Raw genomic sequence first — 56,807 nt, 5'->3', positions numbered from 1 at the left:
GCGACAACGGTGACGTCACCGTCGCCGTGCCTGCGGCCGGCCGCTACGTGGTGAACGCAGATACGGAGAACGGACACACGGCGATACGGGTCCCCCGGGCGACTGACCGGCAGAGTGCGTCGGCGGTCATCACCGTCCGGTCTGAGAACGGCGACGCGATCGTCGACGAACTGCGGTAGCTAACCGAGAATTCGCTCGGCTTCGCGTACACCGCTCAGGTACGCGCCGTGGACGGTGCCGAAGAACTCTGCGTTGGTGGCCTCACCGGCGAACGCGAGCCGGTCGTTCGCCGGTGCGGCGAGAGCCTCCATATCGTCGGGACTCGAGCCGACGGCGACGAAGCTGTACGAACCGCGCGCGTACGGATCTGCGGCCCAACGGGTGACAAGCGACCCGGTCGGCGCCGGCGCATTCAGCGCCGTCACCACTTGGGCCACCGCATCCTGATCGGAAAGGACTTCTCGCTCACGCGCATCCGAACCGCCACGCAGGCCGATCAACACCGGCACATCGGCGAATGTCTCACCGTTGATCAGGAACGGCACGGGCTGCTCGCTGCCGACGAGCCCGATCACGTCGGCGTCCGGCCAGAACGGCTCATCGAACTTGAGCACCACCTTGTCGAGCAGACCGAAGCCCAGACGTTCGATCGCCGCCCGCTTCTCATCGGCCAGCGGCGGGTCGAACGCGATCGTGCCCGCCTTGAGCACACCCAGTGGAATGGTGACGATCGCTCGGTCCGCCTCGACGGCGCCCTGAGACGTCTCGATCCGCACGCCCGGGCCCCCGTAGCTGACACGGTTAACCTCGGTGCTCAGCCGGATCGTCAGCCCGCGCGCAAGATGCTGCACCAGTTGGGTGTATCCGCCGGGCAGGATCAGATCCGGTCCGCCGAACTCGCCTTCGTTGCCCAACCACTTGAGCGACAGTTCATCTGGATCGGCCGCGTACTCGCCGACGATCTCGCTTGCCACACTCCATTGGACGAGCGGATCGTTCATGTCGGCGACCTCGGCGAGTCCGGTCGCGACCGACTCGTCCTCGCCCGCGTCTGCGCTCAGCACCCCAAGTTCGTTGGTGGTCTCCTGCCAGCGCTGCAGGGTGACTTGCACGACCTCCGCGGCGAGTTCGCGGCCGTCCTGGAATACGACGGGTTTGTCGAAGTCGGTCTCGACGCGCCGCGCATCGACCTGGTCGGCGAGTTCGGTGATCGGGTTGCCTTCGGGACCGTGGATCCATGCCGCACCGAGATCGATCGGCACCCCGAGCGTCGTCGTGTCAGTCCACGTGCGGCCGCCAAGACGGTCACGCGCTTCCAGCACAGTGACGTCCATGCCCGCGTCGGCAAGACGCCGTGCGGCGGCCAGACCGGCCATGCCTGCGCCGATCACCACGATGCGCTCTTTCGACGCTTCCGGCGCGTCGCTACTGCTGCTACACCCTGGAAGCAATTGAGAGGCTGCAAGCGCGCCGCAACCCAGCGTGAACGCACGCCGGGAAAGCTGCATGGTTCGAGAGAGTAGCTTGCCGCCGCCGACATCACGGCTATATTGACGTCTACGTCAGCATGGCGAAGATCTCGGCCACCGAACCCGCCTTCAGCTCGCGAAAACCGGTCCCGGCCCAGACGTTCACACCGTGCGGATCGCCTGCACGCACGGCCGCCGCCCGCACGGGACCGGTGAGATAGTGCACCTCCGGGTAGCCGAACGGCGCCTCGGCTTCGTGCTCGTCGATGAACCGGTTCCGCAGCCCACGTGCATAGCGTCCGGAAAACGACCGGGTGACAACGGTTTCGGTGAACTGCGGATCCTTCAGCGCGGCGCGGTGCACAGGACTACTGCCGGCTTCGTCGGCCAGCAGGAACGCTGTGCCCAGTTGTGCCGCAACCGCGCCGGCGTCTATGACGTGGCGGATGTCGTCGGCGGTGGACAGCCCGCCCGCCGCGATCACCGGGATGTCGGCGCCACTCTTGATCGCCGCCAGAAGTTGGTCCAGCGATTCGGATGCCGGCTGTGCCGACGGGTCAAACGTCCCGCGATGTCCGCCCGCTGACGGGCCCTGCGCCGCCAACACATCGACGCCCGCCGCCATGGCCACCTGCGCCTCCGACACCGTCGTCACCGTGCCGACGGTCGTGATACCGGCGTCGCGTAGTCGTCTGCATTCGTCCGCACTCGGCACGCCGAACGTGAAGGACGCCACGTCGGGGCGCAGGTCCAGCAACACCTCGATTTTCGCGGCCCACGCGTCGTCGTCGAACCGCGGCGACCCGAGGGCCGCGCCGTAGCGCTGCTCCTCGGTCGCCAGCGCCTTGGCGTAAGCCTCGATGGCGGCGGGCGTGCCCGCACTCGGCTGTGGCGCAAACAGATTGGCGCCGACGGGCCCCGTCGTCAGCTGACGTGCCTTGGTGATGCGCTCGGCGAATACTTCGGCCGTCAGGTACCCCGCGGGTACGAACCCGAGGCCGCCGGCCTCGGATCCCGCGGCGGCCAGTTCGGGCGTCGACGGCCCACCGGCCATCGGCGCGATGATGATCGGGACCGTGAGGTCACGCAGATCGAATGCACTCATCTACTTCACCGCCTTGGCGAACAACAGGCAGTCCTGCGGTTCCTCGCTGATATTGGGTAGGACGGTGTAACGCCGCAGCCGGCCTTCGAGGGAGAGCCCGTTGCGTTCCAGCACCCTCGCCGATGCGGTGTTGTCGACGTGGCAATGCGCCGCGATTCGGTACACGACTGGATCGCGTCCGGCACTGTCGAGCACGAGCTGCACCGCTTCCGACATGAGCCCCCGCCCCCACCATGGCCGACCCAGGTAGTAACCGAAGTCGACGATGTGTGGTTGCGGGCGCCGCCACCCGATGGCACCTATCACGGTCTCATCATGACTCAGCGTCACCCGTGGACCTGGGACGTGGGCGTGCGACATTGCTCCATCGTGCATTGTTGCCGCCCCGGCGTGAGCGGTGGTTGACTCGATTGACATGGCAATCACGTTCAACCACACCATCGTCGCCGCGAAGGACCGCCAAGAGTCAGCCCGGTTTTTCACCGAACTCTTCGGTCTACCGCCTGCCAAGGAGTTCGGCCCGTTTCTCGTCGTCGAGCTCAACCACGGCGCCAGCCTCGATTACGCCCAGGTGGGCGGTGACGAGGAGATCCGTCCGCAGCACTACGCGTTCCTGGTGTCCGAGGGCGAGTTCGATGCCATCTACGGACGCATCCGCGAACGAGATCTGCAGCACTGGGCAGACCCCAGGGGCAGCCGGCCCGGCGAGATCAATCACAACGACGGCGGTCGCGGCGTGTACTTCCAGGATCCCGGCGGGCACTATCTCGAGATCATCACCCGCCCCTACGGATCCGGGACGGGCTGATTCGCGAGGACAGCAGCTTCACACCATCACCGCGCAGTGCTGACAACATGCGCGGCCGGCTCCCCAGAACGGACACGAGCTCGACGCCGCGCCCCTCGACGAGCGGACCCCGATCGCCGTGTGCCCAGTCGATGTCGGTGGCGCGCAGCCGCAGTCCCCTGCTGTTGCGGTACGCGGGGACGAACGGATTGGGAAGCGCTACTTGCGTATTGAGCACCGCCACCACGGCCTCGCCCGAAATCTGCGGTGCGCGATCGAGCGCGAACAGGATGTCGAGTTCGTGGGTGATGTGGTCGCCCAGCAGCAGTTGGGGCGGGAAGACGCGGCCCAATCCACGGGGCCGATACACCAGTTCCCCGAACTCGTCGAGCAGTTCTTCGGGACTTCGAGCGGCCGCGAGCGCGCACGCCATCGCGGTGTTCGCCCGGTCGAATGAGCCACCATGGCAGATTATTTCGCGTGTCGTCGCACCGGCGCCCGAGCGGTAGCCGATGACGAGGTGCGCGAGCACATCGTGGTTCGTCCATGCGTCGCACAGGCTTGGCCGCGCCCACTCGTCGGGTCCGAGACCGGCCGCCAGCGCGAGGAATCGTTCATCGTTGCTGCGCAACATGTCACGCACGGACATCGAGATGCTCCTTCAGGAAGGCCGTCTGGTCGGCGAGAACCCGGCTGACGAGCGGCGGATGGTAGATGGCGAAGTGGTCGGAGTCGTAGTGCCGGGCCACGCCGCGAGGAGCCCGGTGCGCGACGAGTTCGGCGTAGCGAGGGTCCATGAGGTTCTCGCGGTCGCACACGCACACCAGCAACGGTGCCGCGATGTCGCGTGCATCCCGCAGCGCTGACGTCGTCACCATGGCGAGCGCACCGGCGGCGGCGATCCGGTTGTCGAACCATCCGCCGGGCGGCACGGTGGAGTTCCAGCCGCTCTCGGCACCGGCGACGGTGACCATCGCGAAGCCTCCCGGCGGTCCCACGATCGGCACGTAGCGGCGACCGCGCGCCGTGGCGAGACGCACCAGGTCTTCGGTGATCGCCGGTGCGAGGCGCAGCGCTGCGAGCAGTCCGAGTCGGCGGGCTGCGCCCGGCCCGTGCACGATGGGGCATTGCACCACCGCGACGGCGACGTCGTCGCGGGCAGCGGCGACCCTGATCACGTTCATGCCGCCAAGGCTGGTGCCCCACAGCCCGATTCGTGCGGCGTCGATGTCGGCTCGATCGCCAAGGTGGTCGATGGCCGCGACGACGTCCCGGCACTGGTTTCGCGTCGAGATGTGTTGGCGCGGTTGACCGTCGGATGCACCGGTATTCCGATAGTCGAACGCCAGGGTGGCGATACCCGCCGCGGCGAAGTGCTGTTCGTATTGAGCCAGCATCATGTCGTGGGTCGCGCCCAGGCCGTGGACCAGCACGACTGCCGGGTGCGGTCCCGCCGCGTCGGGCACCGTCAGCCAGGCCGCACAGCGCGTGCCGCGAGACTCGAAGTCCACGCGTTCGGTCGGGATCGTCTCCGTCATCATCATCTCCTTATAAGTACGTCGTACTTATGGTTAGACTGCTTCACGTACGACGTACTTGTCAATGGATGATGAGCGTCTTGCTCTCAGCAAGGAGGTCAGAAGGTTGCGTGCACGGTTCACCACCGACGAGATCGCCGCCGCGGCACTCGGCATCGTCGACGATGCCGGCGTCGGCGCGTTGAGCATGCGTGCACTTGCCGCCGCGCTGGGCACCGGTCCGATGACGGTCTACAACTACGTGCCAGACAAGGAGGGCCTCGAGGAACTCGTCGTCGCCGCAGTCGTGGCCGAGGTGCGAATACCCGAGCCGACCGCGAATTGGATCGACGACGTCTACGCGGTGGCCGAGGCCATGTGGCTGGGTATCCGTGCGCATCCGGCCGCCATCCCATTGGTCCTGACCCGGCGCACCTCCTCGGCAACCGGGTTCGCCGTGGTCGACGCGCTCATTGCTGCCCTCGGCCGCGGGGGCCTTTCCGATCCCGATCGCCTCGCGGCTTTCCACGCAGTCTTCGCGCTGGTGGTCGGCGCGGCCCAGGCCGAACTCGCCGGGCCGTTGACCCGCGGGCGAGATGCGGGCGACGCCGCCGCACGGATCGGATCGACGGCGGGCGAGGCGCATCCCCACGTGGAAGCGCTCTCCCACGTCGCCCGGGAGGTATCGGTGGAAGAGGATTTCGCACAGGGTCTGCGCATGCTGCTCGACGGGATCGCCGTGCGGGGCAGGAAGCGACGCCGGAGCTAGCCCAGGGAGTGGCCGCGGCTTTCTTCCTGCGCGCGGTAGTCGTCGGCCAGCCTGCCGACGTGTTTGGGCAGGGTGCCCGCGGCGACCTCGGCGAGGCTGGTCTGTTCGAGCACCGAGCGCATGCTGGCCCGCAGCGCCCGCCATACGTCGGTGAGCGCTGCTGTAGGTCCGGAGTACGGGAGGTCACCGAGCCCGATGTCGCGCACGCTGGCCAGCGGACCGTCGATGCACCTCAGCACGTCGGCGATGCTGATGTCGGCGGCACGACGAGCCAGCGTGTACCCGCCGTCGCGGCCGCGATGGCTGCGCACGAGGCGATCGGTACGCAGGTCGGAAAGGATGTCGACGAGGAACTGGGCAGGGATGCCCTGCGCCTTGGCCAGGTCGTCGGTCTTGACGACCTCACCGTCGTCGGCGGTGGCGAGCTGAATCATCGCGCGGACGGCGTATTCAGCTTTGGCCGACATCCGCATGAGCCCAGTCAATCACGTGTGACCGCGAGCACCGCCGCTGCGAGCTCCGGTCGGCACACCACCACGTCGGGTAATCGTGGGTCGCGCCTGTTGTAGGTGAGGGGTGAGCCGTCGATGCGTGAGGTGTGCAGGCCCGCTGCACGGGCCACCGCGACCGGGGCCGCGGAATCCCATTCGTACTGTCCGCCGGCATGAACGTACACGTCGGACAGACCTTGCACCACCGAGGCCACCTTGGCGCCCGCCGAGCCCATTTCGACCAGGACGCCGCCCAGCGCGTCACGCACGGCCAGCGCCACCGCGGGCGGCCGCGTGCGCGAGACCACCACTCGCGGTTGCCCTGGAGCCGCCGGTGGCGCGCTGACATCCGGGGTGGCGAGCGTGATGCCCTGCGCCGGAAGGGCAACCGCTCCTGCGACCAGTTCACCCGCCTGCCACAGCGCGACGTGCACGGCCCAGTCGTCGCGCCCCAGCTCCGAGAACTCGCGGGTGCCGTCGAGCGGATCGACAATCCACACGCGGTCCGCGGACAGGCGCACCGGGTCGTCGGCACCCTCTTCCGACAACACCGCGTCGTTCGGCCGCTCGGCGGCCAACGCTGCGATCAAAAAATCGTGGGACCGCTTGTCCCCCGCCGCCTTCCGCTCGTCCTGATTGGCGTCCGCCAGCTCGTCGCGAACCTCGAGCAGCAGTTTGCCCGCCTCCGTCGCCAGTCGCGCAGCGACGTCGTGATCACTCACAGTCTTCTGTCCCCTCGCCCTTCGGGCTGGGGTCCCCACTTCGCGCAGGCGCTCATCACTGCTTGCTCTCCAGCAGTTCGATCACCCTGTCGGCCAGCTCGTCCGGCGTGAGTTCCGGGGTGAGCCGCAGGTCGGGATTCTTGGGCCGTTGATACGGGCTGTCGATCCCGGTGAAGTGGGTGATCTCGCCTGAACGCGCCTTGGCGTACAGCCCCTTGGGGTCACGCCTTTCGCAGTCCTCCAGCGGGGTGTCGCAGAACACCTCGAAGAAGTCCAGGCCGGCGTCGGTGGTCACCTGGCGCGCCAACGCACGGTGCTCTTCGAGGGGACTGATGGCGGGCACGAGCACGACCTGCCCGGAGTCGGCGAGGATGGCCGCGATATGGGCCAGCCGACGCTGATTCTCCGCACGGTCCGCCATCGAGAATCCGAGGTCGGCGTTGAGCCCGTGGCGCAGATTGTCGCCATCGAGAACATAAGCGGGGCAGCCCTTTTCGAGCAGCTTCTGCTCGACGAGCATCGCGACCGAGGACTTCCCGGAGCCGGACAGCCCGGTGAACCACACGGTCCTGCCCTTGGACAGCCGGTCTTCTGCCTTGCACAGCGATTCGTGGCGCACGGTGTTCGGGCTCGACGCGCGCGCCGTGACCTGCGGCAGGATCATGCCGGCCGCGACGGTGCCGTTGGTATTCGGGTCGATCAGGATGAACGAACCGGTGGCAGCATTGCGGCTGTACTCGTCGAGCAGCAGTGGCACCTGGGTGCGCAGCGAAATGCGGCCCAGCTCATTGAGTTTGAGCGCTGTGGCCGACTTGTCCCGATGCAGTGTGTTGACGTCGAGGCGGTAGTCCAAGGCCGCCACCTTGGCCCGCGTGGTGCGGGTCGTGTGCTTCACGATGTAGTCGCGGCCGGGTTCCAGCGAAGCCTCGTCGGCCATCCAACACACCGTGGCGTCGAATTCCTTTGTCACTCTTGGCTGGTTGTTCGGCCGCGCGATCAGGTCGCCGCGCGAGATGTCGATGTCGTCGGCCAGGCTGATCGACACAGCCATCGGGGGGAACGCCTCCTGGACCGGTCCCCCTGGACCTTCGATCTCGGTGATACGGCTCGTCTTGCCGGTGGGCAGCACGACGACCTCGTCGCCCGGACGCATGACGCCACTGGCCACCGTGCCCGCATAGCTGCGGTGGTCGGCGTGCTCGTGGGTCTGCGGCCGAATCACATACTGCACCGGAAAGCGCACATCGACCAGATTGCGATCGCCGGCGATGTAAACCTCTTCGAGGTGCGACAGCAGCGCGGGCCCGTCGTACCACGGCGTGACATCGGACTTGGTGACGACATTGTCGCCGTTGAGCGCCGACAACGGAATGGTCGTCACATCGTGGATGTCGAGGCGCGCCGCGAACTCATGGAAGTCGTCTCGAATCTTGTTGAAACGCTCCTCATCCCAGTCGACAAGGTCCATCTTGTTGACCGCCAGCACGATGTGCCGAATGCCGAGCAGTGAGGCCAGGAAGGCGTGCCGACGCGACTGCTCGAGCAGGCCGTGGCGGGCATCGACGAGCACGATCGCCAGCTGGGCCGTCGAGGTTCCGGTCACCATGTTCCGCGTGTACTGGATGTGGCCCGGCGTGTCGGCGATGATGAACTTGCGTTTGGACGTGGCGAAGTAGCGATACGCCACGTCGATCGTGATGCCTTGCTCGCGCTCGGCGCGCAGGCCGTCGGTCACCAAAGCCAGGTCGGTGTAGTCGTTTCCGCGTTCTTTGGAGGTGCGCTCGACCGCGGCAAGCTGATCCTCCATGACGGCCTTGGAATCGAACAGCAAGCGGCCGATGAGAGTCGACTTGCCGTCGTCGACCGAGCCGGCGGTCGCGATGCGCAGAAGAGTTGCCATCAGAAGTAGCCCTCTCGTTTACGGTCTTCCATGCCTGCTTCGGAGATGCGGTCGTCGGCGCGCGTTGCGCCGCGTTCGGTCAGGCGCGAAACTGCGGTCTCGGCGATCACCTCGGACACCGTGCCCGCAAGGGATTCCACGCAGCCGGTGCAGGTGACGTCGCCGACCGTGCGGAAGCGCACGGTTTTCTCGACGATCTCCTCATCCTTGCGCGGCTGCAGGTACTTGTGGACGGCCAGCAGCATGCCGTCACGTTCGAAGACCTGTCGCTTGTGCGCGTAATAGATGGACGGAAGCTTGATCTTCTCGGCGCCGATGTAGGACCAGATGTCGAACTCGGTCCAGTTGGACAGCGGGAACACGCGGATGTGCTCACCCTTGTGATGGCGACCGTTGTAAAGGTTCCACAGCTCGGGCCGCTGCGCCTTGGGGTCCCACTGGCCGAACTCGTCACGGAAGGAGAACACCCGCTCCTTCGCGCGCGCCTTCTCCTCGTCGCGGCGCGCACCGCCGAACGCGGCGTCGAACTTGTTCTCGCGGATGGCGCGCAGCAGGGTGAAGGTCTGCATCGGGTTGCGCGACGGGATGGTCTCCACGACGCGACCCGCGTCGATGTCGTCCTGCACCTTGGCCACCACCAGTCGCACTCCGGACTCGGCGACGAGTTCGTCGCGGGCCTGCAGCACCTCGTCAAAGTTGTGCCCGGTGTCGACGTGCATGACGGGGAACGGCAGCCGGCCGGGCCGGAACGCCTTGATCGCCAGATGCAACATGACGATGGAGTCCTTGCCGCCGGAGAACAGCAGCACCGGCTTCTCGAACTCGGCGGCCACCTCCCGGATGATGTGGATGGCTTCGGCCTCGAGCGAGCGCAGATGGCTCAGCTCGTATCGGCCCGCATTGAGTTGCTCGGCGGTCTCGGTCATGATTTCCTCGTAAAGTTGGTAGAAATGACCAGCTTTATCTGCATAACCCGATATGAAACCAGGGTTGGCCTGCCGTGTCAACGATCGGTGTTGTCGGCGCCCGCCGCTGCGTGCGCGACTCGGCCGACTACCCCCGAGGTAATTGATCCGGTGCAGATACTGGACGCATGTCACTCACAGCTGGCGCGCCGACCGGCGCCGAGGTCATGGCGCAGTTCATCCCCGCATCGCCGTTCGTCGCCAAGCTCGGCATCGTCGCCGAGGTGCTCGATTGTGACGAGGTACGGCTACGCCTCCCGTGGGACGAATCCAACGTCACGCTCGGCGATATGGTCCACGGAGGCGCCGTCACCGCCCTGGCCGACGTCGCGGTGATGGCCGCTGCATGGCGGGCGCAGAGGTGCCCGACTCGCTGCGCGGCGTGACCACGTCGATGTCGATCCAGTTTCTCGCGCCGGCCCGCGCGACCGATTTGATCGCGATCGGGCGTGTCCTACGCCGTGGCAGGACGTTGGTGAATTGCGACGTCGACGTGGTCAGCCCAGATGGTGAGGCGGTCGCGAAGGCGATCGCCTCCTACAAGGTCGGCTGACACTCGCGCGAGTGTGCGCGAAATGCTGGATTAGCTCGGCGTGTCGTGTGCAAACACGCACGCTCGCGAAACGAGGTGAGGTGCGCTCGGTGCAAAGCCGCTACAGAGTCACCTCGTTGAGGCGGCCCGTCGCCACATCGAAGACGAAACCGCGCGCGGACTCGTGCTTCGTGACGAACGGACTGGCCTCGATGCGGCGCAGCGACTGCCGCACATCCTCGTCGACATCGACGAACGCCTCCGCCGCCCACTCCGGCTTGATACCGGTCTCGTCCTGGATCTGCTGTTTGAAACCGTCGTCGGTGAACGTCAGCATGCCGCAGTCGGTGTGGTGGATCAGGATGATCTCTCTGGTGCCGAGCAGGCGTTGGCTGATGGCCAGCGATCGGATCTCGTCGTCGGTGATCACGCCGCCGGCGTTGCGGATGACATGCGCTTCGCCGTCGCCGAGCCCGAGGACCCGGTAGACGTCGAGCCTGGCGTCCATGCACGCCACTACGGCGACGTGCTTGCTCGGCGGCAGCGGCAGCGGGCCGGTGAAGGAACTCGCGTATGCCTCGTTGTTCTTCAGGTATTCGTCGGTCACGGACATCGTTGCACTGTATCCCCGCTGGCAGGTGTGAGAGCCGAAGAGAATCACCCCGATCGAATTGACGACGGCCGTCTGTTCGAGGGGCACTACGGCGACGGCGTCGCGCTGCTGAACCGCGCGTCCAAGTCGTATACCGTCGTGCCGCCGATATCGATCGGTGTGAAGTTCTGCTTCACCCAGGTCGCGATGTCGGCCGCAGCACCGGATTCCCGCCGGCCCGGCCCCTGGTGACCGCTGGCGATGAAGTACCGCACCTCGTGGTTGGCGGCGTAGTTCTGGAACTGCTCGAGCGTCGGCGAATTGTCTCCGCCGGAGAACCCGCCGATCGCCATGATCGATGCGCCGGTCTTCAGCTCCAGGCTGCCGGCCGTCATCGAGCCGATAGTCGCTGCTGCCCAACGGTTGTCCACACCCTTGACGAGGTTCTCCAGCAGTGGGTTGTCAACGGCGCCAAAGCCCGGCCCGTCGGCACCCGGCGGCTCCATGTTGGCATCGAGCATCGGGCCGGCCATCGCCATCGGTCCACTGCTGTGCGAGCTCGCCACGGTGGCGATTGAATACGCGGCCGGCGCGAGAACTCCGAAAAGCAGTGCGCCGGAGATCAAGACGGGAGCGAGGCGACCGACCCGGTGCGCGCCGACGGCGATGATTGCCGCGACGATGATCGAGCCGACCAGCACCACCCATCGCAGCTCGGGCAGCCAGTCCGGCGTTCGGTCCAACAGTATGAACGCCCACACGCCCGTACCTGCCGACATGATCGCGAGCACGATGCGGGAGGCCAGTAACTCCTTGCCGCGCCATAGTTCTCGTACTGCAATGCCGACCAGCGCTGCGATCGCCGGCGCGAGCGCCACAGTGTAGTAGGGGTGAATGATGCCGTCCATGAAGCTGAACACCGCGGCGGTGACGATCAGCCATCCACCCCACAGCAGCAGCGAGGCACGCACACTCGCGGTGCGGGCGGTGCGACGGGTGAACCAGAGCCCGGCGAGCAGGCCGACCAGTGCCGCGGGCAGCAGCCACGACGCCTGGGTGCCCATCGAATGGCCGAACAGTCGGCCGATGCCGGGTTCTCCGCCGAAGAACAGGTTGTGCATACCTGCAGGCGGTCCACTGGGTGCTCCACCGGGCGGCCCGTCTGAGCCACCGCCCAGCACACGGTCGAGTCCGTTGTAGCCCAAGGTCAACTGCAGCAGGCTGTTGTCTGACGAGCCGCCGATGTACGGCCGAGAGTCGGCCGGCCACAGATCGACGAGCACGAGGTACCAGCCGGCCGAGACCACCATCGCGATGCCGGCGATGAGCAGCTTTCCGATGCGCTTCCACATGCCAACGGGGGCCGCGACGAGAAACGCCAGCGCCAGGCCTGGCACCACCAGGAATGCCTGTAGCAACTTGGTCAGGAATGCAAAGCCAATGACACAGCCAGTCAACATCATCCAGCGATTACTCGCTGTTTCGATCGCCCGCACCATGCAGTAGCCGGCAACCACGAGCAGCAGCACCAGCAGCGCATCGGGATTGTTGAATCGGAACATCAGGGCCGCGACTGGCGTCAGCGCAAGCACCGCGCCCGCGATCAGGCCCGCCGCCGGCCCGCTGCAGCGTCGGACGGCCCCGTACAGCACGGCGACGGCTCCGACACCCATCAACGCCTGCGGCAGCAGCATGGAGAAGGCGCTGAACCCGAAGATCCTGCCGGACAACGCCATCAGCCACAGTGACGCGGGCGGCTTGTCGACCGTGATCGCATTCCCCGCGTCCAGCGAGCCGAACAGCCAGGCCTTCCAGTCCTGGGTTCCGGCCTGCGCGGCGGCGGCGTAGTAATCGTTGGCCCAGCCCGAGGACCCCAGGCCCCACAGGTAGAGCACTGCGGTCGCCGCCAGAAGGGTGAACAGCGCGGGACGCACCCAGCGCGGTTGCGGAACCTCCCCAGGGCCGTCCTCAGCCGGCGTGGTGTGCGGTTGCATGTCAGCGGTGATGGTCATCAATCGATTCCTTCGCGTTTCAGATCGTTCAGTTGGTCCGGCGGGGGTGAAACACCCAGCCGCGCAGCAGGACGAATCGCGCCGCGGTGGCCACGAGGTTGGCGAGCACCAGCACAACCAGCTCGACCAGATGATGCGGGTCGGCCACGAACGTGTGCAGGACGGCAAGCGACCCGCTCGTGATCGCCAGCGCGATCGCGAACACGATGAGACCGTCGACGTGCTGACGTGTCACGTTCGTCCTGCCGCCGATCCCGAATGTGAAGCGACGGTTCGCCGCGGTGTTTCCGATGGCGGTCAGCAGCAATGCGATCAGGTTGGCCGTCTGGGCGCCGACCGACCCCTGCATCAGCATGAACAGCACAGCGTACGCCGCCGACGACACCACCCCGATCGTGCCGAATCGCACGACCTGCCGGAACAGCGAGCCCGGGGCGGCCGAGCGCTGTGGCGAACCCAGCTGTGCCGCAATCGCATTCACCGGTATCGAACCGTTGGCGAAGTTGCGCAGCAGACGGCCGATGCCCTTGAGATCGGCCGCCGCGGTCGCGACGATGTCCACCCGACTGTCGGGATCGTCGACCCAGTCCACCGGGACCTCGTGGATTCGCAGACCGCTGCGTTCGGCCAACACCAGCAGTTCGGTGTCGAAGAACCATCCGGTGTCGGCCACATGCGGCAACAGGCGTTGCGCGACGTCGGCCCGAATCGCCTTGAACCCGCACTGCGCGTCGGAAAAGCGAGCCGCGAGGGCAGATTTCAGGATCAGGTTGTAGCAGCGGGAGATGACCTCGCGCTTGGCGCCTCGCACCACCCGAGAGCCGCGGCCCAGCCGGGTTCCGATCGCCAGGTCGGAATGTCCCGAAACCAGCGGCGCCACCAGCGGTGCGAGTGCGGCGAGGTCGGTGGACAGATCCACGTCCATGTAGACGAGCACCGGTGCGTCCGACGTCGACCACGCAGCGTGCAAGGCACGGCCACGACCCTTCTCCGGCAGCCGCACCACCCGGACGTCACTCAGGTCGGCGGCCAGTCGCGCGGCGATCCGTGCGGTGTCGTCGGTGCTCGCATTGTCGGCGATGGTGATGCGCGCTGAAAACGGAAAGTGCTCCCGGAGGTGACGGTGCAGACGATGCACCGAGTCGGCCAGAGCGACCTGCTCGTTGTACACCGGCACCACCACGTCGAGCACGGGCACACCTGCCTCGCGCGCTATCTCGGTGGCGTTCGGCCGGGATTCGAATCGGGTCCGAGCAGAGGTGCCACGTTCTAGGGCGGTATCGGTCATGGAACCCATCGTCGAGGTGCAGATTGTGCTGGCCGTGGGGCCAAGCTGTATGCCAGCTATGTATTCGGCGCCGGCGCGCTGAGGTCGTAGATCACCGCACTGTCTACGACGAGCGGGGTGTAGTGCGTCTCCACCCACTGCGCGATGTCGGCGGCCGCGCGGCTGCCGCCGCTCGACGATCCCCACCTGCCGGTCAGCAACATCATGCGATCGCCGATGAAGTAGTGGATCTGACCCGTGGCGACGAGCTGCTGGAACTTCTCGAGAGTCGGTGCAGGGTCGGTGCCGTTGAAACCTCCGATCGCCATCACCGGTGCACCGCTGGCCAGTTGGTAGCCCGCGGCGTTGTTGGATCCGACGACCGCCGCGGCCCAGGTGTAGTCCTTCGCGCCGCGGGCGAGGGTGGCTACCAGCCCGGTCGACGGCTTCGGCGAATCAAGCAGGCCTCCCGCCCCGCCAAAGCCGGGGCCGGATACGTGGCGAGACGGCCCCACACTCGGTATCGCGCCGCTGTGCGGCGATGCGGCCGTCGCGATCGAGAAACCCGCGGGCGCCGCGAGACACGACACGACCGCCAGCGCCGCCACCAATCGCGCCACCACCGGTGCCAACCGGCCGGATACGAGCAGCAGCACCGCGGCCCCGACTCCCCCGACCGAGACACTCGCCCGCAGCCACGGCATCCACTCCGAATGACGGGTCAGCAACACCGCCCCGAGGATGGTGGTGACAAGCACCGTCCCGGACAGGGCCGTCGCGGCTCGAATGTCGGATCTGTTCCGCCACAGTAGTGTTGCGCCAATTCCGATGCAGGCGCCGACCGCGGGCGCGAGAGCGACGGTGTAGTAGGCGTGGATGATGCCGTTGGAGAAGCTGAAAACCAGTGCGGATACGGCCAGCCAGCCGCCCCACAGGATGAGCGCGGCCCGTGCGGGGTCGGTGCGCGGCGCGCGCCGAGTGAGAATCAGGCCGGCCACCAGGCAGATCGCTGCGGCCGGCAGCAGCCACGCGATGTCAAGGCCCATGCCGGCGCCGAGGAGCCGTCCCCACCCCACGTCGTGGTTGAGGTTGCCGAGGCCACCGGTCTCCTTACCCGTCAAGCGGCCAAAACCGTTGTAGCCCAGAGTCAGTTCAATGATGCTGTTGTGCTGTGATCCGCCGATGTAGGGGCGCGACGACTCGGGCCAGAGTTCGACGAGCGCGAGGTACCACCCCGCCGAAACCACCACGGCCGAGCCCGCGATGACCAGGTCGACGACGCGGCGCGACAGCGTGCGGTGCCCGGCGACAAGGTACGCGGCTGCGAATGCGGGCAATACCAGGAAAGCCTGCAGCATCTTGGCCAGGAAGCCGACACCCACCGCAACGCCCGCGGCCACCAACCACCAACGGCTGGAGCCTTTTTCGCATGCCCGCTGCATACAATACGCGGCGGCGACCAGCAGGAGCACCAGCAGCGCGTCGGGATTGTTGAAGCGGAAAATCAACGCCGCGACGGGCGTCGCCGCGAGCACCGCGCCGGCCAGCAGGCCCGCACTGGGCCCGGCGACACGGCGGACGGCGGCATAGAGCAACCCCACGGACGCGACACCCATGAGCGCCTGCGGTACGAGAACACTCCACGAGTTCAGTCCGAACAGACGAACCGAGACGTCCATGACCCACAACGCCGCGGGAGTCTTGTCGACGGTGATCGCGTTGGCGGGATCGCTCGACCCGAACAGCATCGCCGTCCAGTTGTGCGCGCCGGCCTGCACCGCCGCGGCGTAGAAGGCGTTCGCCCACCCGCTGTCGCCCAGTCTCCACAGGTAGAGCACCGCCGTCGACGCCAGCAGAAGAGGTAGTCCCAGCCTCGAGACCACGGCAGAGCACTTGTCGCCGGGGCTATTTGGGGCTTCCTGCGCGCGCTCGCGCGGAAGAACCAGGGTCGTCGTCACTGAGACGATCTTGTCTCGCCCGGCTAGGCCCCCGATTGGCTCGCGCTGTGGCTTGGCTGTGAATTGCCGGGCAAGGTCACGGTGAACACCGTCGCACCGGGCCCGCTGCGCACATCGATGGTGCCGCGATGCGCCTTGACCACGGCCGCGACGATCGCCAGCCCCAGGCCGGTGCTTCCGCCGCGCCGCGACCGCGAGGTGTCGCCGCGGGCGAATCGCTCGAAGATCTCGGGCTGCAGCCACTCGGGTATGCCCGGTCCGTCGTCGGCCACGGTCAGGACGACTTCGCCGGCCTCGGATTGCATCAGCGACGTCGTGACCGACGTGCCCGGCGGCGTATGGGTGCGCGCGTTGGCGAGCAGATTGGCCAGGACCTGGTGCAGTCGCGCTTCGTCACCGGTGACGACGACCGGTTCGTCGGGCAGGTCCAGCGACCATTCATGGCCGGGACCGGCGATGTGAGCATCGCTGACGGTGTCGACGATCAACCGCGAAAGATCCACCGACTCCTGCTGCAGAGGTCGCCCGGTGTCCAGACGGGCAAGCAAGAGCATGTCCTCGACGAGGCGCGTCATGCGCTCCGTCTCGGACTCGACCCGGTTCATCGCGTGCGCGACGTCGTCGGGTACGTCACCGCGCTTGCGTTGCGCCAGTTCGGTATACCCGCGGATCGCCGCGAGCGGCGTACGCAGTTCGTGACTCGCGTCGGCGACGAACTGACGCACCCGGGTCTCGCTGGCATGCCGGGCGGACAACGCGCCCGCAATGCGGTCGAGCATCCGGTTCAGCGACGAGCCGAGCTGCCCGATCTCGGTGTGCGCCGCCGCCGGGTCGACCTTGACGATCGGGGTCGGCAGGCGGACCTCGCCGCGGTCGAGTTCCAGGTCGGCGACCTGACGGGCTGCGGCGGAAACCGTTGACAGCGGGGCGAGTTGACGGCGAATGATGAGAAATCCCGCCGTGGTCCCGCCGAACAGCGCGAGGACGCCCACCACACTGAAGATGATCCCGACGGTGAGCAGGGTGTCATCCACTTCCGACGTCGGCAGGCCGGTGACGATCGTCTGGCCGGGCGGGTGCGCGCGCATTGCGATCACGCGGTAGCTGCCGAGGCCGTCTAAGTCGACGGTCTCCGGCGCCTCGTGAGGCTCGATGTGCGCCAGTTGTTCTGCCGCGGCGGAGCTGATCCGATCGCGGGTGCCGTCGGCCGTGATGACACCCGCGTTCAACGGCGTGCCGCGCGAGATCACCGCGCCGACCGTGCGCGCGGCCTGCCCCGGCGCGTTGAGGAAGGACGGTCCCGGTCCCATGTCGTCACGGATGATCATCCGTCCCGGAAAACCGGGAGGCGGCGGAAACCCGGGCGGCGGCGGGGGCGGACCGAACTCGAACAGGCCCGCGGAGCGCCTGGCGGTCTCCGCCAGCCGATCGTCGAGCTGGTTGGTCAGAAAATGTTGCAGCGCAATCATTGTGCCGACACCGATCCCAGCACACACCAACGCCAATAGCAGGATCTGGGACACGAGCAGCCGCGTGCGAAGCGACCAGGTGCGCGGTGAAAGCAGCCGGCTCCTGCTCGGTGGCTCAGCGTGCGGGTTTGAGGACATAACCGGCACCGCGCAGCGTATGGATCATCGGTTCGCGCCCGCTGTCGATTTTCTTGCGCAGATACGAGACATACAGCTCGACGATGTTCGACCTTCCGCCGAAGTCGTAGCTCCAGACACGGTCCAGGATCTGCGCCTTGCTCAGTACGCGTTTGGAATTGCGCATCATGAACCGCAACAGCTCGAACTCGGTGGCGGTCAACGTGATCAATTCACCCGCGCGGGTCACCTCGTGACTGTCCTCATCCAGCACCAGATCACCGACGACGACCTTCGCACCGCCCGCCTCGCTCGTGACCCCCGTGCGACGCAGCAGCGCGCGCAGTCGCAGCACCACCTCTTCGAGACTGAACGGCTTCGTCACGTAGTCATCGCCTCCCGCGGTCAGCCCGGCAATTCGATCCTCGACCGAATCCTTCGCTGTCAGCAGCAGCAACGGCAGCCCCGGAATCTGCTCGCGCAGCTGGTGCAGGACATCAAGCCCGCTCATGTCGGGCAGCATGACGTCGAGCACGACCACGTCGGGCGGGGTCTGGCGGGCCAGCGCAATGGCGGTTGCACCGTCGCCCGCTGTGGCGATCTCCCAGCCCTCATACCTCAGCGCCATCGACACCAACTCGGCGAGAACCGGTTCGTCGTCGACGACCAGGACATGGATGGGCCGACCGTCGGCCCGGCGCATGACGACGCGCGCGGGCTCCTGGTCGTTGACCGCCGAACCGCTGGAACTCGCCACGCCTCCATTATCGGCGGGAGTCGTGGGCGATCCCTGTGCGTTGTCTATGCGCCCGCTGTGAATGTTCGTGACACCAACCGCTGATCAGGTACACAGCCGCCACACATGTCGGTCATGCAGCGTGTACGTATGACGATCGACCAATCCACCGAGCCCGTCTGGGGTGCGTCGCCGCCCGCCCCGCCACGCTGGGGATTGCGAGAGACACTCGTCGCTGTGGGCGTGGCCGCCGTCATCGCCGGTTTCGGCGGTGCCGCCATATACGCGGCGACCGGATCGCCCGCTCAGCAGGCGTTCGGGCACGGCATGCCCGGCGGCCCACCAGGCGGTTTCACCTCAGCTCAGCATCTGGCCGGTGAGCCAAAGACGCTGCACGGCGAGTACGTCGTCGCAGATGGCGGCGGCTTCGCCACGAAGCTCACGCAGACCGGAACGGTGACGGCGATCTCGCCGACCGCCATCACGGTCGCAAGCGCCGACGGCTTCACGCAGACCTACGAGCTGCCGGCCGCGGCGCACACCGATCGAACGATCGCCGTTTCCGATCAGGTGTCGATCCAGGGCACCCGCGCCGGCCAGCTGACGACCGCCACGTCAGTGGACATACAGATAGGTCCCGGCGGTCCTGCCGGACCACCGGGACCTGCTCCGCGCAACTAGTCGCTTACGCCGTCGGTGCCGGCTCGGCCGTGACTTCGGGGACCGCCACCGACGTCTCGGGTTCGGGCGGCGCCGTCGTGGACGTCGTCGTCTCCCCGAGTGTGATCTCCGGACTCGGCACCTCGGTTTCTTCCTGGGCTGAGCTCACACCGGCCGCCACGCCCATGGCCCCCATGGTCAGCAACGCACCCGTTCCCAGCGTTGCCGCACCCAGTTTCAGCTGTTTCGATTTCACCTTGACCACTCCATTCGGTCTTCGGGAGCCACCTCGTCGCGGCTCGTCGAACAGTGCGCTGAAGGGTCGTCCTTGACCCCTACGACCCTTGGATAACCGGTGTGGAGAGGGGTGAAACGACCTACTTGGCGGCCTCCTCCTCGGACGGCAGCGGTGCGGGGCCCTTCATGATGGGCTTGGCGACCGCGACGGCGGGCGCGTTAGACGGTGTGGTCTGCGTGCTTGTCGAGCCGACGGTCATCGACGACGACTTCGCCACGGGGTCCCCCGTGTGTTCCTGAGCGACCATCAGGCCGATCGCAGCCATCGCGACGACCGCGCTGCCGCCGATCATGGCTGCACAGAGCCTCAGATCGGCGCGGGATTTGCTCTTGTGCTGATCATCCATTTCAACTGCCCCTCTGGTGTTGCCGGTCGCCCCTTCCTCGCGGCCACCGTCGAATAACTGCAGGTGACCATCAGTGAACGCGCCGAATCTGGAGACCCGCTGGCCGCCACGTGTGAGTTGTCCAAAGGTCGGCCACCCGAATCTCATAACCTGTGCGCATGCAGCGCACATGCGGACCGGACGGATGACGCGCTTTCTCGCGCGCCGGCTGCTCAACTACCTCGTGCTGCTGGCGCTGGCGTCGTTCGTGGCCTACGTTCTGGCCGCCTGGCAGTTCGACCCGCTCGAGAACCTCCTGAGTCGCAACCCGCGCCCGCCTGAAGCGGTCATCGAAGCCAAACGGGTCGAACTGAATCTCGACAGGCCACTGCTGGTTCAGTTCGGCCTGTGGGCCTCCGGCATCCTCCACGGAGATTTCGGCACCACCATCGCCGGCCAGCCCGTGACCGACGAGCTGTGGCGCCGTGTCGGTGTCAGTCTGCGACTGCTGGTCCTCGGTTCGGTGATCGGCACCGTCGCCGGCGTGGTCATCGGCGCGTGGGGCGCGATCCGCCAGTACCGCGTGAGCGACCGCGTCATCACCGCGCTGTCATTGTTGGTGATCAGCACTCCGTCGTTCGTGATGGCCACTCTGCTGATCCTGTCGGCGTTGGGCATCAACTCGGCGGTGGGCGTTCAACTTTTCGAGTTCACCGGCGAGACATCGCCGGACGCGGTCGGTGGTGCATGGAACCAGTTCGTCGATCGTCTCCAGCATCTCGTGCTGCCGACGCTCACCCTTGCGCTGGGAGGGATGGCCGGCTACAGCCGCTACCAACGCAACGCGATGCTCGACGTGCTCGGCCAGGACTTCATCCGCACTGCGCGGGCAAAGGGATTGACCCGTCGCAGAGCACTTTTCAAGCACGGGCTGCGCACGGCGCTGATCCCGATGGCGACGATGTTCGCCTACAGTTTCGCGGGACTGTTCACCGGAGCGGTTTTCGTCGAGAAGATCTTCGGATGGCACGGCATGGGTGAATGGTTCATTCAAGGCCTCAACACGCAGGACATCAACATCATCTCGGCCATCGTCGTGTTCGCCGGCGTGACGGTCCTGTTGGCCGGATTGCTGTCGGACATCATCTATGCCGCACTCGATCCGAGGGTGCGTGTGACATGACCGAACCCGTCATTCACGCCGGTTCGTCGCCCGCGACGGGCGAATCGTCGACGACCGCGAAGTCCGGTGTCGATGTCGCGTCCTTCGCGTCGAGGCGCACTCTGGTCCTGCGGCGGTTTGCGCGCAACAAGCCCGCCGTGGTGTCGATCGCGATACTCGTCCTTCTGTTCGTCGGCTGCTACGCCCTACCGCCGCTACTGCCCTACAGCTACAGCGATCTGGATTACTTCGCGCTGCAGCAACCGCCGAGCACCGATCACTGGTTCGGCACCAACGCACTCGGCCAGGACCTGTTGGCCCAAACTCTGCGTGGCATGCAGAAGTCGATGCTCATCGGTGTCTGTGTCGCGTTCATCTCCACCGTCATCGCGGCCACGGTCGGGACCATCGCGGGCTACTTCGGCGGCTGGCGCGATCGCACCCTGATGTGGATCGTCGACCTCATGCTGGTGATACCCAGCTTCCTGCTCGTCACCATCGTCGTGCAGCGCACCAAGGGCGATATCCTCTGGATGATCGTTCTGCTGTCCGTCTTCAGCTGGATGATCAGTTCGCGCATCGTGCGTGGTATGACGATGAGCCTGCGTGAACGCGAATTCGTCGTGGCCGCACGGTATATGGGCGTGAGCAATACGCGGATAATCCTGCGTCACATCATTCCGAACGTCGCCTCCATCATCATCATCGACACCGCGCTGAACGTCGGAATCGCGGTCCTCGCCGAGACCGCGCTGAGCTATCTGGGCTTCGGTGTGCAGCCGCCTGACGTGTCGCTGGGAACCCTCATCGCCAGTGGCACCCCGTCGGCAACGACCTTCCCGTGGCTGTTCCTGTTCCCCGCAGGTGCGCTCGTGTTGATCATCTTCTGCGCCAACCTCATCGGCGATGGCTTGCGCGACGCGCTCGACCCGGGCAGTAAAGCTCTGCGGCGGCGGAGGGTACGCAAATGAGCCTGCTCGAGGTGAGCGATCTGACGGTTGCCTTCCCCACCGACACCGACGTCGTCCATGCGGTGCGGGGAATGAACTTTCACGTCGACCCCCGAGAGGTCGTCGCGCTCGTCGGTGAATCGGGTGCCGGCAAGTCGGCCAGCGCGATGGCCGTCGTCGGCCTGCTACCCGAGTACGCCGCGGTGTCGGGTTCGGTTCGGTTGCAGGGCAACGAGCTCATCGGGCTTTCCGATCAAGAGATGTCGCAGATTCGCGGCAAGATCATCGGCACGGTGTTCCAGGACCCGATGTCGGCGCTCACGCCCGTCTACCCGGTCGGCGACCAGATCGCCGAAGCGATCGAGATCCACCAGCGAGACACCACCAGGCGGGCGGCGCGGGCTCGCGCCGTCGAGCTGCTCGATCTGGTCGGTATCGCCCAGCCGGATCAGCGGGCGCGGGCGTTTCCCCACGAACTGTCCGGCGGCGAGAGGCAGCGCCTGGTCATCGCCATCGCGATCGCCAACGATCCGGATCTGCTGATCTGCGACGAGCCGACGACTGCTTTGGACGTCACGGTGCAGGCGCAGATCCTCGACGTGCTCAAGACCGCACGCGACGTGACCGGCGCCGGCGTTCTGATCATCACCCACGACCTCGGGGTGGTCGCCGAGTTCGCGGACCGCGCCCTGGTGATGTACGCCGGACGGCCCGTCGAGATCGCGTCTGTCGAGGAGCTGTACGAGAACCGCCGAATGCCCTACACCGCCGGGCTTCTCGGATCGGTACCTCGCTTGGACGCCGCGCGGGGGGCGCGGCTGGTGCCGATACCGGGCGCCCCGCCCGCCATGGCCGCGCTACCGCCCGGCTGCCCGTTCGAGCCGCGCTGCCCGCTCGCCATCGACGACTGCCGCGCCAACGAACCGGAACTGCTCGAGATCGCACCGGACCACCGGGCCGCGTGCATCCGCACCGACGAGGTAGCCGGACGCAGTGCGGCGCAGATCTACGGCGTGTCCACCGAACCTCCCGACGCCGCCGATGATGATGCCGACCGCACAGTGGTGCTGCGGGTCCGGGACCTCGTCAAGACGTACAAGCTGACCAAGGGTGTGGTGTTCCGCAGGCAGGTCGGCGAGGTGCGCGCGGTCGACGGCATCAGTTTCGAGCTCGAGCAGGGCCGCACGCTCGGCATCGTCGGCGAGTCCGGTTCGGGTAAGTCGACCACGTTGCATCAGATCCTGGAATTGACCGCGCCGCAGTCGGGTTCGATCGAGGTGCTCGACACCGACGTCGCGACTCTCGATTCACGGTCCCGCCGTGCCCTGCGCGGCGATCTGCAGGCGGTGTTCCAGGACCCGGTGGCCTCGCTGGACCCACGGCTGCCGGTGTTCGAAGTGCTGGCAGAGCCGTTGAGCGCCAACGGTTTCGACAAGAGGACCATCGACGACAGGGTGGCCGAGCTACTCGGTATCGTCGGCTTGCGGCGGGAGGACGCCGCTCGCTACCCCGCTGAGTTCTCCGGTGGGCAGAAGCAGCGCATCGGTATCGCGCGTGCCCTGGCGCTGCAACCCAAGATCCTCGCCCTCGACGAGCCGGTTTCGGCGCTCGACGTGTCGATCCAGGCGGGCATCATCAACCTGCTGCTGGACCTGCAGCAGCAGTTCGGGCTGTCCTACCTGTTCGTGTCCCACGACCTTTCCGTGGTCAAGCATCTGGCCCACCGGGTGGCGGTGATGTACAAGGGCACGGTCGTCGAGCAGGGCGACGGTGACCAGGTGTTCAGCAGCCCGCAACACGAGTACACCCGCCGATTGCTCGCCGCGGTTCCGCAACCGGAGGTGAATCGCCGCTAGAGTCGGTCGGCATGAGCCTCCGACGCATCACTCAGGCCCTGGGCATGGCAACTGTAATCGCTGCCCTGACCCTGACCGCCTGCTCCGACAGCAACCAGGAGGCGCCATCGGCGGGCGGATCCGCCGAAGTCGGCAGCACCAACGACGTCAACCCGCAGGACGTCGCGAACCTGAAGCAGGGCGGCAACCTACGGCTGGCGCTGAACGACTTCCCGCCGAACTTCAACTCACTTCATATCGACGGCAACACCGGCGACGTTGCATCGATCGAACGCCCGACGATGCCGCGGGCATTCCGGATCGCCGCCGACGGCTCGGCCTCCGTCAACACCGACTACTTCACCAGCGTGGAGCTGACGAGCACCGACCCTCAGGTCGTCACGTACACCATCAATCCCAAAGCGGTGTGGAGCGACGGAACCCCGATCACCTGGGAGGACCTCCAGTCCCAGATCAACGCCACCAGCGGCAAGGACAAAGGTTTCGCGATCGCCGCCACCAATGGCAGCGATCGGGTCGAGAAGGTGGAACGCGGCGTCGACGATCGACAGGCCGTCATCACGTTTGCCAAGCCCTGGTCCGACTGGAAGGGCATGTTCGCGGGCAGCACCATGCTGCTGCCGAAGAGTTCGACGGCTACCCCGGAGGCGTTCAACCGAGCGCAGCTCAACGGGCCCGGCCCCTCTGCAGGTCCCTTCCTCATCTCCAACCTCGACCGCGGCGCGAAGCGGATCACGTTGACGCGCAACCCCAAATGGTGGGGTGAGGCACCGCTGCTGGACAGCATCACGTACCTGATCCTGGACGACGCCGCGCGCATCCCGGCACTGCAGAACAACACGATCGACGCCACCGGCCTCGCCACCCTCGACGAGATGGAGATCGCCAGGCGCACCAACGGCGTCGCCATCCGTCGCGCCCCGGGGCTGGGCTGGTATCACTTCACGTTCAACGGATCCCCGGACCGGATCCTGGCGGATCCAGCATTGCGACGCGCCGTCGCGCGAGGCATCGATCGCAACACCATTGCGGCGGTGGTCCAGCGGGGGCTCGCCGACAACCCGGTGCCGCTGAACAACCACATCTACGTCGCCGGCCAGGAGGGCTACCAGGACAACAGCGGCGTCGTCGCCTTCGATCCCGAAAAGGCGAAGCAGGAACTGGATGCGTTGGGTTGGCGGATGAACGGCCAGTTCCGCGAGAAGGACGGCAAGCAGCTGGTCATTCGCGATGTGCTCTTCGACTCGCTCGGGACGAGGCAGTATGCCCAGATCGCGCAGAACAACCTCGCCCAGATCGGCGTCAAGCTCGACCTCGACATCCGGCCCGCGGCGGGCTTCTTCACCGATTACGTCACGGTCGGCAACTTCGACATCGCCCAATTTTCTTGGAGCGGTGACGCTTTCCCGCTGTCAAGCCTTACCCAGATCTACCGCACGGGCGCGGAAAGTAACTTCGGCAACATCAGCAGCCCGGCGATCGACGCCAAAATCGAGGAGACAGTGAGCGAACTGGATCCCGCAAAAGCCCGCACGCTCGCCAACGAGTTGGACAAGCTGCTGTTCGAGGAGGTCTTCAGCCTTCCGCTGACGCAGTCGACCGGAAACGTCGCGGTGCGAAGCAATTTGGCGAACTTCGGCGCATTCGGCCTCGCCGACGCCAACTACTCGACGATCGGTTTCATGAAGTAGCCCGGCGCACGGTTCGGGGGATCGCCGCGGGCACCACAGATTCGAGGGCTGCTGCCGCCTCGATACCCCAGACCAAAGCGCGCACGCCGAGCCCGGCGGGTTTCGAATCCAGGGCGGCCTCGCGTTCGGGGAGTGTGTGGAACGTGCCGTCGTAGATCTCCTTGACGACGTCCAGGGCCGCGCTTTCGCGCAGGTCGACGATGCTGTGCCCCGCGGTCGCCAAGTTGACCAGGACCGCGTTCGGAATCAGCGACGCGACCCGCTGTGCCACCGTCGGCGGCGTGATCAGGTCACGACCTCCCGAGATCACCACCGTCGGCCAGGTGAAGTTCGGCATCTGGGCGACCAGATCGAAGGGCTCGGCATCGAATTCTGTTGTGCCTGTGTCAGCTTCGCGATATGCCACGGCAGGGTCGAACGGCTTGCCGTCAGGTGTCGCGCCATAGTTCAGCTCGCGGTATGCGATGCGGTTGACGAGGTCGGGCTCGTTTCGGTATGGCGCCTTGCGTTCCAGCACCAGCCGGGTGGCGTGGGCCATGCCCGACCACAGCCAGTGCTTGCCGGTAAGTAGCAGATCCAGTTGACGCCGCAGCAGCGCGGGTCCGGCTAGGCCGTAGACGGCGATCGCCAGCTGGGTGGCTGCCGGCGTCAACTGGTTGTCGCCGACCAACCGTCGCACCTTGGGCGCCAGGTCTGCGGTCTCGGGGTCCTCGCCGTTCCAGAGCAGGCTGCGGGCCGCCTCGCGGACCGCGTCGATGTCCTGGGCGGACAGCACAGGTGAGTCGAGGACCATGGCGTGCACCCGCTGAGGATGGCGAACGCCGAATCCCGCTGCGAGATAGGTGCCGTAAGAGGTGCCGTAGACGACCGCTTTGTCGACGCCCGCATCGTCGAGTACCGCGGCCACGTCGTCGACGGCCTGGCCGATCGTCAACGCTTCCGGCGGGAGGTCGGCGCCGCGATCGTCGTGGCGGGACAGGCCGACACCGCGGTGCTCGACCATGATGACGTCCAGGCCCTCAGCGGCTGCGCGACGGCGGAAGCCCCGGTACAGCGCGACCGATGCCGCTCCGGGTCCGCCCGGGATCACGACCAGCGGATGAGCAGACTTGCGCCCGGCGCGCACGTAGTAGAGGTCGAACTCCTCGTCTGCGCCGTCCTGGCCGCTGCCCACCGGCCGCCGGACGGCGCGAACACCGGGGAGCGCCGCGAGTTTGTCGTGCGCGCGCCGGCGTTTGGCGTTCATGGTCATCGCGTTACATTCTGCCCGTTGCGCGCCCATCTTCTATAGAGTCGCGGGACGAATCGAACACCCCACGGGAGCCGAGGCAGCGTGCGGACACAGGAGTTCTTCGAGCGGGCGACGCAGGCGTTCGAAGTGCTCGGCGTGCTGTCGATGATCATCGGGTTCGCGTTCGCGTTCGGACTTTCGCTGATCACCTGGAGGCGCACCAAGAGCGGCGGTCGGGCGTTCAAGACGCTGCGGCAATCCCTGGGTGGAGCAATTCTTCTCGGCCTCGAGCTGCTCGTGGCGGCCGACATCGTCAAGACCGTGACGTCGACGCCCTCGCTCACCGACGCCGCCGTTCTAGGGATGATCGTCCTCATCAGGACGGTGCTGAGCATCACCATCGAGATCGAAGTCGACGGTGTCGCACCGTGGCGCAAGGCGCTACGCACCGGCCCCGAGGTGCTGACCAGTGCGGCCCGTAACGCCATGAGCTCGCAGCCCGACTCTCCCGCCTAGCGCTCAGGAGCGGATGAGGTCCGCGGCCTTCTCGCCGATCAGCACGCTGGGCGCATGGGTGTGCCCCCGGATGATCGTCGGCATCACCGATGCGTCCGCGACCCGCAGGCCCTCGACCCCACGGACGCGCAACTGCGGGTCGACGACGCTGGCGTCGTCGCCACCCATGCGGCAGGTGCCGACGGGGTGATAGAGCGTGTGCGACAACGAGTTCAGCGCGCGGTCCAACGTTTCGTCGTCGAGGTTCGTGGCGTTCAGCGGCCTGGCGATCTTGCCGATGATGCCGTTCAGCGCGGGTGACTTCGCGATGGTCGCGCACATCCGCAGGCCGGCCATCAGCGCGTCGCGATCCGCGCCGGCCGAGTCGGTCAGGTACCGCGGATCGATGATCGGCTTGTCCTTGGGATTCGAGGACCGCAAGGTGATGGTGCCGCTGCTGTACGGCTTCAACAAGATCGGGCCCATCACGACCGCATGGCCCGGATACGGGTCGCCGAGGCCTTCCTCGAAGTACGGTGCCGGCGCGAATATCAGCTCCAGATCGGGCAATTCGAGATCGGCGCGGCTCTTCACGAAGCCGTACGCCTCACCGACGTTTGATGTGAGCATGCCGCGCCTGCGAATCAAGTAGTTGAGCAGTTCCAGCGGCTTCTCGGCCGCGAACAAAGTGTCATTCGGCACGTCGAATCCCAGCGGCACCACCAGGTGATCGAGCAGATTGGCGCCGACGTCCGGCGACTCGGCGACCACGTCGATGCCGTGCTCGGTGAGCTGATCGCGGTCACCGATTCCGGAGAGCATCAGCAGCTGCGGGCTGTTGATCGCGCCTCCGCACAGCACCACCTCGCGTTTTGCCCGCACCACCTGCTTGCGTCCGTCTTTCTCGAACTCGACCCCGGCTGCGCGTTGCCCGTCGAACAGCACTTTCGTGGCGGTGGCTTCGGTCAGCAGCGTCAGGTTCGGACGTTTGACCGCAGGCTTCAGGTAAGCGTCCGCGGTGCTCCACCGCGCCCCGCGGCGCTGTGTGACGTGGGTTTCGCAGAAGCCCTGCGGCTCATCTTGATTGGGCTCTTCGATGCGGTAGCCGCATTCCTGGACGGCCTTGAGCCATGCGGCCGTGGACGACCGGGGGCTTCGTTGACGAGCGATCGACAGCGGGCCGCTTTCAATGCGGCGCAGATACGGTTCCAGATTCGCGTAGCTCCACTGCTCGCCGGCGGCGGCACCCCACTCGTCGTAGTCGGCGGCGAATCCGCGGACCCACATCATCGCGTTCATCGACGACGAGCCGCCGAGCATTCTGCCTCGCGGCCAATAGATCTCGCGCCCGTCGAGCTCTTTCTGAGGCTCCGTGAGATAGTCCCAGTCCATCGGGGTGCGCATCAGCTTCGAGAAGCCCGCGGGGATGTGAACAAATTTGTCTTTATCCTTCGGCCCGGCTTCGAGCACCACGACCGCAGCGGCCGGATCCGCACTCAGACGATTGGCCACCACCGATCCGGCAGAGCCCGTTCCCACAACGATGTAGTCGGCGTCCACCCGCCGGAGTCTATGAGTCCAGCGACCGCGATGCGGTCGATTGCCCGCGTCACTATGTGGGGCGACCTTATCCGGGCGTTCGAGCGTTCCCGGGTACAAAGAACGCAAATTGACGCCCAGCAACCGCGTGATGCACGAGGATGTAGCCGGCGACCAGCAGCACCTTCGAACCGCCCTCGCACTTCGGAGCCATCGGATGGAACCCCAGCCACCCGCCGCGGAACCCCAGGCTGTGCCCCCTGCCTATCGTCTTCATCCTCCCACCGGCGTCACCTGGGCTACCGCGCTTGGGGGCTTCGCTGCAGGCGGCATCCTGCTCGGGTTCAACTACTGGAAATGGCGCCAGAAGGCTGCCGCCGCGACCGTCGTCGCCGCGGGATTCGTCGCGTTCTCGGTCGTCGCCTGGCTGGCGCTGATCACGCCCGCGAGTGTGCCCGCCGTCGTCTTCCTTGTGCCGCAGCTGCTCGGTGGATACTTTGTCGCGAAATGGCTGCAGGGCCGCCGCTTCGATGCACACGTCGCCGCCGGCGGCGGAAAGATCTCGTCCGGGGTCGGTGCGGCGATCGGCCTGGGGTTCGGCGCGTTGATGCTCGGCGCTTTCGCCATCTGGTTCTTGAGCACGGGCATCAATCCCAAGGCGCTGCTCGACACGCAGGAGTCCGTCGACTTCGGCCACGGCCAGCATGTCTTCTACTCTCGCGGCGCCTCGCGCGAAGCCGCCCAGGACTTCGGTGAAGCCCTGACAAGGGGCCGCTACTTCGATGGCACCGTCGCCACCGAGGTGTGGATCGCCGGGCAGCCCGGCAAGCGGGAGATCTCGTTCGTCGGCGCCGAAGGTGCCTGGGATGACCCAGTCAACGTGGATTACATGCACGAGTTGACGGAATACATCGTGGCCGACATCGGCGGAAAGCCCGTAACGGTGCTGCTGCTCGACGAACGGTTGTATGAGAAGAAGCGGTGCCGATTGGATACGGCATGGACTTGTTCGCCGAACCCTTAGGTGGTCAGCGCGATGTGGTGGGCGCCGTCGACCGCGGCATAGCGCTGCGGACTGCACGTCAGCACGATCACCTGACCGTCACCGCCGACCGCGTTGAACACCGCACCCATCTTGACGAGCCGATCGGCGTCGGTGAAGCCCAGGGCGTCGTCGATCACCACGGGGACGGTGTCCTCCTTGGCCACCAGCGCCGCGCCGGCGAGCCGCGCGACGATGCCCAGCTGCTCCTTCGCTCCGCCGGACAACGACTCGTACGGGACCGTGCGGCCTGACAGCGTGCGGCTGCGGATCTTCAGGTCGCTGTCGACGTCGACCTCGAAACTGTCGCCGAAGACCAGCCGACCGAGGCGTTCCACCTCGCTGCGGAACGGATCGACGTAGCGCAGCCGGGTCGCATCGCGGTGACGGGTGATCACCGACCGCAGCAGTTCCGCCGCGCGGGCGCGACGTTGCACCCGCAGGTAGTCGGCCTCGGCGTGTTCACGTTCGGTTTCGGCGGCGTCCAGCTGCCCTTTGCGCCCCTCGGTGCCGTACACCTTCAGCTGCGTCTTCACCTCGCGCAGCGCCTCGACCACCTCGTCATGGGCGCGACCCAGCGCTTCGGCGTTCCGGGCGGCCTCGCTGAGCGCGGTGGCGACGGCGTCGGGTGCCGCGCCCGCCAGCTCGTCGCGGAGCTCGGCGACGAGAATGTTCGCGCGCCGCGCCTCCTCCTCGTGCGCCTCGGCTTTGACGGCGAGCTCCGCGTCGGTGGCCGCCGCGCGCTGTCGCGCGAGTTCCTCACGCGCCAGCATGATCTGGCCCTGTTCGGTGACGAGCTTGTCGCGCACCAGCGCGACGCAGGTCTCGCGCTCCCCCAGTTGTTTTGCCGCCGCCTCAGCGACCTTGCGGTGTTTGTCCCCCTCGGCGATGGCCTGGGTGACGGCGACCGTCGCCGACTCGAGTTCGGCACGTGCCGCGACGGGGTCGATTCCGAACAGGTCCGCGGTAGCGGGTTGGCGCGCGGTCAACTCGGCCAGCCGGGTCCGCAACTGCTCGGCCGACGCGTCGCCGGTCAGGGCCTCGATCCGGGTGACCAGCCGATCCCGGGTCGTCATCAATTGTTGACGCCGCTCGTCGAGGGTGCGCGCCGCGGCCAGGTCGGCGACGCCGCCCGTCGCCAGGGCTGTCGACAGAACCTCTTGGGCGGCAGCCAGTTTCGCCTGTGTCTCCGATGCCGGTGTGCCCGGGGCAACGCGCGCGGTCAGAACACCCGGGACTTCGAACTCGGTCTCTGCGCTGACACTCGTCGACCACGACCCGCCCGCGGCAAGGATGTGCGATTCGCCGCCGAGGCGCACCTCGATGTCGCCGATCGCGACCAGTTCGACGTGCGCCGACATCAGCTCGACCTGACCCGTTGCCACGTCAACCGCAGACTTCGCGACCTCGATGGCCCGCATGCCCTCGGCCGTCAGCGCGATGCCGGCGAGCTCGGCCTCGGTGCGCTCCAGATCGCGTTGCGCCCCTACGATCTTGGCCAGCAGCGAAGAAACCCGGTCGGCTTCGTCGCGCGCAACCAGTTGGTCGACGCTTCGGCGGGCCGCCTCGGCGCGCACCTGGGCGGTAGCCATCGCCGCCCGCGCCTGCTCGGCCACGACCTCGGCCGCCTGCTGCACCTCGGCGGCGGTGGCCAGCTCCTCCGCCGCCGCTGCGGCCGACGCTTCGAGATCGACGATGGCGGCGGCCCGCGCATCGATCTGCTCGGCCAACTTGCGCCGCTCGTTGACCGCAGCGACCGACGTGGCGCGGATGGCGTCCGCGGCGGATGCGACCTGCTCGGCCTGCTTGAGCTGGCCGGCGAGCGCGGCGACGGCCTCGGCGGCAGTCTGCGCAGCGACGAGTTGCTTATCGGCGTCGACGCGTTCGGCGGTCAGCCGCTCCAGCTGCGGGGTGAGCTCGGCATGACGCCGGACCGCGTCGTCGACCTCCGCCATCGCAGCCGCGCAGCGGGCCAGTTCCTGGTCGGCGGCGCGCAGCCGGTTCGTCGCCGCAGCCCACTGTCCGGTGGGACGACCAGTTCGGGTGAAGTAGTCGAGGTACTCGGCCTCGACCCGGTCGATCAACAACGCGTCGGTGCCGTTGCCGGCCGCGGGCTGCGCCTCCGACACACCGGTGGCCTCGCCCGCGGCGACGTCGAGCGCACGTGACAGCGCATCGCAGCCGGAAAGATCCACCACCGAGGTGGACGCGGACTGCAACACGCGCTGGGCCTGCCACAGACAGGTGTCGACGGTCTCGGTCAGCATCGCCCGAACCCGCTCGTGCGCCTCATCGCCGGTGAGCTGCTCGCGGCGCGGCGCCAGGACCGTCAACTCGGTCTCGGCCCGCTTGTGAAACCGCTTGCGGTACACGAACCGATAAGGGCCGGTGGAGATTTCGGCGGTGATCTCGGCGCCGACGTCCGCGTGCGTCGGCTTGACCTGCTTGACCTCTTTCTTCGACGAGCGGTCCTTGGATTCCAGAAGCAGGTCCAGCGCCTCGATCATCGACGACTTGCCGATCTCGTTGGCGCCGCTGACGACCACCACGCCGCGGTCGGGGAACTCGATCTCGCGGTGCGTGATGCCGCGGTAATTGGTCAAGACCATGCGGTGCAGTTTCACGCCACTCCCCTGTCCGCCAGGCGCAGCAGCAACGCGAGTGCCGAACGCGCAGCGTCGGCGTCATCGCCGTCCGCCCTTGCCGCGGTGACCAACTCGTCGACCGCGGCCGCCGCGAATCCGCCGATCCCGAGGTTGTCGAACTCCCCGTCAGCGGGTGTCACTACGATGTCGGACTGCTTGTCCCACACGGTAAGTGCGGCGAACAGACGCGCGTACTTGTCCAGACATGCATCGAGCGCGGCCTTGTCGGTCACCGTCAGAGAACCTGTCAGCCCGATTCGGACGACGGTACGGTCCTTGTCCGGCATCAGATCCAGATTCAGGTCCAGGTCGGCGATGTCGCGGCTGTCGTCCACCGAGCGGCGCAGCGTCACGAACCGCCACCGGCCCACCGTGTGGGGCTGGACCTGCACCGGCGCGTCAGGGTGGGCTTCGTCGAGGTCGACCACCAGCACATGACCTGGATCGGTTTCAATGTCGTCGTAGTTGGTCACTTCCGGCGACCCCGAGTACCAGATTCGCCCGGTGGAACCGACCTGCATACGAGAGTGCTTGTCGCCCAACGCCGCATAGTGCACGGCGCCACGGACGATGGCTGCCTCCAGTGCCGCCAGCCGGATCAGCGACGGCCGGTCCTTGTCGGGAACGAAGATGTCGACGCCGCCGTGGCCGACCACGATACGGGCGGTTCCGTCGGCAGGCAGGTCGTCGAGTACGGAGGCCACCGGGTCTGCACACGGAGCCTTGGACGTCCACGGCGCCGCGACGAGCTCCAAGCCGGGCCGCACCACGTGCACACCGGACCGGTCGAGAACCGTCACGTTGTCCGGACACTCCGCAACGAACAGCGGGCTGGTGTAGACCGACGAGGCATCCAGCGGATCGTGATTGCCCGGCAGAAGATACACAGGAACGCCGATGGCGCGCATTGCTTCCAGCGACTGGCTGACGTCCCTCGGCGCGAGTTGGTTGTGCTCGAACACGTCGCCCGCCACGACCACGAACTCGGCTCCGGTATCGGCCGCGAGCTCCTTCAGACCCGCCACGGCGTCACGGCGCGCAGCCGAATAGCGCGGCTGCGCCTCGCCGTTGAGGAAGTAGCGGGTCATGCCGAGCTGCCAGTCGGCGGTGTGTATGAACCGCATCTCGGACCCTCCCTTCACTCGCCGCGGCCGAGCCGCGAATTCAGCCGGTCTTTGCCAGGCATCGCGAGTGTAGGTCCGGCCGCCGACATGTCCGGTGAGGCGCGGCGGGCCCTGTCAGTCGGCTTGATCTGCGCGGGTGAGCACGTCCTGATAGTCCGCGAGCTCGATTTCCTCGGCCACCACGGTCCTCGTCCCGTTGTAGACCTCACGGTCGATCTCGTCGTCGGCGTTCGCGACCAGCATGGCCACGAAGGTGTCGCCGTTGACGTTGAGGAACGTGCGGAAGATCCCGGCGAACCAGTCGACGGCGATGAGCAATCCGACCGCCTCGAGCGGAAGATCCAGAGACGTTGCGAGGAACGTGGCCACCACCGGAAAGCCGCCGGGGACGGTGATCGTTCCCATGTTCAGGAGGATGGCCAGTGCCATACCGAGCACGATCGCGCCGAAACTCAGCTCGATGTCGCCCGACTGCGCGAGGAACATGACGACGATCATGTAGTTGAGGACAGCGCCGTACGAGCCCATCGTCAGACCGACCGACAGCGTGAAGTTGGCGACCTTCTGGCTGACTCCGACTTTCTCGACGGTGTTCTTGAGCACCGTCGGGAACGTCACCGCTGAACTCGTCGTGGTGATTGCGATCGCCGTCTGCTCGACGAGCTTGCCCGGCAGTTTCCACGGACTCAGCCGGGTGCGCAGCGTGACGACGACAACGAACAACGCGAACAGGATGAGGACACCGGCCAGCGTTGCCCCCAGGTATTTCAGCGCCGATGTGACGACGGCGAAACCCACATCGCCCGCCAGCGCCGCCAGCAGACAGAACACTCCGATCGGGGCGGCGTACATGACGAGTCGGATCATGGTGAGCACGATCTGCTGGATCTGGTCGATGAACGTCAGCACCCTGGTGTCGCCGGTCTTGTTGATCTGGTTGCGCAACGCCACGCCCAAAAGCAGTGAGAACACGATGATCGGCACCATCGACGCGCTCGACATCGCTTCGAAGATGTTCTTGGAGACGAAGTTGAGCAGGGTGTCCTGCCACCCCAACGCTTCTCCGGCGGACTCCTGAAGCGACGAGTCGACCTCGCCGCTGAACTCGATACCGCTGCCCGGGCGGATGAGGACACTGAGCACCCACGCGAGGATGGCTGCGACGATCGAGAATCCGAACATCCATTTGAACGTGCGGAACGCGATTCTGCCGGTGCCTGCGCCGGTCATCGAACCGGTCGCGACGATCACCGAGGCCATCACCAGCGGCACGATCGACATCTGGATCAGCCGGATGAACATGTCGCCGACGAATTTCAGATTCGCCGCCCACTCGCCGGCGATCAGGCCGAAGGCGAGTCCGGCGACCGCGGCGACACCGATCTGGAGCGCTGGATGCGACAGGGCTTTCATTGCGCGAAGCTACGTCGGCGCCGCTACAAAGACGTGGCCGGTTCGTTGCGCCCGTGTATCAGCAGTCCTCGCTCAGCCCCGGGATCCCAACAGCGACTGCCCCACGAATCCGCCGTGCGTCGGAACGCCCGGCAGGATCGCGAAAGTGGCCGATCCGATGGTGGTGATCCACTGATTGAGCGCGTCGCCGCCCGCGAGGCGATGCTGTACCGGGACGAACTGTCGCGCAGGGTCACGCTGGTAGCAGGCGAAGATGAGCCCGCTGTCTGTCGTGCGGTCGTCGCGGGGCGGATCGTCGTAGTTGTAGGGCCTGCGCAGGAACTGTTCATCATCGGTGCGGTGCCGGGCCAGCGCGACGTGGGAACTCGGCGGGATCACCGGTATCCCGTCGACGGTGGCGCCGAGGTCGGGCTCGTCGGTCTCCTTTCGACCGGTCAGCGGGGCACCGGTGTCCAGACGTCGCCCGACGGTGAGTTCCCTACTGGGACGGTCGAGTTCGTCCCAGGTGTCCATTTCGGCGCGGATCCGCCGGATGACGAGCACCGTGCCGCCGGCGAACCACGGCGTGGCCGCACCATCCGCCCACACATGCCGGTCGAGTGCCTGATCGTCACGCAGGTTCGCCGTCCCGTCGACCTGCCCCATGAGATTGCGCATGCTGCCACCCGGGCGGTTGGAGCCGTGGGCGTTGCGAAAGCCAGTCTGCCGCCATCGTTGGCGGGTCATGGAGCGGACGTTCTTCAGCAGCACCCGGCCCGCGTGCGCGATGACGACCGGATCGTCGGCGCAGATCTGCAACAACAGATCTCCGCCACACCATGCCGGCTCGAGCCGGTCGGTGCTGAAAGTGGGCAGTTCGGTGACCGATTCCGGTCGCAGGTGCGCCAGCCCCACACGGTCGAAAACGGAGGGCCCGAGTCCGACGGTGACGGTGAGTCGCGCAGGCCGCAGCGCGAGCTCGGGTTCGGTGTCGGCCAGCGCCGGATCACCCTGGGTGAGCCGCGCCGCGTCCGATGTCCAGAGCTTCAGGACGGCAGTGAGCGTGTCGCGGGCACTTCGGCCCCCCTGCGGGATCAGGTCGAGCGCGACAAACATCGCATGCGCCTGCGGCGGTGTGGCGACGCCGCTCTGGTGCGCGCCGTAGAACGGTTCGACCGCGGTGCCGAATCCGCCTGCTGCAGTGACAGATTGCGCTGCACTGCACTGGGTGAGGGCGGTTCCCGCGGCCACCGCGGCGGCGCCACCGGCCAGGAGACGCCGCCGATTGAACATCGGATGCCCACCCATGGCTAGTGATGCCCTCCGCCGGATCCGGTGCCGCGCGGTGTGTATTCCTCGTCGGCGCCCGCGAAGTCGCGGATCTGCGCAGTCACCGGAAGGGTCTAGCCGTCCTCGAAGAGGACGGTCAGCGTCACGTCGGCACCTGGCTGCAGCGGTGCCTTGAGATCCATCAGCATCAGGTGGTCACCACCGGGGATCAGTTCGCGAGAGCCGCCCGCCGGTACCGTCAGGCCATCCGCCTTGGGACGCATCGTCATTGCCCCCGATGCATCCGGGACGACCTCGTGCACCTCGACCCGTCCGGCAAGCGGCGATTCACCGGACATGATGCGGGCGTCATGGTCGCCGGAGTTGGAGAACGTGCCGAACACCGCAGCCATCCCGGCCATCCCCGTCGCTGCCGAGCTCGCCCACTGATTCTCGACGGTGATGGTGGACGCCATCAGCTCCCTGCGGTCGCCCGGGGAGGCCGAACAGCCGGTGCCGAGCAACGCGCAGACGGCGAAAGCCGCGACCCACACCCGGATTCTTATGTCAGACATATGCCTTCGACTCCTCAGCGTCGCCGGTGTCGCCGGCCACCTCGCGTTCGCGGGTTCGGCGCCGCCTGGCGAGAACGGCTTCCACCCCGAGTACGACGAGCAGCGACAGCCCGAACACCGGGAACAAGATCCCGAGAACGACCGCGGCGACGGACACCGCGACCGCCGCACGTTTGGGTGTACCGGCGCGGGTCGCATCGCTGACCGGACCCCGCAATCCGCTGCGGCCCGAGGGGCGGCGATGCCACCACATGAACAGTCCGGTCAACGCGCTCAGGATCACCCCGAGGCACGCGACGGTCGCCAGGATCCGCGTCAGCACTCCGAACTGAGTGCCCATGTGCATCGCAATACCGAAGCTGGTCGCCTGGGATAGCGCCCCGTCATGTTCCGCGGTGGCGTTGGTGATCGTCCGCCCGGTGAACTGGTTGAGGTACAACGTGCGCTGCTCCGAAAGCCTTTGCGGCCACGCGTTGACGACCGTGTAGCTGCCGTACAGCATTTCCCCGTTCTCGGTGACGTCCGTCGGCGGGATGATCGCGTAGCCCGGAACCATGTGCTCGCCCTTGGCAAGCCGATCGACGTCGGCGAACGAGAGGCGCGCGGGCGCCGACCCGTGGATAGCCGATACGTACACCGGATCGTCGGTGGCCGCCCAGGCGATGCGTCGGCCCAGGCGGTCGTAATCGCCCATGGACGCCGGCGTCGAGGGAGCGTCTACTTCGATCGACGGCGTGATCGTGGAAGAAACCGCCCGCCAATTCTCGCCCCAATACCGTGACCACGTCAGTCCGGAGAGCACATAACAGATGAGGACGACCGCGATCACCACACCGGTGAGCGCATGCAGATCGCGCCACCGGATGCGGCCGCCGCGTTTCCAGCGGATCGTCAGCAGCGGCTTCGTCGCCTCGATCGCCCTCGGCCACCACAGGTAAATCCCCGTGGCCATCAGGACAAGGATCCAGACCGCCGTCAGCTCCATCCACAGGTTTCCGATCCCGACCGGAATCGTCGCGTCGGGATAGTCCGACGGCGAGATCAGGTGTCCGACCGACGGCAGGTGGACCTGGGGCCCGTCGTTGCCGAACAGGCGGTGCAGCTGATTGGCCCATCCGACGAGGCCGGACAGCTCACTGCGCTGGCCCAGATATCGCCCGGTGTACGGATCCACGAAGACCTGGGTGAGGTTGGCTTCCCCAGCAGGCAGCGATAGGCCTCCCGGCGACAGGAAGTCGACCCGTGTCGACTGGCCCGCGCCCGCGGGCGGTGTGACGGCGTCGATCGTGTAGTCCGCGCTGACATTCTGCGCGGCGACGTCGACCTGGTTATCGAGCGAAACGGTGTCGGGCCCTTCGGCAACGACATACAGATCGCGGTGCAGCCAATCGTTGAGCGGCCCGGTGTACAGGATCACCAGCCCTGAACACGCGAGCAACACCAACGCCGGTGCGGCGAACAGGGCCACCCAGAAATGCAGACGCCAGATGCGCCGCAGCACGGCGGCATCGCCGCGCTTCGCGACTGTCGGCTTCATCGAAGAATGCCAAGCACGAGCAGAGGTGTGTCGAACACCTGATTCACATCCTTAAATCAGATCAAGCAAGAAAAGGGAGATCGGTTGCGGCGCATCGATTCAGCGCTGACACAACAGATGACGGCAGCGACACCTCGCCTGAGGCTTCGCTGCTGTGGTGTGAGAGATCGACCGTTATCCGGCCGGCAGGGCGTGCCGTGGCGGCGCACGCATACCGAGGCCGGCGCAGAGCAGCACCGACTGTGCGACAACGTCACTGGTTACCAGCGGCAACGCCCGCGCGGCGGGCCGCAAGGCGGCCCGTGCGAACAGTCGCAGCCAGCACAGCACCGACTCGCAGACGACGTAGAGGTATTCGACGGAGGTGATCGCGACGCCGAGCAGCACAGCGGCGCCGAGATGCGCGGCGGCCATCGCAGGCGTGAGTCCCACGGCGTGGCCGTGGTGATGCGATGCGGACGCCATCAACGTGAGGTGGCCGAGCGACTGCGCGACGGCGAGCGCGCCGATCACGCCGAGCAGCCTGCCGCGGCGATCCTCGAGTGGCGCGGCGGCCAGGATGGCGCCGATGATCGCGCAGACCAGCATCGACGCGATGAGTCGTCCGCCCTGCGGAACGACCCCGCCTGCGGCGGCGTGAGCACCGACCGTGACCACCGCCGAGCACGCACCCACGAGGGCGCCACGCACCCAACGCGCCCGTGACTTCGGCGTACTCACGTGGCGAACCCTACCGCCGCTGCTACTACATCAGCTAGTAGACCCCATCACGGCACCACCTCTACGGTGAGACGGTGAGCGACTCCTATCGCACGCTGTTGCTGCTTCGTCACGCCAAGTCGGACTACCCGGCGGGAGTGGCAGATCACGAACGTCCGCTGGCACCGCGCGGTATCCGGGAGGCCGCGCTCGCCGGTGACTGGCTGCGAGCGCACGCGCCCGCGGTGGACGCGGTGCTGTGCTCGACGGCCACTCGCACCCGGCAGACGCTGGAGCAGACCCGCATCGACGCGCCGACGGAGTTCGTCGACCGCCTCTACGACGCGACGCCCGGCGTGGTGATCGACGAGATCAACGGGGTCGCCTCACGGTTCGACCACGAGGTGAACACGCTGCTGGTCATCGGGCACGAGCCGACGATGTCCGCGGTGTCACTCGGATTGGCCACCGCTGACGGCAGCAACAGCACTGCGGCCGAACGCATCTCCGAGAAGTTCCCGACGTCCTCGGTCGCGGTGTTGCGAACCGGCCAGGGCTGGGATCAGCTGGCGCTCAACGGTGCCACGCTCGTCACCTTCCACGTGCCTCGGTGAGACTCAGGCGCGGGTGGCCAGCGTCAGTTCCATCAGCTTGAGCGCCATCGCGCAGGCATCGCTGCCCGGGCTCTGCGGGTTGACCCACCAGCCGACCACGCCTGCCGCATCGCTGGCGACCCCGCAGGCGCCGTTCGGATCGTTCGGGCGCATCACGATGGATTCGATACCCGCCACCGACTTGCTCTCGACCTGGTACTCGAGTTGGTCGGCGACCTCGCGTTCATTGGCCAGACTGCCCTGCTCGAACCAGAAACGGGTGATGTCCACCAGTCCTGTCGGGTTGGCGGCCTGCCAGCGGCACACCGCGCCGACGAACGTGCTCTGGATGTCCAAGGGATCCGCGTTGACGGTCTCGGCGAGGATGTCCTCGGTCAGGACGTCGCACTCCTTCTGCAGGTTCGGGTACTGCCGTTCGGAGTCGTTGTTCCGGGGTGTGTCACCGGACCCCGACTTGGTCGCAGTTCCCTCCACGGTGCTGGTGCACCCGGCGAGCACGGCGACCGCGGTCAGCGCCACGGCAGCAGCGCGCACGGCACCCCGGCGTTGATGGCTGAGTCCGATTCTCATTTGGAGTTCACAATCGACTGGCGGGTGAGTTCCTTGGCGACGTCGCACGGGTCCGGGAACGGCTGCTCGTTGTAGCTGATCGACCATTCGATGAAGTCGTCATCGAACTGGATGCCGATCTCGCACAGGTTGGTTCCGAGCATCGGATCGTCACCGGTGGCGATGAAGCCGTTCTTTCCCTCGATGGTGATGTCCTCGACACTGGCTCGGGTCAGCTCCTCGGTCTTGCGTTCACGACCGATGGGGCTGCCGCGGAACCAGGTGAACGAGAAGTGCGGGCCCAGGATGCTGCCGCCGGCAAGCCACTGACACCCCACCGACGTCTTCGCGGTGTTCACCAGACCCGGGACCCGCGTCTGCGAGATCACCTCCTGGTCGCTGATACCCCCACATTCAGGGAAGAAGGGGCCGTGGGTCGCGTTGTCCGAAGGTGCCTGACTCTGCGGCACCTCCCCCGGGTTCGTCGGCTCGGAATCCGAGCATGCGGCAAACATCGGGATCATCACCGCGGCCGCCACGGCCAGCGCTTTGGCATTTCGGCTCGTCCGAGCCGGGCGCGTCGTGGATCTGATGTCGCCGCTGGGGCGGCTCCGGGGAGTCACGCCATGCACTGTAGCGGCAGGTCAGAAGGTCAACCACCGACAGGCCGGTTGACCTGCCTATTTATCCAATTCTCAGGTGACACTGCTGGCCACGACGGATAGGCGGTATGCGACAGTAACTCCCATGTTGTGGGCGCTGCTGCGACAGTACGCGCGGCCATATCGGTGGCTGCTTGCGTCCGTGGCGCTGCTTCAGTTGATCAGCACCCTGGCATCGCTGTACCTGCCGACGGTGAACGCCTCGATCATCGACGACGGAGTCGCCAAGGGCGATCTGCCGATCATCGTCGAGCTCGGCGGCGTGATGCTCGCGGTCACCGCACTGCAGGTGCTGTGCGCGATCGGCGCGGTGTACTTCGGGTCGCGGGCGGGCTCGGGATTCGGTCGCGACCTCCGATCGTCGATCTTTCACCACGTCACCGGGTTCTCGGCCGAGGAGACCGCACGGTTTGGTGCGGCGTCATTGCTCACCAGGAGCACAAACGACGTCCAGCAGATCCAGCTGCTCGTGCAACTGACCTGCACCATGCTGATCACCGCGCCGATCATGTCGATCGGCGGGATCTTCATGGCCATACATCAGGACGCGGGACTGTCCTGGCTGCTTCTGGTCAGTGTGCCGATCCTGGCTGCCGCCAACTACTGGGTGGTGTCGCACCTGCTGCCGATCTTCCGGCGCATGCAACGACTCATCGACGGCATCAACCGGGTCATGCGTGAACAGCTTTCCGGCATCCGGGTGATTCGCGCCTTCACGCGGGAAACGTTCGAGCGCAAGCGATTCGCGGAAGCGAACGAGGCCGTCGCCGAAGCGGCACTAGAGGCGGGCCGCTGGCAGGCATTGATGCTGCCCTCGACGACGCTCGTCATCAACATCTCCAGCGTCGCGCTGATCTGGTTCGGCGGTCTGCGCATCGACGCCGGCCAGATGCAGGTCGGTTCGCTGATCGCGTTCCTGGCCTATTTCATGCAGATCCTGATGGCGGTACTGCTGGCGACATTCATCCTGGTCCTCATCCCCCGCGCGTCGGTGTGCGCCGAGCGCATCGGGGAGGTGTTGTCGACCGAACCCCAGATCACCAGCCCGCCGGACCCCGTGCGGCCCGCGGCCATCGAGGGCGAGATCCGTTTGGATGGCGCCTCTTTCAGCTATCCCGGCGCCGAGCGCCCGGTACTGCAGGATATTTCGTTCACCGCACGGCCGGGGACGACGACGGCGATCGTCGGGTCGACCGGTTCCGGCAAGTCGACGTTGATTTCGTTGATCTGCCGCCTGTATGACGTGACAGCCGGCTCGGTGCGCGTGGACGGCATCGACGTGCGCGAGTTCGATCTCGAACAGTTGTGGGCAGCGATCGGTGTGGTGCCCCAGCGGGGCTATCTGTTCTCCGGAACCGTCGCAGACAACCTTCAGGTCGGCGCGGCCCCTGGAACCGTGGCGACCGAGGACGACATGTGGCACGCGCTGGAGGTGGCGGCTGCCGACGACTTCGTACGCGCCCACCCCGACGGGCTGGACATGCGTGTCGCGCAGGGGGGCATCAACTTCTCCGGCGGACAGCGTCAGCGGTTGGCGATCGCGCGCGCGGTGATCCGCCGTCCCGCGGTCTACCTGTTCGACGACGCATTCTCCGCGCTCGATGTCCGAACCGACGCACAGGTGCGAGCCGCACTTCGGCAGGAGTCGGCCGGTTCCACGGTTGTGATTGTTTCCCAGCGTATTTCGACAATCTCCCAGGCCGATCAGATCATCGTCATCGACAACGGGCGGATCCTCGGCGTGGGTAGCCACGACACTCTGCTGACGGATTGTCCGGAGTATGCGGAGTTCGCCGACTCACAGGTGGTGGGTGCGCCTTGACGATGGCACGCACCATCCGCGGCGTGGGACAGGCGCCGACCGAGCGGTCGCGGGACTTCAAGGGTTCGGCGATCAGATTGGTCAAGCAGCTGACGCCGCAGCGCGCGCTGGCCATCACGGTCGTGCTGCTCGGCGTCGGTGGCATCGCGATCGGTGTGGTCGGACCGCGCATTCTCGGACACGCCACCGACCTGTTGTTCAACGGCGTGATCGGCCGTCAGCTGCCCGCCGGCCTGACCAAAGAGCAGGCAATCGACGCGGCGCGCGCGCGTGGTGACAACACTTTCGCCGATTTGCTGTCCGGAATGAATGTCGAACCGGGCCAGGGCGTGGACTTCGCAGCCGTCGGCCGCACGCTGCTGTTGGCGCTGTGCCTGTACCTGGTCGCCGCGCTGTTGGTCTGGGTGCAGGCACGCATTCTGAACGTCGTCGTGCAGCGCACGATGGTCACCCTGCGATCCGACGTCGAGGACAAGCTGCACCGAATGCCGCTGTCGTACTTCGACTCCCGTCAGCGCGGCGAGGTACTCAGCCGCGTCACCAACGATGTCGACAACATCCAGACGTCGCTTTCGATGACGATCAACTCGCTGTTGACATCGGTGTTGACAGTCTTCGCGGTGCTGGTGATGATGCTGACGATCTCGCCGCTGCTGACGCTGCTCACGGTGATCACCGTGCCGTTGTCTCTGTGGGCGACCCGGGTGATCGCACGACGGTCTCAGCGGTTGTTCGTCGCACAGTGGGCCAACACCGGGCGGCTCAACGCGCACATCGAGGAGACGTACAGCGGGTTCACCATCGTCAAGACGTTCGGTCATCGCGCCCAGGCACAGCAACAGTTCGGCGAGTTCAACGACGACGTGTATCAGACCAGCTCTGAGGCGCAGTTCTTTTCGGGCCTGGTGTCGCCGGCGACGGTGTTCATCGGCAATATCAGCTACGTCGCGGTGGCCGTGGTCGGCGGCATTCAAGTCGCGACGGGTCAGATCACCCTCGGCAGTATCCAGGCGTTCATCCAGTATGTCCGCCAGTTCAACCAGCCGCTGACCCAGGTCGCCGGCATGTACAACACCCTGCAATCCGGAGTGGCCAGCGCGGAGCGGGTGTTCGAACTCCTTGATACCGACGAGGAATCCCCTGAGCGTGCGGCGATGCCGCCGTCGCCCGGGGGGCGCCCCGGCCGGGTCGAGTTCAGGAACGTCGACTTCGGCTACCGCGAAGGCACTCCCGTCATCGAGGACCTGTCACTGACCGTCGAACCGGGAAGCACTGTGGCGATCGTCGGGCCGACGGGCGCGGGCAAGACCACTCTGGTGAACCTGCTGATGCGGTTCTACGACGTCGATTCCGGCCAGATCCTGCTCGACGGCGTGGACATCGCCACCATCAGCCGTCAGTCACTGCGATCCCGCATCGGCATGGTGCTGCAGGACACCTGGCTGTTCAGCGGAACCATCTACGACAACATCGCCTACGGCAGACCCAATGCAGAAGAGGACGAGGTGATCGCGGCGGCGAAGGCCGCGTACGTCGACCGGTTCGTGCACCATCTGCCCGACGGCTATCAAACGTGGGTCAGGAGCGACGGCGGAAACATCAGCGCGGGCGAGAAACAGCTCATCACGATCGCGCGCGCCACGCTGTCCCGCCCGCAGCTGCTCGTCCTCGACGAGGCGACGAGTTCGGTCGACACCAGGACTGAATTGCTGATCCAGCAGGCAATGGCCGAATTGCGCCGGGACCGGACGAGTTTCATCATCGCGCACCGGCTTTCGACGATCCGCGACGCCGACGTCATCGTCGTCCTCGAAGCCGGTCGCATCGTTGAACAAGGCAACCACGCGCAGCTCATGGCTAAGCGTGGCGCTTATTGGTCTATGACGCAGGTGTAGTCGTCGTAGTCTCGAAATCGATGACCACGACATCGAAAAGTACGACGGCGTACACCTTCTGCAGATACTGTTCGGCAGCCTGCGGTCTCGAGGTCACCGTCGAGGACAACAGGGTGATCAAGATTTCACCGGACAAGCAGAACCCGCACAGTTGGCATGACTTCTGCGCCAAGGGCAGGACGGCCAATCAGCTCGTCGAGCACCCGCGCAGGATCGTGGCGCCGATGCGTCGGATCGGGGCCGGCGAGTATGTCGAAGCCAGCTGGGACGAGGCGATCGCCGACATCGCGGCGCGGATGACGGCCCTGATCGACGCCGACGGTCCCGATTCGATCGGCCTCTATTACGGGAACCCGACTGGCTACTCGTCGTCGAACGTGCTGTTCATGATCGCGTGGTTGGATGCCGTCGGCACCCAGAACCGGTACGCCGTCGGTTCGGTGGACCAGAACGCGTTGCACGTCGTCGCCGAGGCGATGTACGGATCGATGCTGATGGCGCCGGTATCCGACGTCGACAACTGCGACTACTTCCTGCTGGTCGGCGCCAATCCGGCGGTCAGCGCGTGGAACTGGCTGGAAACCGTGCCCGGCGGCTGGCAGCGCGCACTGGAGCGACAGCGCCAAGGTGCGCAGATCGTCGTCGTCGATCCTCTGCGGACCGAGACCGCGGACAAGGCGGATGTGCATCTGGCGGTGCGACCCGGACAGGACTGGGCACTGCTGCTCGCCATGGTCAAGGTCATCCTCGACGAGCGGCTCGAACACGAGGGCGACTGCCGCGATCTCGCCACCGGGGTGGACGAGCTTCGCGCGCTCGTCACCGACGCGGACCTCGATGATCTGGCCGTGCGGTGTGACGTCCCGCGCGCGGTCATCGAGCAAGTGGCAAGGAATTTCGCGACCGCCAAGCGCGCGATGGTCGTCACCCGCACCGGAGTTTCTCTGCATGTGACCGGCACGATCGGCGAGTGGCTGGGCCACGTGCTGAACGTCATCACGGGTCGCATGGACCGGCCGGGCGGGCGCCGGTTCGAACCCGGCTATGTCGATGCGCTGAAGCTGTCCGGTATGGCGAAACCGCCGGCACACAAGAGTCGGCTCAGGGGCACCGATCTGGTCGCGGGTGCCCACGCGCTGGCGGAACTGCCCGATGAGATCACCACACCGGGGCCCGGACAGATTCGCGCGATGGTGATCAACTGCGGCAATCCCGTGGTGTCCGGGCCGCACGGCGCCAAGTTGGACGCCGCACTCGCGCAGCTGGATCTGTTGGTCGCGATTGACTTGGTACAGCGTGAAAGTCACCGTCACGCACACTGGTTGCTGCCTGCCGCGCACTGGCTGGAACGCGACGACCTGCTGGCCCTGACCAGCAACCTGCACGACGAGCCGTACGTGCAGTACGGACGGGCGGTCGTCGATCCGCCGCCGGGGGCCCGTGAAGAGTGGCGCATCTTCGTCGATCTCGCGATCGCGATGCGCAAGCCGCTCTTCGGCGCCAAAGGGATGAACGGTTTCGTGCGGGTCACCCGCGCTCTTGCCAGGCTGACCCGCAGGCCCGGCCTCGAGTTCACCCCGGCGTGGTTGAATCGCCTGCTCGTCGCGACCAGCCGAAAGGTCAACGGGCGCAGGGTGAGTTGGCGTGATCTGATGGCGAATCCGCATGGAATGGTGCTGGGCCCACGCGAGTTCGGTCATTTTCGCAGCGCGTTGCGCACCGAGGACAAGATGGTGCACGCCGCACCGCCGGAGTTCGTGGCCGGCGCGCGCGAACTGCTCGCCGAACCCGCGCCGCACGCCCCAGCCGGGTACCCGTTCCAGTTGTCGAACCGTCGCAACCGGCACTCGATGAACTCCTGGCTCAACGAGCTTCCCGGCCTGCACCCCTCGGGTAAGCGCAATGACGTGGTGATCAACCCCGAGGACGCGGTGGGGCTCGGAATCGCCGACGGAGACGCGGTGCGCGTCTTCTCCCCGTCGGACAGATCGAGCTGACCGCTTCCGTCAGCGATCGTCCCCGTCGCGGGGTGCTGATAGTCGACCACGGCTGGGGCTCAAGGATCTTCGACCCGCGCGGCGGCGCCGATCCGGTTTCCTACGGCGCCAACCGCAACCTGCTCATCGACGACGTGTCCGTCGACCCGCTGTCCCAGACCTCGGCGTTGAGCTCGGGGTATGTGGGTGTCGAGCGGGTCTAGAGCTGTGGACCCTCGGCGCGCAGATCGTCGACGTTGCGCATGGCGTCGCGCAGCTTGCCCAGCCACTCGTCGGCATGTTCGCCGACCAGCTTGACCGACCACGCCAGCGCATCGGAGCGGGAGCGGGCCACGCCGGCATCCACCAGCGTGTCGAGGACCTGGCGCTCTGGCTGACGCAATCGTGTCATCACCGGTACGGCGATGTGGGTGAACAGGATTCGTTCCGTCGCCTCGTCGGCCCCCACCTCTACACCCCAGGCAACCTTGCGACCGTAACGACGCTCGGCTTCATCGGCGATCCGCATGCGCTCCGAACGCGTCTCCTCGCGGAACCGCGCGACTCTGCCGGATGCGTGGGCTTCACTCTCCTCGGCGCCTTCGACTTCGGGGAGGTGACCGATGACGGTGATCTCTTCGCGGTCGACGACGACCGTCGGGTCACCGGCGAACCAGCCTTCGGGCAGGCGACCGGAGAACCAGTCGCCCGCACTACTCGCGTCGGGTTGTTCGGCCTGCTGCCAGCCGCCGGAGCGGCCTGGCCGTCTGCCGGAGTGATGATGTCTCATGATTACATGATTACATCGTTACACCGCTGTTGGGACGGCTTTCTCCCGAAGCGAACAGCGCCGTGCCTGCGCGCTACTGCTTGCGGTTCAACAGCAGAACAGCTCCGCCGCCCGCGACCGCACCGATGAACAGCAGGACAGCCAGGGTCGGACTGACCAGCCACCACACCAGGCCCAGCCCGATGATCACCGGGGAGGCGACGAACAGCACCATGCCCGGGTGCTGCTTGATGACCGCGAGGGCACTTTGCGCGCGCACCCGGTCAATTTCCTTTGCCATGCCACCAGGATGCCAGTCGTCGGATTAGTTTTGTCTCCATGACTGGACCTAATAACGGAAGCTGGCGGCCCGACCCCGAAGGACGCTACGAACACCGCTGGTGGGACGGCCAGCAGTGGACCGATCAGGTGTCGCACCAGGGGCAGGTCGTCCGGGCGCCGCTGGGCGCACCGCCTGCCGGGCCCGCGCCGCAGCATCAGCCAGGACCACCGCAGGCCGCGGTCATGGGCGGGCAACCCGCCGGCGACGGATTCTCAGGCATCACTGGCGATTTGGTCGACGGACGGTTCAGCGAGAAGGAAGCCAAACCGATCGCGAATCAGAACTCCAAGCTGCTGCGCGTGCGCCTCGGCGAACCGTTCATGGCACGCCAGGGTGCGATGGTGGCCTACCAGGGCAACGTGGACTTCGCGTTCGAGGGCGGCGGGGCGTCGAAGTTCCTCAAGAAGGCGCTGACCCGCGAGGGCCTCCCCCTGATGCGGTGCCAGGGGCAGGGCGACGTGTTCCTGGCCGAGCGCGCTTACGACGTCCATCTGCTGAACCTGACGAATTCCGGGTTGTCGATCAGCGGCAAGAACGTGCTGGCCTTTTCGGCAAGCCTCGACTGGAACATCGAGCGCGTCAAGGGCGGCAGCATGGTGGCCGGCGGGCTGTTCAATACGACATTGCGCGGTACCGGATGGGTGGCGCTGACCACCGACGGCCCACCCGTCGTACTCAACGCCGCCGAGGCACCCACGTTCGCCGACACCAACGCGGTGGTGGCATGGTCGGCGAACCTGCAGACCCAGCTCAAGACCAGTTTCAAAGCGGGAGCGCTGATCGGCCGCGGCTCAGGCGAGGCGGTTCAGGTGTCGTTTTACGGGCCGGGCTTCGTCATCGTGCAGCCATCGGAGGGCATACCGCCGGTCGCCGCGGCACACTGAGGGCTCACAGCTCCAGCAACACCGTCACGGGGCCGTCGTTGACGAGTTCCACTCGCATGTCCGCCCCGAACACGCCCGTCTCGACCTGTGCGCCCAGGGCACGAAGTGCGTCGGCGAAGGCGGTCACCAACGGTTCGGCCACCGCGCGAGGGGCAGCGGCGTTCCAGGCGGGACGGCGGCCCTTGGCGGTATTGGCGTAGAGCGTGAACTGGCTGACTACGAGGATTGGCGCCCCGACGTCGCTCGCCGACTTCTCGTCGTCGAGAATGCGCAGCTGCCAGAGCTTTTCGGCCATGCGCTGCGCCTTCGACGTGTCGTCGTCGTGCGTCACCCCTACCAGCGCCACCAGCCCCTGGCGCTCGGGGCGGACCGCTCCGACCACTGTCGAGATGCAACGAAGATTGACAAGACACGCCTGACTACTTTGACGAGACTTCGGCGTGTCGCGGGAGCCTTGTTAATCTTTGCTGCAAAAGTCCAGGTCAGAAGTATGTCGGCCCGCACGCAGCCGAGCCGGCGATCGGGCTTGCGGGGGTTTGCGTCAACTGGGTTCATGGCTGGGTGCCAGCAATTCACATAGAAAGCGCAGCGCGAATCGTCGGAGGCAATCGGTCGCGGACCCCCGATCGCGCCACCAGATCGGCGAAATTCCCCCATATGTGGTCGCGAGCCACAACGCCATGGATCTGCTCCAGCTTGGATTCGATCGCCGACACGTCTCCAGGTCGCCGAGCGCCGGTGCGCGACGTACTGGATGGAAAATCTGTCTCCGTTAATATCCTATCCATCGGAATCTGTTCTAACACATCATGTTTCATCGACGCATTGACAGAGAAGAAGCATTGCATCTGAACTGCCCGCTGAATGTCGGCGGTGGTTCCGTTGAACCAGTGCAGCACAAGTCCGGGATGCGGGCTGCATTCGATCTCATCGAGCACGGCTGAACACATGCCAGCGCTGTGCACACTTAAGATCACGGGCTGATCGGCCACGGCGGAGAGTATCTGGCGGAAGACCTCGGTTTGGGCTGGACCGCCACGGCGATCCAGCCCCACCTCGCCGACCAGGGCGAAGTTCGGTAGCAGTTCGCGAAATGACGCGACATCGAATTGCGTCAACGACTTTTCGACACCCGGGTGGGTACCTAGTCCCCAGAGCAGATTTGATCTCGCGGCCGTCTGGGTTCGGTGCGCGTAGACGCCTTCATTAAGGGAACGTGTGACGGCGAGGACGACGGACGGCCCAAGTGTCAGAAGTTGTTCGGGCGTCACGTCCGGCGCGATGTGGGCGTGTGCGTCCAGCGGTGGAGGCTCATAGGGCATAGTCAATGGCCTCTAACAGTTCGTGCCGGCCTCGCACAACAACATCGAGCATCGCCTCGTAATCGGTGCCGCGCGGCCACCGGGCAGACGCTATCAAGTCGTCGATTGTGGGTGTTCTCGTTGCCCACGACTGCACTGCCCACAGATCCCAGTGCCGTGCCTCTAGTAGCTTGGCACGTCCCTTCGCCGTGACGCGGTCTTGCAGGTATTCGGTGGGATCGTCGAAGCCTGCACCGATGAACGCTCCGCGCCGGATCAGGCAGGCAATACATAAGCCGCAGTTGATATTCGGATTCCCACCCTCGTATCCAAGTCCGCCGTCGAGTTTGCTGCATGACAAGGTTTCCGCGGCGATACTTAGGATCGGGTCTCCAAATTTCATCACGGCGCCTGCGAGCATCTCGCCCTTGGTTTCCAGGGCATGGGGGTTGACCAGCGTCACAGGGATGCCTAGTTCGCTCAACAGGAGGTTGGTCTGATTGAATGTCCACGGGTGCGTCGACTTCGTCGAAAGCGCACCGCCGCGACTGGGCACCATGGCCGGATTCACACTAGTGAATCCATTCTCGGGAACCCTCGCCTGCGTCGCCGAGATCGCTGCGGCAGCTGCGACGGCCAACGCCATGAACAGAAACGATCGGGTCCGAGTTGAGTTGTCACGGCTGTGTTCCGGTGCTAGCCGCACACGCTTCCACAGGAAACCGGCTGTCGACTGCGTGAGTGCCTCAGCGATGGCGTCCTGTGATCGTGCGACCGCGCGGGTCTGATCGCGGTGTCCGACATAAAGCGACGTCGCGTGAAGATCAGCGGGCGCCAACGCAGCACCGCACAAGGAATCGAGTCCCCCCGAGAGTAGCGCGACGGCATCGCGGCTGCTGATCGTTTCCGCAGGAGGGTACGAGAGCGTGTGATTGGCGACGGGTATAAGTGTCCAGGCGTCGCCGGTGAGCCATGCGAACAGATCAACCAGTCGTTGAGCTGCCGGACCCAGGAACGCTCCGGGGTCATCGAGATGGACAACGATTTCCAAATGGCGGGAGAAGTAGTTCTTCGATCGGCGCACGCTCCTGTCGATAAGGTAGGCAGCGGCAGCGATGCGGCTCAAATCTCGGGCTACGACGGTTGTTGAACCGAAAGCGGATATGGCCCAATCGATGTCGGTAACCAGATCGGCGGACTCGGCCCCCGGCACGGGCCAGCGAATGGCGATTCCGTCTGATCGGACCCGGTCGTCGGTGGCGGCGAGAAGTTCCAGGACGGCCACGATCAGCTTCTCATCGCTGCGAACACCGTTTCAACGAGGGCGGCGGCCCGGTCGATGAATTGAGATGCCGATAGGTAGCCGGATGATCCGGTCACCAGATGCTTGGCCTTCTTGAAGATGTACGGCTTCATGCGGCGTTCCAACTTGGTGATGATGTCGCGCCCGAGTTGGCGGTTGGCATGCTGGGAGGTCAGCTCCACCAGTGCTTGTTCGTAGACGTAGGCGCCCAGCATGTAGTCGATCTGATCGTCTTGGGTGAGTTCGGGATTGGCGGCGATCTATTTGAGGGTGGCGTGCGCGGCCCGCCGGAGAGCTTCATCATCGGGATGCCCAGGGGCGCCGATTATTTCGTCGAGGATAGCCTGTTGCTGTTCCCGCGGCGACAGGTCCTGCAGCTGCTGCAGGTTGAGTCCGAGTTCGGCGAGGGTGTTCGCGTCACCCCGCGCCAGGGCCGCGCCTGCTGCGACTGCTGCGGCTCCGCGCGCAGCCGAGAGCTTCGCGCTGCGCCCGGCGCGAGGCGTTCCTACGAATTTCGAGGTGCCGCTGCGGACTCTGGTCCCGCCTGGCGTATACCTGCTTGGGCGTACGGATCCGGGTGAGTAAGGAGGCAGCGTCGAAGGTCGGCGGGGTTCCTGCGCCTGGATCGCCGTGATTACATGGTCGATCAGCCGATCGATACTTTCGTCGATCTGCGGGTTGCGGTCGCTGCCGCTGTCTTCTGCGCCGCCGTCGTCACTCTGCGGCGGTGGGACGATTTCGTCGAGGAGTGTGACGTCGTCGGCCGCGTTCTCCCACGGTGCCGAACCACTTCCGCCGAACGCTAGTTGGGTGCCCACCTAGCGTGCGTCCTTAGTGAGCGCTAGGAGTTCATCGGTGGCGACCTGCCGGACGTCGCTTTCGAGTCGGTTGTCATCGACGATGGTCTGCAATGTGTTGGCTGCACCGGGAATTTGGGCGATGTCCACGATCGACGCGGGTGTGAGGTGGCGTATGGCGTGTGTGAGCACTGCGTCGTGAAGCGCGGGCGCCAAGCTGTCGGCGCTCTTTGCAACACCGCACGCGGACTCGATGGCGATGTCGGGATTTGCCGCTGCTGCGCGCTCCAGCAGTCGTAGGACGATCCCTGCTCGTTCCTCGAGATCCAGCTGTGTCGACTCCTTTAGGGCTGCTCGCCGTATCGGTTCGGAGTCGTCGAGAAGGTCGTCCATCAATCGAAGCGCATCCGTGGACAGACCCTCGCCCGCGCTGGCCGAGGTAAAGGTGGCTGCTACGTTGAGATAGGCGTCGATCTTTCCCGCGATGCTGGCCAGTTTCGGTGCGGCTGCGGCCCAATCGCGTGTGTCGTCTTCGAGTCCCTCAGGGAGTTTTGTCTCGCCGGAGTCCGGTGCCGCGGTGGCCCATGCTTCCCATTCGTCGAGGAGTTTGCCTCGTGCCTCAGGGGATGTCTCGACAAGAATGCTGAACGATTTCGGATAGCGGTCTTCCAGGATGTAGAGCTTGAGCATCACTCCCAAGTCGAGTTCGGAACCGCGGGCTGTCGCGATGGTCATCCGAACCCCCCAGGCATTCAAGAATCGCTTGATCGCGCGCGGGCTGCTCCACTTGTCGACACTGATGCCCTGCGCGATCTGGGCCGCCAAGGTGAGGTCTTCAGCCTCGGGGATTTGCACGCCTTCTGCGTATGCACCCCCCACGTAAGGCTTTTCAGAGTTTTCGCGGCGCTGACGGACGTGGGCGATCAGCTTGTCGGTCTGCTCGGGTGATGCCCCGCGACGGTGGGAAAGCAGTAGCAGGATGAATGTCTCAGCATCTTCGCGCGACAGAGTCGGCAATCGCACAGGCAGCTGAACGATCTTCTCCAGATAGCGGTCCGAGTAGGTGCTGCGCGCGCCGGCGTTGGCGCTGCGTTCTACGGCGTACCGGATCAGAGTTTCTTCGGCTGCCAGGACGAAGGCCATTTTGGGAACCGACAAGAAGACCTTGATCGCCTCTAAGATCGCGACTACGGAATCCGGGCTGCACCGATCGAGGTCGTCGATCAGGACGACGACCTTGCGAACGTCTTTGGCGCCTTCCATCACCGCGGCGAACTCGTCGCGAAAGCCTGCCATCGACGTCGGTTCTTTGGAGACCGGAGTGAAGGCGTCGACAAGCTTCTCAGCGTCGACCTCCCGGGCCAGTGCCATGTTGGTGATGGTGGCACCGACCTTTACCCACGCGATCCGTCGCATAAGGCCCTTGGCGCTCTCGAGGAACCCGGGTTTGGTTTCGAGGGCCTTGAGTACCTGCCCTATCAGCAGTGAGCGCACCTCGGCCTTCGGAAGATCGTCGTACTCCCATGGGTCACAGGGGACCACGACAAGGTCTGGCTGCTTGTCGAGTTCTATCTTGAGCAGTTTGAGGGCCGACGATTTCCCTCCGCCCCACGATGATTGCAGCGCCACCGTGACCGGGTCGAGGTCCGCGGATGACACTGCGGCCACCACCGAGGCGACCACTGGACCGAATCCAAGCATGTCAATCTCTGTCGGATTGTCATCCCACAGACGAAGCGTGTCAGCCACTCGGTTCCCCTGGATTAGTTAACTGATGGTTCGGAATGTACTCGCAGCACCCGACAACAAGCCCCGGTATTCGTAGCGGCGCGGCTGCCCGAGGCCGTGCTGCGCGTTTGGCACTAAGCGCGGACCGCCCGCCGTCGGCGAGCCTTGTCCAGAATCCCCATGGCGACTTCGAGCACTGCGGGGTCGGCCATGGCGGCGCGCAGCGCATCCATCTTGGCTACGCCGACGTCATTGCAGACCAAGCCCGAGACAACAAACAACATCAAGGCGTCCTCCGTGAGGTTGGCATCGAGCACGCCTTCGCCTTCGACCATTCGCAGCACCGTGCGCCGCCTGGTTCGCGTTAGGTTCGGCTTCGGAGCAGGCGGCTCATCGTGTTGTGGTGTTCTGGAGGGCAGGTTCGGGCCGGGCGTAGCGCCGCGGCGGCCCGGAGTGGTTTGTCCCAGGAAGCCTCGGCGGCGCGCTGTTGTGATCCAGTCCCGGATGGTGGGCTCGGGTCGGTCGAATCGTTCGGCGAGCTGGCGTGTGAGGCCGGGGCCGAGGCGCGCTTGATCGAGGTAGGCCTGGGCGACCTCGATCAAGAGTTCGTCGCTGAGTTCGGGGCGACCGCGGCGGCGTGTGGTGAGGGTGTTGGTGTTCTCAAGCGCGCGGCGTTGGTCGTCGGTGAGGTCGTCGGGGAAGAGTCGGTCGTCGCCGGGCATTTGGCGGATGCCTTCGTTGCGCCATGAGTCGTCGGGCAGGTCGCGTTCGACGCGAGCGATGATCTCTCCGAGTGGGATGCGGCGGAGGACGTCGCTGGTGATGAGGGTCGGCGGGTCATCTGCGTCTATGGCGTCTTGTTCGTCGGGGTGCAGATAGTTGTCGTGTCCGTCGAAGCAGCCCCAGTCGCGCCTGAAGAGCTCGAGTTCGGCGACTTCCAGTCCGCGGCCGCGGTTGATCAGCACGGCGTAGACGATGACTGGGAGGTCATCGCAATGGAACACGATGTCGCAGACGTAGCCGGGGCCGCGGGGCTTTTCTTTGATGTAGATCTCGAGTCGGTCCTTGGGCCAGTCTTCGTCGCGGGGTTGGCCGGTGGCGGCATCGTCGGGCTGAGGGCCGAAGCCCATGTCGAAGAAGGATCCCTTGGCGACGTCGACGAGTTGGCGTGTTCGGCTGCCGGTATAGGACAGGTCGCGGATGTCGAGGTTGGGATCGTTGATGAAGTCGATGCCGGGGGCGTCGGTGCTCATGCGATCGAGATTAAGGCAGTAGGGCGGCGGAAACGTTGGGAAAACTGTCCGAGATAGCCAGCGGCAAAACTCATCACTTCTGCCGCAAATCTATTCGACAGGACTATTAACGGTTGTATACTGACGTTAGTAAGCGTTAGATATTGGAGGTTCTCATGACTGCCGACGAGCTTGATCAGTTGCTGCAGGACCGTTTCAATCTCAACCGGGCGGACCTGATCACCGCAATCAAGACGATGCCAGCCCATCGCCCGTGGGCAGCCTCACTGACCGCGGACGAGGCACGCCTACTCGATGAAGCCGGATTCGTCGAAGATCCCGAGGCCTACACCGAGATCGCCGTCGACGTGATCGCGCACATGGCGCGCCTCATCAGCACCGCGTACACGTCCAGTGAGGTCGCTTCCGGTCTTGGGGTCAACGAGTCGCGGATCCGGCAGCGCCGCCTAGCGCGCACCTTGTGGGCGATCGACGACAACGGCTCGTGGGTGTATCCCGTGGTGCAGTTCGACCTCGTGGACGTCGACGGCCGCAGCGTGCTCAAGCCCGTCCGGGGCCTCGACCAGGTATTACCGGCTCTGCCGACTGACTTGCATCCGACGGCGGTGGCCGGTTTCCTGCTCACCCCTCAGCAGGAACTTGCCATCGACGGCCAACCGCGCACTGTACGGGACTGGTTGAACAGCGGCGGTGCGGTCGAACCCGTGTTGCGCCTCATCGAGATGGGTGAGTGGACCGGTAGGTGAGCGCCGATGAGATGCTGCCGGGACCCCCCGATCCGGCCACCTTGGTCGGCCTAGGGTTCGAGAACGGCGAGACACGCATCATCGAGCCCAGCGAGGTCTGGTGGCGCGCGCACTTCACGGAGGGGGCGCATGTGTTGCCGTGGAACGGGTTCCGGTCGTTCGGACCGGTTCTTCGGTTCGATCCGCACAAGTTGCCCCAGGGCGAGGACCCCACTCGCGGCGTTTGGTACGGGGCGTCCAGCCCAGACGCGGCGCTCGCCGAACTCTTCCAAGCCGAGCGCGTGATCGACCGCGGGCGCAACAGGCCTTACTTGACCGCGCTGTCGTTCGAACGTTCACTGACGGCGCTCGACGTCGCCGCCGACAGCGCTGGCGCGTGGATTACCCGCGTCGGCGGCACCTTCGCCGTCTCGACCGCGCCGCACACGATTACCCAGCATTGGGCGCGGGCCATCGCCGCAGCTTTTCCGAACTTGGACGGGATCCGGTACAACAGCCGCTTCGCCGGTCACGCATGTGTGGCGTTGTTTCTGCCTGCCCAGTCGGCAATGCCGACGCGACCCCGGCTCTCCCAACCACTCGATCATCCCGATCTAATACACCGCTTGGCCCCCGCGGCCAAGCGACTGGGCTATCTACTGGTGTAGCGGCCGCCGGGACCATTCGCCCTGAGGACGTTCGGCGGGGCAGTCGCCGTGCCCGGCCTACGCGGCCGTGTCGCTCACCATTGGCATGATGGTGCCGTGGGTGAGGACGAGTTCGTCGAGCAGCCGCTGACGGGATTTAACTACAGCTATTGGTTCGACTGCGTTGCCTGCGGTACTCGGGTCAATATCGCCGCCGGCCTCTACGAGAGTCAGACGACGTACTCTCCACCCGGACGGCCGGCGGATTTTTCGCGCTGCGGAGAATGTGGTACCGAGGTTGATGTAACCGAGGTACGCCCGGTGTTGCGAGACCTCAATGACATTGCCCTGCAGGATAACTACGTCGCGCGGCTCTACTGGTATCACAGCAGCCCTTACGAAAACTGGCCGGACACAGAAGCGTACGCCGCTGAGTTCACAGCGCGAATGGCCAAGGGGCAGATACATGGGCCGTTCACTCTGCAGCAGCTCCTCGAACAGCACACGTCCCTGGCTGTGCATATCGGCACCTATGAGGCCGCAATCGAGAATATGTTGCGCCGCCGCCACGACTAAGACCGCGACGATGGGGACTGCCCCGGGTTCAGTTGACTCGCGGGGTGTGAATTTCAGGCCGCGGT

52 protein-coding genes and 4 pseudogenes (1 of these 56 running past the window's edge) are annotated in these 56,807 nt (G+C 65.9%); 19 read left to right on the top strand and 37 right to left on the bottom strand.

The annotated features are described in order from the left end of the window. Nucleotides 1–179, top strand: partial view of a DUF4097 family beta strand repeat-containing protein gene (locus M1248_RS27805; protein WP_163730077.1) — the 3' portion only. It extends 709 nt beyond the left edge of the window; the window shows 179 of its 888 coding nt (coding positions 710–888); its start codon lies beyond the left edge, outside the window; the stop codon is at nt 177–179. Here M1248_RS27805 and M1248_RS27800 read toward each other — a convergent pair whose 3' ends face one another. From M1248_RS27800 to M1248_RS27790, 3 genes are read right to left on the bottom strand one after another with little or no spacing between them, the layout of a single operon-like run. Then, nucleotides 180–1,508: a flavin monoamine oxidase family protein gene (locus tag M1248_RS27800; protein WP_163730078.1), complete on the bottom strand. Its 1,329-nt coding sequence runs from the start codon at nt 1,506–1,508 to the stop codon at nt 180–182. Nucleotides 1,509–1,557: 49 nt separating this feature from the next. Continuing rightward, nucleotides 1,558–2,574 carry a nitronate monooxygenase gene (locus M1248_RS27795; protein ID WP_163730079.1) on the bottom strand — a complete coding sequence of 339 codons (1,017 nt, stop codon included), beginning with the start codon at nt 2,572–2,574 and terminating at the stop codon, nt 1,558–1,560. Beyond that, on the bottom strand, nt 2,575–2,934 hold the full coding sequence (locus M1248_RS27790; protein ID WP_317150365.1) for a GNAT family protein: 360 nt from the start codon (nt 2,932–2,934) through the stop codon (nt 2,575–2,577). Nucleotides 2,935–2,989: 55 nt separating this feature from the next. Between M1248_RS27790 and M1248_RS27785 the strand changes: the two genes are divergently transcribed. Continuing rightward, nucleotides 2,990–3,382, top strand: coding sequence for a VOC family protein (locus M1248_RS27785; protein WP_163730081.1), 393 nt, complete (start codon nt 2,990–2,992; stop codon nt 3,380–3,382). Here the strand turns inward: M1248_RS27785 and M1248_RS27780 are convergent. Together M1248_RS27780 and M1248_RS27775 are read right to left on the bottom strand one after the other, a co-directional pair. After that, the gene (locus M1248_RS27780; protein ID WP_163730082.1) at nt 3,351–4,010 is read right to left on the bottom strand and encodes a maleylpyruvate isomerase family mycothiol-dependent enzyme; all 660 of its coding nucleotides are present in this window, start codon (nt 4,008–4,010) and stop codon (nt 3,351–3,353) included. The two genes, M1248_RS27785 and M1248_RS27780, sit on opposite strands and share 32 nt — an antisense overlap. Next, a pseudogene (locus tag M1248_RS27775) lies at nt 3,997–4,908 on the bottom strand (alpha/beta hydrolase); the annotation flags it as partial. The gene M1248_RS27780 and the pseudogene M1248_RS27775, both read right to left, overlap by 14 nt. Before the next feature lie 97 nt (nt 4,909–5,005). Here M1248_RS27775 and M1248_RS27770 point away from each other — a divergent pair. Continuing rightward, a complete protein-coding gene (locus M1248_RS27770; protein WP_163730084.1) occupies nt 5,006–5,647 on the top strand; it encodes a TetR/AcrR family transcriptional regulator in 642 nt (213 codons plus the stop codon). Here the strand turns inward: M1248_RS27770 and M1248_RS27765 are convergent. Genes M1248_RS27765 through cysD form a run of 4 tightly spaced genes read right to left on the bottom strand, consistent with a single transcriptional unit; the run spans nt 5,644 to nt 9,686 of the window. Further along, a complete protein-coding gene (locus M1248_RS27765) occupies nt 5,644–6,120 on the bottom strand; it encodes an Rrf2 family transcriptional regulator (RefSeq protein WP_083123809.1) in 477 nt (158 codons plus the stop codon). The genes M1248_RS27770 and M1248_RS27765 overlap by 4 nt on opposite strands. Before the next feature lie 8 nt (nt 6,121–6,128). Then, a complete protein-coding gene (locus M1248_RS27760) occupies nt 6,129–6,860 on the bottom strand; it encodes a 3'(2'),5'-bisphosphate nucleotidase CysQ (protein WP_317150364.1) in 732 nt (243 codons plus the stop codon). Nucleotides 6,861–6,915: 55 nt separating this feature from the next. Continuing rightward, nucleotides 6,916–8,760 carry a sulfate adenylyltransferase subunit CysN gene (gene cysN, locus M1248_RS27755; RefSeq protein WP_163730086.1) on the bottom strand — a complete coding sequence of 615 codons (1,845 nt, stop codon included), beginning with the start codon at nt 8,758–8,760 and terminating at the stop codon, nt 6,916–6,918. After that, nucleotides 8,760–9,686 carry a sulfate adenylyltransferase subunit CysD gene (gene cysD / locus M1248_RS27750; RefSeq protein WP_163730087.1) on the bottom strand — a complete coding sequence of 309 codons (927 nt, stop codon included), beginning with the start codon at nt 9,684–9,686 and terminating at the stop codon, nt 8,760–8,762. The genes cysN and cysD overlap by 1 nt, the downstream gene beginning before the upstream one ends. A 167-nt stretch (nt 9,687–9,853) precedes the next feature. On the opposite strand from cysD, the pseudogene M1248_RS27745 reads away from it, so the two are divergent. After that, nucleotides 9,854–10,278: pseudogene (locus M1248_RS27745) on the top strand (PaaI family thioesterase). A gap of 100 nt (nt 10,279–10,378) precedes the next feature. On the opposite strand, the gene M1248_RS27740 reads toward M1248_RS27745, so the two are convergent. From M1248_RS27740 to M1248_RS27715, 6 genes are all read right to left on the bottom strand, one after another. After that, entirely contained in the window at nt 10,379–10,870 is a 492-nt protein-coding gene (locus M1248_RS27740) for a beta-class carbonic anhydrase (protein ID WP_163730089.1), read from the bottom strand. Nucleotides 10,871–10,956: 86 nt separating this feature from the next. Next, on the bottom strand, nt 10,957–12,861 hold the full coding sequence (locus tag M1248_RS27735; RefSeq protein WP_410506743.1) for an ArnT family glycosyltransferase: 1,905 nt from the start codon (nt 12,859–12,861) through the stop codon (nt 10,957–10,959). A gap of 28 nt (nt 12,862–12,889) precedes the next feature. After that, complete coding sequence (locus M1248_RS27730; RefSeq protein WP_410506742.1) at nt 12,890–14,149, bottom strand: glycosyltransferase; 1,260 nt, start codon at nt 14,147–14,149, stop codon at nt 12,890–12,892. Between the two features lie 56 nt (nt 14,150–14,205). Next, nucleotides 14,206–16,086 (bottom strand): glycosyltransferase family 39 protein, encoded by a 1,881-nt coding sequence (locus M1248_RS27725; protein WP_317150362.1) that lies wholly within the window; start codon nt 16,084–16,086, stop codon nt 14,206–14,208. Nucleotides 16,087–16,109: 23 nt separating this feature from the next. Further along, nucleotides 16,110–17,693: a HAMP domain-containing sensor histidine kinase gene (locus M1248_RS27720; RefSeq protein WP_317150361.1), complete on the bottom strand. Its 1,584-nt coding sequence runs from the start codon at nt 17,691–17,693 to the stop codon at nt 16,110–16,112. Continuing rightward, nucleotides 17,671–18,375 (bottom strand): response regulator transcription factor, encoded by a 705-nt coding sequence (locus M1248_RS27715; protein WP_083124249.1) that lies wholly within the window; start codon nt 18,373–18,375, stop codon nt 17,671–17,673. The genes M1248_RS27720 and M1248_RS27715 overlap by 23 nt, the downstream gene beginning before the upstream one ends. A gap of 183 nt (nt 18,376–18,558) precedes the next feature. On the opposite strand from M1248_RS27715, the gene M1248_RS27710 reads away from it, so the two are divergent. Next, nucleotides 18,559–19,089 carry a hypothetical protein gene (locus tag M1248_RS27710; protein WP_317150360.1) on the top strand — a complete coding sequence of 177 codons (531 nt, stop codon included), beginning with the start codon at nt 18,559–18,561 and terminating at the stop codon, nt 19,087–19,089. 4 nt (nt 19,090–19,093) lie between these two features. Here M1248_RS27710 and M1248_RS27705 read toward each other — a convergent pair whose 3' ends face one another. After that, nucleotides 19,094–19,324 carry a hypothetical protein gene (locus M1248_RS27705; protein ID WP_163730095.1) on the bottom strand — a complete coding sequence of 77 codons (231 nt, stop codon included), beginning with the start codon at nt 19,322–19,324 and terminating at the stop codon, nt 19,094–19,096. Nucleotides 19,325–19,445: 121 nt separating this feature from the next. Further along, the gene (locus M1248_RS27700; protein ID WP_317150359.1) at nt 19,446–19,712 is read right to left on the bottom strand and encodes a hypothetical protein; all 267 of its coding nucleotides are present in this window, start codon (nt 19,710–19,712) and stop codon (nt 19,446–19,448) included. Between the two features lie 184 nt (nt 19,713–19,896). Here M1248_RS27700 and M1248_RS27695 point away from each other — a divergent pair, with 184 nt between their 5' ends. From M1248_RS27695 to M1248_RS27680, 4 genes are read left to right on the top strand one after another with little or no spacing between them, the layout of a single operon-like run. Then, a complete protein-coding gene (locus M1248_RS27695; RefSeq protein WP_317150358.1) occupies nt 19,897–20,874 on the top strand; it encodes an ABC transporter permease in 978 nt (325 codons plus the stop codon). Beyond that, the gene (locus tag M1248_RS27690) at nt 20,871–21,824 is read left to right on the top strand and encodes an ABC transporter permease (protein WP_317150357.1); all 954 of its coding nucleotides are present in this window, start codon (nt 20,871–20,873) and stop codon (nt 21,822–21,824) included. Before M1248_RS27695 ends, M1248_RS27690 begins: the two co-directional genes overlap by 4 nt. Continuing rightward, complete coding sequence (locus M1248_RS27685) at nt 21,821–23,659, top strand: ABC transporter ATP-binding protein (protein WP_317150356.1); 1,839 nt, start codon at nt 21,821–21,823, stop codon at nt 23,657–23,659. Before M1248_RS27690 ends, M1248_RS27685 begins: the two co-directional genes overlap by 4 nt. 11 nt (nt 23,660–23,670) lie before the next feature. Beyond that, on the top strand, nt 23,671–25,350 hold the full coding sequence (locus tag M1248_RS27680) for an ABC transporter family substrate-binding protein (RefSeq protein ID WP_317150355.1): 1,680 nt from the start codon (nt 23,671–23,673) through the stop codon (nt 25,348–25,350). On the opposite strand, the gene M1248_RS27675 is transcribed toward M1248_RS27680, so the two are convergent. Continuing rightward, the gene (locus M1248_RS27675) at nt 25,340–26,602 is read right to left on the bottom strand and encodes an alpha/beta fold hydrolase (protein WP_163730100.1); all 1,263 of its coding nucleotides are present in this window, start codon (nt 26,600–26,602) and stop codon (nt 25,340–25,342) included. The genes M1248_RS27680 and M1248_RS27675 overlap by 11 nt on opposite strands. Nucleotides 26,603–26,683: 81 nt before the next feature. Here M1248_RS27675 and M1248_RS27670 point away from each other — a divergent pair, with 81 nt between their 5' ends. Continuing rightward, nucleotides 26,684–27,097: a DUF1622 domain-containing protein gene (locus M1248_RS27670; protein ID WP_163730101.1), complete on the top strand. Its 414-nt coding sequence runs from the start codon at nt 26,684–26,686 to the stop codon at nt 27,095–27,097. Nucleotides 27,098–27,100: 3 nt separating this feature from the next. Here the strand turns inward: M1248_RS27670 and M1248_RS27665 are convergent, their stop codons facing one another. Beyond that, on the bottom strand, nt 27,101–28,636 hold the full coding sequence (locus M1248_RS27665) for a GMC family oxidoreductase (protein WP_317150354.1): 1,536 nt from the start codon (nt 28,634–28,636) through the stop codon (nt 27,101–27,103). Nucleotides 28,637–28,832: 196 nt separating this feature from the next. Here M1248_RS27665 and M1248_RS27660 point away from each other — a divergent pair, with 196 nt between their 5' ends. Next, nucleotides 28,833–29,639, top strand: coding sequence for a hypothetical protein (locus M1248_RS27660; RefSeq protein ID WP_317150353.1), 807 nt, complete (start codon nt 28,833–28,835; stop codon nt 29,637–29,639). On the opposite strand, the gene M1248_RS27655 is transcribed toward M1248_RS27660, so the two are convergent. From M1248_RS27655 to M1248_RS27625, 7 genes and pseudogenes are all read right to left on the bottom strand, one after another. Next, complete coding sequence (locus M1248_RS27655; RefSeq protein ID WP_317150352.1) at nt 29,636–32,281, bottom strand: AAA family ATPase; 2,646 nt, start codon at nt 32,279–32,281, stop codon at nt 29,636–29,638. The two genes, M1248_RS27660 and M1248_RS27655, sit on opposite strands and share 4 nt — an antisense overlap. Beyond that, nucleotides 32,278–33,426 (bottom strand): exonuclease SbcCD subunit D, encoded by a 1,149-nt coding sequence (locus tag M1248_RS27650; protein ID WP_163730105.1) that lies wholly within the window; start codon nt 33,424–33,426, stop codon nt 32,278–32,280. The genes M1248_RS27655 and M1248_RS27650 overlap by 4 nt, the downstream gene beginning before the upstream one ends. Nucleotides 33,427–33,540: 114 nt before the next feature. Beyond that, on the bottom strand, nt 33,541–34,839 hold the full coding sequence (locus tag M1248_RS27645) for a dicarboxylate/amino acid:cation symporter (protein ID WP_317150351.1): 1,299 nt from the start codon (nt 34,837–34,839) through the stop codon (nt 33,541–33,543). Between the two features lie 72 nt (nt 34,840–34,911). Beyond that, nucleotides 34,912–36,111 (bottom strand): Dyp-type peroxidase, encoded by a 1,200-nt coding sequence (locus M1248_RS27640; RefSeq protein ID WP_232076134.1) that lies wholly within the window; start codon nt 36,109–36,111, stop codon nt 34,912–34,914. Between the two features lie 17 nt (nt 36,112–36,128). After that, a pseudogene (locus M1248_RS27635) lies at nt 36,129–36,662 on the bottom strand (copper chaperone PCu(A)C). After that, nucleotides 36,655–38,199 carry a PepSY domain-containing protein gene (locus tag M1248_RS27630; protein WP_317150350.1) on the bottom strand — a complete coding sequence of 515 codons (1,545 nt, stop codon included), beginning with the start codon at nt 38,197–38,199 and terminating at the stop codon, nt 36,655–36,657. Before M1248_RS27630 ends, M1248_RS27635 begins: the two are co-directional and overlap by 8 nt. Before the next feature lie 174 nt (nt 38,200–38,373). Continuing rightward, the gene (locus M1248_RS27625; protein WP_317150349.1) at nt 38,374–38,919 is read right to left on the bottom strand and encodes a hypothetical protein; all 546 of its coding nucleotides are present in this window, start codon (nt 38,917–38,919) and stop codon (nt 38,374–38,376) included. Nucleotides 38,920–38,993: 74 nt separating this feature from the next. Between M1248_RS27625 and M1248_RS27620 the strand changes: the two genes are divergently transcribed. Then, a complete protein-coding gene (locus tag M1248_RS27620; RefSeq protein ID WP_163730110.1) occupies nt 38,994–39,512 on the top strand; it encodes a SixA phosphatase family protein in 519 nt (172 codons plus the stop codon). Between the two features lie 3 nt (nt 39,513–39,515). Here M1248_RS27620 and M1248_RS27615 read toward each other — a convergent pair whose 3' ends face one another. Continuing rightward, nucleotides 39,516–40,082, bottom strand: coding sequence for a DUF3558 domain-containing protein (locus M1248_RS27615; RefSeq protein WP_163730111.1), 567 nt, complete (start codon nt 40,080–40,082; stop codon nt 39,516–39,518). After that, complete coding sequence (locus M1248_RS27610) at nt 40,079–40,693, bottom strand: DUF3558 domain-containing protein (protein WP_410506741.1); 615 nt, start codon at nt 40,691–40,693, stop codon at nt 40,079–40,081. The genes M1248_RS27615 and M1248_RS27610 overlap by 4 nt, the downstream gene beginning before the upstream one ends. A gap of 115 nt (nt 40,694–40,808) precedes the next feature. Here M1248_RS27610 and M1248_RS27605 point away from each other — a divergent pair, with 115 nt between their 5' ends. The 3 genes and pseudogenes from M1248_RS27605 to M1248_RS27595 all read left to right on the top strand — a co-directional run bounded on the left by M1248_RS27605 (nt 40,809) and on the right by M1248_RS27595 (nt 46,640). Beyond that, the gene (locus tag M1248_RS27605) at nt 40,809–42,545 is read left to right on the top strand and encodes an ABC transporter ATP-binding protein (RefSeq protein WP_163730112.1); all 1,737 of its coding nucleotides are present in this window, start codon (nt 40,809–40,811) and stop codon (nt 42,543–42,545) included. A 2-nt stretch (nt 42,546–42,547) separates the two neighbouring features. Beyond that, the gene (locus tag M1248_RS27600) at nt 42,548–44,440 is read left to right on the top strand and encodes an ABC transporter ATP-binding protein (protein WP_317150348.1); all 1,893 of its coding nucleotides are present in this window, start codon (nt 42,548–42,550) and stop codon (nt 44,438–44,440) included. A 20-nt stretch (nt 44,441–44,460) separates the two neighbouring features. Further along, nucleotides 44,461–46,640, top strand: a pseudogene (locus tag M1248_RS27595) (molybdopterin-dependent oxidoreductase). Here the strand turns inward: M1248_RS27595 and M1248_RS27590 are convergent. Continuing rightward, complete coding sequence (locus M1248_RS27590; protein WP_317150347.1) at nt 46,637–47,206, bottom strand: hypothetical protein; 570 nt, start codon at nt 47,204–47,206, stop codon at nt 46,637–46,639. The pseudogene M1248_RS27595 and the gene M1248_RS27590 sit on opposite strands and share 4 nt — an antisense overlap. A gap of 73 nt (nt 47,207–47,279) precedes the next feature. Beyond that, entirely contained in the window at nt 47,280–47,486 is a 207-nt protein-coding gene (locus M1248_RS27585; protein WP_163730116.1) for a hypothetical protein, read from the bottom strand. Nucleotides 47,487–47,524: 38 nt separating this feature from the next. Between M1248_RS27585 and M1248_RS27580 the strand changes: the two genes are divergently transcribed. After that, on the top strand, nt 47,525–48,412 hold the full coding sequence (locus tag M1248_RS27580; protein ID WP_317150346.1) for an AIM24 family protein: 888 nt from the start codon (nt 47,525–47,527) through the stop codon (nt 48,410–48,412). A gap of 4 nt (nt 48,413–48,416) precedes the next feature. Here the strand turns inward: M1248_RS27580 and dtd are convergent, their stop codons facing one another. The 7 genes from dtd to M1248_RS27545 all read right to left on the bottom strand — a co-directional run bounded on the left by dtd (nt 48,417) and on the right by M1248_RS27545 (nt 54,794). Next, nucleotides 48,417–48,803 (bottom strand): D-aminoacyl-tRNA deacylase, encoded by a 387-nt coding sequence (dtd, locus tag M1248_RS27575; RefSeq protein WP_317150380.1) that lies wholly within the window; start codon nt 48,801–48,803, stop codon nt 48,417–48,419. Between the two features lie 181 nt (nt 48,804–48,984). Then, nucleotides 48,985–49,734 (bottom strand): TatD family hydrolase, encoded by a 750-nt coding sequence (locus M1248_RS27570; RefSeq protein WP_317150345.1) that lies wholly within the window; start codon nt 49,732–49,734, stop codon nt 48,985–48,987. After that, a complete protein-coding gene (locus M1248_RS27565) occupies nt 49,724–50,926 on the bottom strand; it encodes a hypothetical protein (protein WP_317150344.1) in 1,203 nt (400 codons plus the stop codon). The genes M1248_RS27570 and M1248_RS27565 overlap by 11 nt, the downstream gene beginning before the upstream one ends. Nucleotides 50,927–51,000: 74 nt before the next feature. Next, the gene (locus tag M1248_RS27560; RefSeq protein WP_317150343.1) at nt 51,001–51,231 is read right to left on the bottom strand and encodes a hypothetical protein; all 231 of its coding nucleotides are present in this window, start codon (nt 51,229–51,231) and stop codon (nt 51,001–51,003) included. Between the two features lie 45 nt (nt 51,232–51,276). Then, entirely contained in the window at nt 51,277–51,834 is a 558-nt protein-coding gene (locus M1248_RS27555) for a hypothetical protein (protein WP_317150342.1), read from the bottom strand. After that, nucleotides 51,835–53,562, bottom strand: a complete 1,728-nt coding sequence (locus M1248_RS27550) for a P-loop NTPase fold protein (protein WP_317150341.1) — start codon at nt 53,560–53,562, stop codon at nt 51,835–51,837. It abuts the gene before it with no gap. Between the two features lie 113 nt (nt 53,563–53,675). Then, complete coding sequence (locus M1248_RS27545; protein ID WP_317150340.1) at nt 53,676–54,794, bottom strand: hypothetical protein; 1,119 nt, start codon at nt 54,792–54,794, stop codon at nt 53,676–53,678. A 155-nt stretch (nt 54,795–54,949) separates the two neighbouring features. Between M1248_RS27545 and M1248_RS27540 the strand changes: the two genes are divergently transcribed. The 3 genes from M1248_RS27540 (at nt 54,950) to M1248_RS27530 (ending at nt 56,742) form a co-directional block, all read left to right on the top strand. Further along, complete coding sequence (locus tag M1248_RS27540; protein ID WP_317150339.1) at nt 54,950–55,540, top strand: DNA-binding protein; 591 nt, start codon at nt 54,950–54,952, stop codon at nt 55,538–55,540. Between the two features lie 11 nt (nt 55,541–55,551). After that, nucleotides 55,552–56,187, top strand: a complete 636-nt coding sequence (locus tag M1248_RS27535) for an RES family NAD+ phosphorylase (protein WP_410506744.1) — start codon at nt 55,552–55,554, stop codon at nt 56,185–56,187. Nucleotides 56,188–56,283: 96 nt separating this feature from the next. Then, nucleotides 56,284–56,742, top strand: coding sequence for a hypothetical protein (locus tag M1248_RS27530; RefSeq protein WP_317150337.1), 459 nt, complete (start codon nt 56,284–56,286; stop codon nt 56,740–56,742). Nucleotides 56,743–56,807: the final 65 nt, after the last annotated feature.

It is taken from the genome of Mycobacterium sp. 29Ha (genome assembly GCF_032883055.1).
Lineage (GTDB): Bacteria > Actinomycetota > Actinomycetes > Mycobacteriales > Mycobacteriaceae > Mycobacterium > Mycobacterium gallinarum.
Note: the sequence above shows the minus strand (reverse complement) of the source record. Positions and strands in the feature narration are given on the sequence as shown.

Excerpts from the sequence above, each read along its gene's own strand:
- M1248_RS27680 (WP_317150355.1), top strand. The coding sequence starts at position 23,671 with ATGAGCCTCCGACGCATCACTCAGGCCCTGGGCATGGCAACTGTAATC.
- cysD (WP_163730087.1), bottom strand. The coding sequence starts at position 9,686 with ATGACCGAGACCGCCGAGCAACTCAATGCGGGCCGATACGAGCTGAGC.
- M1248_RS27695 (WP_317150358.1), top strand. The coding sequence starts at position 19,897 with ATGACGCGCTTTCTCGCGCGCCGGCTGCTCAACTACCTCGTGCTGCTG.
- M1248_RS27615 (WP_163730111.1), bottom strand. The coding sequence starts at position 40,082 with ATGAGAATCGGACTCAGCCATCAACGCCGGGGTGCCGTGCGCGCTGCT.
- M1248_RS27605 (WP_163730112.1), top strand. The coding sequence starts at position 40,809 with ATGTTGTGGGCGCTGCTGCGACAGTACGCGCGGCCATATCGGTGGCTG.
- M1248_RS27545 (WP_317150340.1), bottom strand. The coding sequence starts at position 54,794 with ATGAGCACCGACGCCCCCGGCATCGACTTCATCAACGATCCCAACCTC.
- M1248_RS27765 (WP_083123809.1), bottom strand. The coding sequence starts at position 6,120 with ATGCGGATGTCGGCCAAAGCTGAATACGCCGTCCGCGCGATGATTCAG.
- M1248_RS27645 (WP_317150351.1), bottom strand. The coding sequence starts at position 34,839 with ATGAAAGCCCTGTCGCATCCAGCGCTCCAGATCGGTGTCGCCGCGGTC.
- M1248_RS27640 (WP_232076134.1), bottom strand. The coding sequence starts at position 36,111 with ATGTTCAATCGGCGGCGTCTCCTGGCCGGTGGCGCCGCCGCGGTGGCC.
- M1248_RS27585 (WP_163730116.1), bottom strand. The coding sequence starts at position 47,486 with ATGGCAAAGGAAATTGACCGGGTGCGCGCGCAAAGTGCCCTCGCGGTC.
- M1248_RS27650 (WP_163730105.1), bottom strand. The coding sequence starts at position 33,426 with ATGCGGTTCATACACACCGCCGACTGGCAGCTCGGCATGACCCGCTAC.
- M1248_RS27740 (WP_163730089.1), bottom strand. The coding sequence starts at position 10,870 with ATGTCCGTGACCGACGAATACCTGAAGAACAACGAGGCATACGCGAGT.
- M1248_RS27590 (WP_317150347.1), bottom strand. The coding sequence starts at position 47,206 with ATGAGACATCATCACTCCGGCAGACGGCCAGGCCGCTCCGGCGGCTGG.
- M1248_RS27660 (WP_317150353.1), top strand. The coding sequence starts at position 28,833 with ATGGAACCCCAGCCACCCGCCGCGGAACCCCAGGCTGTGCCCCCTGCC.
- M1248_RS27580 (WP_317150346.1), top strand. The coding sequence starts at position 47,525 with ATGACTGGACCTAATAACGGAAGCTGGCGGCCCGACCCCGAAGGACGC.
- M1248_RS27720 (WP_317150361.1), bottom strand. The coding sequence starts at position 17,693 with ATGTCCTCAAACCCGCACGCTGAGCCACCGAGCAGGAGCCGGCTGCTT.
- M1248_RS27700 (WP_317150359.1), bottom strand. The coding sequence starts at position 19,712 with ATGGATGATCAGCACAAGAGCAAATCCCGCGCCGATCTGAGGCTCTGT.
- M1248_RS27800 (WP_163730078.1), bottom strand. The coding sequence starts at position 1,508 with ATGCAGCTTTCCCGGCGTGCGTTCACGCTGGGTTGCGGCGCGCTTGCA.
- M1248_RS27560 (WP_317150343.1), bottom strand. The coding sequence starts at position 51,231 with ATGCTGGGCGCCTACGTCTACGAACAAGCACTGGTGGAGCTGACCTCC.
- M1248_RS27730 (WP_410506742.1), bottom strand. The coding sequence starts at position 14,149 with ATGACCGATACCGCCCTAGAACGTGGCACCTCTGCTCGGACCCGATTC.
- M1248_RS27710 (WP_317150360.1), top strand. The coding sequence starts at position 18,559 with ATGACGATCGACCAATCCACCGAGCCCGTCTGGGGTGCGTCGCCGCCC.
- M1248_RS27540 (WP_317150339.1), top strand. The coding sequence starts at position 54,950 with ATGACTGCCGACGAGCTTGATCAGTTGCTGCAGGACCGTTTCAATCTC.
- M1248_RS27690 (WP_317150357.1), top strand. The coding sequence starts at position 20,871 with ATGACCGAACCCGTCATTCACGCCGGTTCGTCGCCCGCGACGGGCGAA.
- M1248_RS27790 (WP_317150365.1), bottom strand. The coding sequence starts at position 2,934 with ATGTCGCACGCCCACGTCCCAGGTCCACGGGTGACGCTGAGTCATGAT.
- M1248_RS27795 (WP_163730079.1), bottom strand. The coding sequence starts at position 2,574 with ATGAGTGCATTCGATCTGCGTGACCTCACGGTCCCGATCATCATCGCG.
- M1248_RS27570 (WP_317150345.1), bottom strand. The coding sequence starts at position 49,734 with ATGCCCTATGAGCCTCCACCGCTGGACGCACACGCCCACATCGCGCCG.
- M1248_RS27685 (WP_317150356.1), top strand. The coding sequence starts at position 21,821 with ATGAGCCTGCTCGAGGTGAGCGATCTGACGGTTGCCTTCCCCACCGAC.
- M1248_RS27600 (WP_317150348.1), top strand. The coding sequence starts at position 42,548 with ATGGCACGCACCATCCGCGGCGTGGGACAGGCGCCGACCGAGCGGTCG.
- M1248_RS27785 (WP_163730081.1), top strand. The coding sequence starts at position 2,990 with ATGGCAATCACGTTCAACCACACCATCGTCGCCGCGAAGGACCGCCAA.
- M1248_RS27675 (WP_163730100.1), bottom strand. The coding sequence starts at position 26,602 with ATGACCATGAACGCCAAACGCCGGCGCGCGCACGACAAACTCGCGGCG.
- M1248_RS27780 (WP_163730082.1), bottom strand. The coding sequence starts at position 4,010 with ATGTCCGTGCGTGACATGTTGCGCAGCAACGATGAACGATTCCTCGCG.
- cysN (WP_163730086.1), bottom strand. The coding sequence starts at position 8,760 with ATGGCAACTCTTCTGCGCATCGCGACCGCCGGCTCGGTCGACGACGGC.
- M1248_RS27630 (WP_317150350.1), bottom strand. The coding sequence starts at position 38,199 with ATGAAGCCGACAGTCGCGAAGCGCGGCGATGCCGCCGTGCTGCGGCGC.
- M1248_RS27735 (WP_410506743.1), bottom strand. The coding sequence starts at position 12,861 with ATGACCATCACCGCTGACATGCAACCGCACACCACGCCGGCTGAGGAC.
- M1248_RS27715 (WP_083124249.1), bottom strand. The coding sequence starts at position 18,375 with ATGCGCCGGGCCGACGGTCGGCCCATCCATGTCCTGGTCGTCGACGAC.
- M1248_RS27535 (WP_410506744.1), top strand. The coding sequence starts at position 55,552 with ATGCTGCCGGGACCCCCCGATCCGGCCACCTTGGTCGGCCTAGGGTTC.